General features: G+C 67.9%; 44 protein-coding genes and 1 tRNA gene. 14 read left to right on the plus strand and 31 right to left on the minus strand.

The features are described 5' to 3' along the window. Window positions 1-160 precede the first annotated feature (160 nt). The 7 genes from ACXMYJ_RS19810 to argC are packed head-to-tail and all read right to left on the minus strand — an operon-like array spanning window position 161 to window position 7,084. The gene (locus tag ACXMYJ_RS19810; protein ID WP_460358613.1) at window positions 161-1,363 is read right to left on the minus strand and encodes an argininosuccinate synthase; all 1,203 of its coding nucleotides are present in this window, start codon (window positions 1,361-1,363) and stop codon (window positions 161-163) included. Window positions 1,364-1,389: 26 nt separating this feature from the next. After that, window positions 1,390-1,905, minus strand: coding sequence for an arginine repressor (locus ACXMYJ_RS19815; protein WP_460358615.1), 516 nt, complete (start codon window positions 1,903-1,905; stop codon window positions 1,390-1,392). Continuing rightward, window positions 1,872-2,807, minus strand: coding sequence for an ornithine carbamoyltransferase (argF, locus tag ACXMYJ_RS19820; protein WP_260752412.1), 936 nt, complete (start codon window positions 2,805-2,807; stop codon window positions 1,872-1,874). The genes ACXMYJ_RS19815 and argF overlap by 34 nt, the downstream gene beginning before the upstream one ends. After that, entirely contained in the window at window positions 2,804-3,991 is a 1,188-nt protein-coding gene (locus ACXMYJ_RS19825; RefSeq protein ID WP_460358617.1) for an acetylornithine transaminase, read from the minus strand. The genes argF and ACXMYJ_RS19825 overlap by 4 nt, the downstream gene beginning before the upstream one ends. Beyond that, window positions 3,988-4,860, minus strand: a complete 873-nt coding sequence (gene argB, locus ACXMYJ_RS19830) for an acetylglutamate kinase (protein WP_260752411.1) — start codon at window positions 4,858-4,860, stop codon at window positions 3,988-3,990. Before argB ends, ACXMYJ_RS19825 begins: the two co-directional genes overlap by 4 nt. After that, entirely contained in the window at window positions 4,857-6,053 is a 1,197-nt protein-coding gene (argJ, locus tag ACXMYJ_RS19835; protein WP_396884541.1) for a bifunctional glutamate N-acetyltransferase/amino-acid acetyltransferase ArgJ, read from the minus strand. The genes argB and argJ overlap by 4 nt, the downstream gene beginning before the upstream one ends. Beyond that, on the minus strand, window positions 6,050-7,084 hold the full coding sequence (argC, locus tag ACXMYJ_RS19840; protein ID WP_460358620.1) for an N-acetyl-gamma-glutamyl-phosphate reductase: 1,035 nt from the start codon (window positions 7,082-7,084) through the stop codon (window positions 6,050-6,052). The genes argJ and argC overlap by 4 nt, the downstream gene beginning before the upstream one ends. 120 nt (window positions 7,085-7,204) lie before the next feature. Here argC and ACXMYJ_RS19845 point away from each other — a divergent pair, with 120 nt between their 5' ends. Then, a complete protein-coding gene (locus ACXMYJ_RS19845) occupies window positions 7,205-10,357 on the plus strand; it encodes an ATP-binding protein (RefSeq protein WP_460358622.1) in 3,153 nt (1,050 codons plus the stop codon). 2 nt (window positions 10,358-10,359) lie between these two features. Here the strand turns inward: ACXMYJ_RS19845 and pheT are convergent, their stop codons facing one another. From pheT to ACXMYJ_RS19860, 3 genes are read right to left on the minus strand one after another with little or no spacing between them, the layout of a single operon-like run. Further along, window positions 10,360-12,846, minus strand: coding sequence for a phenylalanine--tRNA ligase subunit beta (gene pheT / locus ACXMYJ_RS19850; RefSeq protein ID WP_443186637.1), 2,487 nt, complete (start codon window positions 12,844-12,846; stop codon window positions 10,360-10,362). Further along, a complete protein-coding gene (pheS, locus tag ACXMYJ_RS19855; protein WP_443186636.1) occupies window positions 12,846-13,889 on the minus strand; it encodes a phenylalanine--tRNA ligase subunit alpha in 1,044 nt (347 codons plus the stop codon). The genes pheT and pheS overlap by 1 nt, the downstream gene beginning before the upstream one ends. Window positions 13,890-13,932: 43 nt before the next feature. Beyond that, window positions 13,933-14,757: an adenylate/guanylate cyclase domain-containing protein gene (locus ACXMYJ_RS19860; protein WP_460358625.1), complete on the minus strand. Its 825-nt coding sequence runs from the start codon at window positions 14,755-14,757 to the stop codon at window positions 13,933-13,935. Window positions 14,758-14,851: 94 nt separating this feature from the next. Here ACXMYJ_RS19860 and ACXMYJ_RS19865 point away from each other — a divergent pair, with 94 nt between their 5' ends. Together ACXMYJ_RS19865 and ACXMYJ_RS19870 are read left to right on the plus strand one after the other, a co-directional pair. Beyond that, entirely contained in the window at window positions 14,852-15,958 is a 1,107-nt protein-coding gene (locus ACXMYJ_RS19865; protein WP_443186634.1) for an oxygenase MpaB family protein, read from the plus strand. Between the two features lie 4 nt (window positions 15,959-15,962). Next, window positions 15,963-17,201 (plus strand): acyl-CoA dehydrogenase family protein, encoded by a 1,239-nt coding sequence (locus ACXMYJ_RS19870; RefSeq protein WP_443186633.1) that lies wholly within the window; start codon window positions 15,963-15,965, stop codon window positions 17,199-17,201. Here ACXMYJ_RS19870 and ACXMYJ_RS19875 read toward each other — a convergent pair. The 5 genes from ACXMYJ_RS19875 to infC form a co-directional block, all read right to left on the minus strand. Then, on the minus strand, window positions 17,198-18,556 hold the full coding sequence (locus ACXMYJ_RS19875) for a PE-PPE domain-containing protein (protein WP_460358628.1): 1,359 nt from the start codon (window positions 18,554-18,556) through the stop codon (window positions 17,198-17,200). The genes ACXMYJ_RS19870 and ACXMYJ_RS19875 overlap by 4 nt on opposite strands. A 294-nt stretch (window positions 18,557-18,850) precedes the next feature. After that, on the minus strand, window positions 18,851-19,597 hold the full coding sequence (locus tag ACXMYJ_RS19880) for a TrmH family RNA methyltransferase (protein WP_443186630.1): 747 nt from the start codon (window positions 19,595-19,597) through the stop codon (window positions 18,851-18,853). Between the two features lie 23 nt (window positions 19,598-19,620). Beyond that, the gene (gene rplT / locus ACXMYJ_RS19885) at window positions 19,621-20,010 is read right to left on the minus strand and encodes a 50S ribosomal protein L20 (protein ID WP_011780528.1); all 390 of its coding nucleotides are present in this window, start codon (window positions 20,008-20,010) and stop codon (window positions 19,621-19,623) included. A 53-nt stretch (window positions 20,011-20,063) separates the two neighbouring features. Beyond that, window positions 20,064-20,258 (minus strand): 50S ribosomal protein L35, encoded by a 195-nt coding sequence (rpmI, locus tag ACXMYJ_RS19890; protein ID WP_260752385.1) that lies wholly within the window; start codon window positions 20,256-20,258, stop codon window positions 20,064-20,066. 6 nt (window positions 20,259-20,264) lie between these two features. Further along, window positions 20,265-20,876, minus strand: coding sequence for a translation initiation factor IF-3 (gene infC / locus ACXMYJ_RS19895; protein ID WP_260758105.1), 612 nt, complete (start codon window positions 20,874-20,876; stop codon window positions 20,265-20,267). Window positions 20,877-21,117: 241 nt separating this feature from the next. Between infC and ACXMYJ_RS19900 the strand changes: the two genes are divergently transcribed. From ACXMYJ_RS19900 to ACXMYJ_RS19920, 5 genes are all read left to right on the plus strand, one after another. Further along, a complete protein-coding gene (locus tag ACXMYJ_RS19900; RefSeq protein WP_460358632.1) occupies window positions 21,118-21,498 on the plus strand; it encodes a DUF1844 domain-containing protein in 381 nt (126 codons plus the stop codon). Window positions 21,499-21,548: 50 nt separating this feature from the next. Beyond that, window positions 21,549-24,866 (plus strand): bifunctional lysylphosphatidylglycerol synthetase/lysine--tRNA ligase LysX, encoded by a 3,318-nt coding sequence (gene lysX / locus ACXMYJ_RS19905; RefSeq protein WP_460358651.1) that lies wholly within the window; start codon window positions 21,549-21,551, stop codon window positions 24,864-24,866. A gap of 84 nt (window positions 24,867-24,950) precedes the next feature. Continuing rightward, window positions 24,951-26,252 (plus strand): alpha/beta hydrolase, encoded by a 1,302-nt coding sequence (locus ACXMYJ_RS19910; protein WP_460358653.1) that lies wholly within the window; start codon window positions 24,951-24,953, stop codon window positions 26,250-26,252. A gap of 10 nt (window positions 26,253-26,262) precedes the next feature. Continuing rightward, window positions 26,263-26,505, plus strand: coding sequence for a PspA/IM30 family protein (locus ACXMYJ_RS19915; protein WP_260752379.1), 243 nt, complete (start codon window positions 26,263-26,265; stop codon window positions 26,503-26,505). 48 nt (window positions 26,506-26,553) lie between these two features. Next, window positions 26,554-27,744, plus strand: a complete 1,191-nt coding sequence (locus ACXMYJ_RS19920; RefSeq protein ID WP_443186628.1) for a winged helix DNA-binding domain-containing protein — start codon at window positions 26,554-26,556, stop codon at window positions 27,742-27,744. Here ACXMYJ_RS19920 and ACXMYJ_RS19925 read toward each other — a convergent pair. Together ACXMYJ_RS19925 and uvrA are read right to left on the minus strand one after the other, a co-directional pair. Then, window positions 27,717-28,232, minus strand: coding sequence for a GNAT family N-acetyltransferase (locus tag ACXMYJ_RS19925; RefSeq protein ID WP_460358635.1), 516 nt, complete (start codon window positions 28,230-28,232; stop codon window positions 27,717-27,719). The two genes, ACXMYJ_RS19920 and ACXMYJ_RS19925, sit on opposite strands and share 28 nt — an antisense overlap. A 2-nt stretch (window positions 28,233-28,234) precedes the next feature. Next, window positions 28,235-31,150: an excinuclease ABC subunit UvrA gene (gene uvrA / locus ACXMYJ_RS19930; RefSeq protein WP_260752370.1), complete on the minus strand. Its 2,916-nt coding sequence runs from the start codon at window positions 31,148-31,150 to the stop codon at window positions 28,235-28,237. A 167-nt stretch (window positions 31,151-31,317) separates the two neighbouring features. Here uvrA and ACXMYJ_RS19935 point away from each other — a divergent pair, with 167 nt between their 5' ends. Together ACXMYJ_RS19935 and ACXMYJ_RS19940 are read left to right on the plus strand one after the other, a co-directional pair. Then, window positions 31,318-31,995, plus strand: coding sequence for an MBL fold metallo-hydrolase (locus ACXMYJ_RS19935; RefSeq protein ID WP_260752368.1), 678 nt, complete (start codon window positions 31,318-31,320; stop codon window positions 31,993-31,995). A gap of 34 nt (window positions 31,996-32,029) precedes the next feature. Beyond that, the gene (locus ACXMYJ_RS19940; protein WP_443186627.1) at window positions 32,030-32,914 is read left to right on the plus strand and encodes a fructose bisphosphate aldolase; all 885 of its coding nucleotides are present in this window, start codon (window positions 32,030-32,032) and stop codon (window positions 32,912-32,914) included. A gap of 84 nt (window positions 32,915-32,998) precedes the next feature. Here ACXMYJ_RS19940 and ACXMYJ_RS19945 read toward each other — a convergent pair whose 3' ends face one another. From ACXMYJ_RS19945 to uvrB, 9 genes are all read right to left on the minus strand, one after another. Continuing rightward, the gene (locus ACXMYJ_RS19945; protein WP_260752366.1) at window positions 32,999-33,442 is read right to left on the minus strand and encodes a universal stress protein; all 444 of its coding nucleotides are present in this window, start codon (window positions 33,440-33,442) and stop codon (window positions 32,999-33,001) included. Between the two features lie 204 nt (window positions 33,443-33,646). Beyond that, window positions 33,647-34,606 carry a hypothetical protein gene (locus ACXMYJ_RS19950; protein ID WP_313901320.1) on the minus strand — a complete coding sequence of 320 codons (960 nt, stop codon included), beginning with the start codon at window positions 34,604-34,606 and terminating at the stop codon, window positions 33,647-33,649. A gap of 162 nt (window positions 34,607-34,768) precedes the next feature. Continuing rightward, window positions 34,769-35,446, minus strand: a complete 678-nt coding sequence (locus tag ACXMYJ_RS19955; RefSeq protein ID WP_260752362.1) for a cutinase family protein — start codon at window positions 35,444-35,446, stop codon at window positions 34,769-34,771. Between the two features lie 129 nt (window positions 35,447-35,575). After that, window positions 35,576-35,896 (minus strand): DMT family transporter, encoded by a 321-nt coding sequence (locus ACXMYJ_RS19960; protein ID WP_260752361.1) that lies wholly within the window; start codon window positions 35,894-35,896, stop codon window positions 35,576-35,578. Next, entirely contained in the window at window positions 35,896-36,222 is a 327-nt protein-coding gene (locus ACXMYJ_RS19965) for a DMT family transporter (protein ID WP_260752360.1), read from the minus strand. The genes ACXMYJ_RS19960 and ACXMYJ_RS19965 overlap by 1 nt, the downstream gene beginning before the upstream one ends. After that, on the minus strand, window positions 36,222-36,782 hold the full coding sequence (locus tag ACXMYJ_RS19970; protein WP_260752351.1) for a TetR/AcrR family transcriptional regulator: 561 nt from the start codon (window positions 36,780-36,782) through the stop codon (window positions 36,222-36,224). The genes ACXMYJ_RS19965 and ACXMYJ_RS19970 overlap by 1 nt, the downstream gene beginning before the upstream one ends. Before the next feature lie 62 nt (window positions 36,783-36,844). Beyond that, window positions 36,845-36,915 (minus strand) — tRNA-Cys (locus tag ACXMYJ_RS19975). A 48-nt stretch (window positions 36,916-36,963) separates the two neighbouring features. Continuing rightward, window positions 36,964-38,355 carry an MFS transporter gene (locus ACXMYJ_RS19980; RefSeq protein WP_460358640.1) on the minus strand — a complete coding sequence of 464 codons (1,392 nt, stop codon included), beginning with the start codon at window positions 38,353-38,355 and terminating at the stop codon, window positions 36,964-36,966. Window positions 38,356-38,394: 39 nt separating this feature from the next. Continuing rightward, complete coding sequence (uvrB, locus tag ACXMYJ_RS19985; RefSeq protein ID WP_260752348.1) at window positions 38,395-40,554, minus strand: excinuclease ABC subunit UvrB; 2,160 nt, start codon at window positions 40,552-40,554, stop codon at window positions 38,395-38,397. 82 nt (window positions 40,555-40,636) lie between these two features. Between uvrB and ACXMYJ_RS19990 the strand changes: the two genes are divergently transcribed. Further along, entirely contained in the window at window positions 40,637-41,143 is a 507-nt protein-coding gene (locus ACXMYJ_RS19990; RefSeq protein ID WP_260758103.1) for a ribonuclease FAU-1 family protein, read from the plus strand. An 86-nt stretch (window positions 41,144-41,229) separates the two neighbouring features. Then, window positions 41,230-41,754 carry a hypothetical protein gene (locus tag ACXMYJ_RS19995; RefSeq protein WP_260752347.1) on the plus strand — a complete coding sequence of 175 codons (525 nt, stop codon included), beginning with the start codon at window positions 41,230-41,232 and terminating at the stop codon, window positions 41,752-41,754. Here the strand turns inward: ACXMYJ_RS19995 and coaE are convergent. The 3 genes from coaE to rpsA form a co-directional block, all read right to left on the minus strand. After that, a complete protein-coding gene (gene coaE / locus ACXMYJ_RS20000; RefSeq protein WP_260752346.1) occupies window positions 41,751-42,968 on the minus strand; it encodes a dephospho-CoA kinase in 1,218 nt (405 codons plus the stop codon). The two genes, ACXMYJ_RS19995 and coaE, sit on opposite strands and share 4 nt — an antisense overlap. A 25-nt stretch (window positions 42,969-42,993) precedes the next feature. Continuing rightward, complete coding sequence (gene aztD / locus ACXMYJ_RS20005; RefSeq protein WP_260752339.1) at window positions 42,994-44,217, minus strand: zinc metallochaperone AztD; 1,224 nt, start codon at window positions 44,215-44,217, stop codon at window positions 42,994-42,996. Window positions 44,218-44,333: 116 nt separating this feature from the next. After that, window positions 44,334-45,773 carry a 30S ribosomal protein S1 gene (gene rpsA, locus ACXMYJ_RS20010; RefSeq protein ID WP_260752338.1) on the minus strand — a complete coding sequence of 480 codons (1,440 nt, stop codon included), beginning with the start codon at window positions 45,771-45,773 and terminating at the stop codon, window positions 44,334-44,336. 152 nt (window positions 45,774-45,925) lie between these two features. Here rpsA and ACXMYJ_RS20015 point away from each other — a divergent pair, with 152 nt between their 5' ends. Beyond that, the gene (locus ACXMYJ_RS20015; protein ID WP_460358644.1) at window positions 45,926-47,128 is read left to right on the plus strand and encodes a PrsW family intramembrane metalloprotease; all 1,203 of its coding nucleotides are present in this window, start codon (window positions 45,926-45,928) and stop codon (window positions 47,126-47,128) included. Here ACXMYJ_RS20015 and ACXMYJ_RS20020 read toward each other — a convergent pair. Both ACXMYJ_RS20020 and polA read right to left on the minus strand, forming a co-directional pair. Beyond that, complete coding sequence (locus tag ACXMYJ_RS20020) at window positions 47,125-47,934, minus strand: acyl-CoA thioesterase (RefSeq protein WP_443186623.1); 810 nt, start codon at window positions 47,932-47,934, stop codon at window positions 47,125-47,127. The two genes, ACXMYJ_RS20015 and ACXMYJ_RS20020, sit on opposite strands and share 4 nt — an antisense overlap. Before the next feature lie 83 nt (window positions 47,935-48,017). Further along, the gene (gene polA, locus ACXMYJ_RS20025) at window positions 48,018-50,753 is read right to left on the minus strand and encodes a DNA polymerase I (protein WP_460358646.1); all 2,736 of its coding nucleotides are present in this window, start codon (window positions 50,751-50,753) and stop codon (window positions 48,018-48,020) included. A gap of 154 nt (window positions 50,754-50,907) precedes the next feature. Between polA and ACXMYJ_RS20030 the strand changes: the two genes are divergently transcribed. After that, on the plus strand, window positions 50,908-51,190 hold a 283-nt coding region (locus tag ACXMYJ_RS20030; protein WP_460358648.1), incomplete at its 3' end, for a Zn-ribbon domain-containing OB-fold protein.

A 51,190-nucleotide genomic window follows, 5' to 3' on the forward strand; every position in this document is an offset into this window, starting at 1 on the left:
GCCTGGCTCTACATCCTCTGGCACTGCTGGCACGACGAAGTCGCCTACGATCCCACCCAACACAGGGCCCTCCAAAAGCTGATCAACCAGGATCAACCCAGGGCGGCTTGACACAGGGCAACTCATGCGTGTGCCCCCGTCGCCGCGGTGCCGCGCGCGGTCACTTGCCCGCCAGGTCCCGGCGCGCCGACAGGCTCGACGACAGTCCGTGCACGTGCACGAAACCCTTTGCCGCGGACTGGTCGAAGGTGTCGCCCTCGTCGTAGGTGGCGAGGTTGAAGTCGTACAGAGATTCCTGGCTCCGGCGTCCATTCACCGCGATGCGGCCGCCGTGCAGCACCAGCCGGATCTCGCCGGACACGTGCTCCTGTGTCTTGGCGACGAACGACTCCAGCGCGGTCTTCAACGGGGAGAACCAGAGTCCGTCATAGACCAGTTCGCCCCACTTCTGGTCGGTGGTGCGCTTGAACCGGCCGAGTTCGCGCTCCAGGGTGACGTGCTCGAGTTCGGTGTGCGCGGTGATCAGGACCATGGCGCCGGGCGCCTCGTAGATCTCGCGGCTCTTGATGCCGACGAGGCGGTCTTCGACCACGTCCAGGCGGCCCACCCCTTGGGCGCCGGCCCGCTCGTTGAGTTGCTCGATGGCCTGCAACACGGTGACAGGGTTGCCGTCGATCGAGACCGGCACACCCTTCTCGAAGCCGACGATCACCTCGTCGGGGGTGCTCCAGTTGACCGTCGGATCCTCGGTGTAGTCGTAGACGTCCTTGGTCGGCGCGTTCCAGAGGTGTTCCAGAAAGCCGGTTTCCACGGCCCGGCCCCAGACGTTCTGGTCGATCGAGAACGGTGACCGCTTCGTCACGTTGATCGGGATCGCGTTCTCCTCGGCGAACGCGATGGCCTTCTCGCGGGTCCAGGCGTAGTCGCGCACCGGAGCCAGCACCTCGAGGTCCGGCGCCAGCGAGGCGAATCCGACCTCGAAGCGCACCTGGTCGTTGCCCTTGCCTGTGCAGCCGTGGGCGACGATGCCGCCGCTGTGCTCACGGGCCGCGTCGACGAGGTGCTTGACGATCAGCGGCCGACTCAGCGCCGAGACCAGCGGGTAACGGTCCATGTAGAGGGCGTTGGACTGGATGGCCGGCAGGCAGTACTGCTCGGCGAACTCGTCGCGGGCGTCGACGACGACGGCCTCCACGGCGCCGCAGTCCAGCGCACGCTGCCGCACCACTTCCATGTCCTCGCCGCCCTGGCCGAGGTCGATGGCCACCGCGACGACCTCACGGCCGGTCTCCTTGCCGATCCAGCTGATCGCCACCGAGGTGTCCAGACCGCCGGAATACGCGAGGATGACGCGCTCGGACATAACGAAACTCCTTCTGTTGAACTGCTTCAGGCTTGTGAAAGGTTCTCGATGGTGGCGGCCAGCTCGGCGCCGGTCATCGGTTCGCGGGCGATCACGAGGATGGTGTCGTCACCGGCGACGGTCCCCACCACGTACGGCAGCGCGGCCCGGTCCAGCGCGCTGGCCAGGTAATGCGCGGCGCCCGGCGGCGTGCGCAGCACGGCGAGGTTGGCGCTGGAGTCGGTGGACACCAGCAGATCTCCGAGCAGCCGGGTGACGCGTTCGGTGCCGCCCGCGACACCTCGCACCGGGCTGCCGTCCTCGGGGACGATGTAGACGCCGACACCGCCGTCGGCGCCCCGCAGTTTGACCGCGCCGAGCTCTTCGAGGTCGCGCGAGAGCGTCGCCTGCGTGACCTCGATACCCTCGTCGGCCAGCAGCGCGGCCAGCTCACCCTGGCTGCGCACCGACTGCGACGACAGCAGCGCGACGATGCGGGCCTGCCGGCCCGCGCGGGTGCCGGCCGCCGTCACCGCCCGACCCCCGCCCGCTCCAGCAACCACACCAGCAGTGCCTTCTGCGCGTGCAGCCTGTTCTCGGCCTCGTCCCACACCGCGCTCTGCGGCCCGTCGATCACGTCGTCGGTGATCTCGTGGCCGCGGTGCGCGGGGAGGCAGTGCAGCACAACGGCTTCGGAATCCGCGCGGGCCAGCATGTCGGCGTTGACCTGGAACGGGCGGAACGGCCGCACCCGGTCGAGGCCGTCGTTCTCCTGCCCCATCGAGGTCCAGGTGTCGGTGACCAGCACGTCGGCGCCGGAGGCCGCCTGCACCGGGTCGTCGGTGAGCGTGACCGTGGCCCCGGTCTGGTGGGCCCGGGTCTCGGCTGCGGCGACGAACATCGGGTGCGGCTCGAAACCCCGCGGCGCGGCGATGGTGACGTCGATGCCCGCGGTCACCCCGCCGAGCATCAGCGAGTGCGCCATGTTGTTCGCGCCGTCGCCGAAATAGCTCAGCCGCAACCCTTTCAGCGCGCCCTTGCGTTCGCCCAGCGTCTGCAGGTCGGCCAGCACCTGGCACGGGTGGAACTCGTCGGAGAGCGCGTTGATGATCGGCACGCGGGATCCCGACGCCATCGCGGTCAGGCGCTCCTGGGCGAAGGTGCGCCACACGATCGCGTCGACGTAGCGGGACAGCACCTGCCCGGTGTCTTCGAGGGTCTCCTCGCGGCCCAGCTGGGTGCTGCGGCCGTCGACCACGACGGCGTGCCCACCCAGCTCGGCGATGCCCATCTCGAACGAGAAGCGGGTGCGAGTCGAGTTCTTCTCGAAGATCACCGCCACCCCGCGCGGCCCTTCGAGCGGCCGGCGGCTGAAGCGGTCCGTCTTGAGCTCGGCGGCCAGTGCCAGCACCTCGGCCTGCTCTTCGGGCGAGAAGTCGTCGTCGCGGAGGAAGTGCCGGGTCATCGGGGTGTCTCCTGTACCGCCTGGTCGAGGATGGAGGGAAGTGCCGACAGGAACGTCGCTACGTGGGTCTCGGTGATCACCAGTGGCGGCGCCAGCCGGACGACGGCCGGCGCCGCGGCGTTGACCAGGAAACCCGCTTCGCGTGCCGCGATTTCGACGAGCTTGGCGGCGTCGGCGGCGAGCACGATGCCGAGCAGCAGCCCGCGGCCGCGGACGTGGTCGACCAGCGGATGGCCGAGTCCCTCGATGCCGTGGGCGATCGTCTTGCCGAGCACGTCGGCGCGCTCCACCAGTCCTTCGTCGGCGAGCACCTTCAGCACCGCCAGGGCCGCGGCGGTGCACACCGGGTTGCCACCGAAGGTGCTGCCGTGCAGGCCGGGCGTGAGCAGTTCGGCGGTGGCGCCCACGGCCAGGCACGCCCCGATCGGCAGCCCGCCGCCGAGACCCTTGGCCAGCGTCACGATATCGGGGGTGATGCCGTCGTGCCGGTGGGCGAAGAACGCGCCCGTGCGGCCGATACCGGTTTGCACCTCGTCGAGCGCCAGCAGCGCGCCGTGCGCGGTGGTGATCTCGCGCGCGGCCGCCAGGTAGCCGGCCGGCGGGACGACGACGCCGCCCTCCCCCATGATCGGCTCGAAGAACACCGCGGCGGTGTCGTCGTCGACCGCGGCGCGCAGTGCGTCGACATCGCCGTAGGGCACGTGGGTCACGTAGCCGGGCAGCGGTTCGAACGGCGCCTGCTTGGACGGCTGCCCGGTCAGCGCGAGCGATCCCATCGTCCGTCCGTGAAACGCGCCCTGGGCGGCAACCAGTTTCGTGCGACCGGTGAGCCGGGTGATTTTGAACGCGACCTCGTTGGCCTCGGTGCCGGAGTTGCAGAAGAACGCCTTCGCCGGCGCGCCCAGCAGCCCGACCAGCGACTCGGCCAGCGCGACACCGGGTTCGGTGGCGTACAGGTTCGAGGTGTGGCCCAGCGTGTTCAGCTGGCGGGTCACCGCCTCGATCACCGCGGGGTGGCGATGCCCCAGCACGTTGACCGCGATACCGCCGAGCAGGTCGACGTAGGACTTGCCGTCGGTGTCGATGACGACCGCGCCGTCGCCGGCCGCCAGCGCCAGCGGCGGGGTGCCGTAGTTGTTCATCATCACCGTCGACCAGCGGTCCAGCAGGTTTCCGTCGGTCACGCGCTCACCACCTTCGTGCCCGCTCCCTCGTCGGTGAACAGTTCGACGAGCACGCAGTGCTCGACTCGGCCGTCGATGACGTGCGCGCTGGGCACGCCGCCGTCGATGGCGCGCAGGCACGCTTCGATCTTGGGCACCATGCCCTCCTCCAGGCTGGGCAGCAGGTCGGCCAATGCGTCCGAATTGATCTGGCTGACCAGGGAATCGCGGTCCGGCCAGCGGGTGTAGAGCCCCTCGACGTCGGTCAGCATCAGCAGCTTCTCGGCGCCGAGCGCCTCGGCCAGCGCGGCGGCGGCGGTGTCGGCGTTGATGTTGTACACCAGCCCGGCGGCGTCCGGGGCGATCGTGGACACAACCGGGATGCGGCCGGCGTCGATGAGGTCCAGCACGGCGTCGGTGTTGACCTTCTCGACGTCGCCGACCAGTCCGATGTCGGTGGCCACCCCGTCGACCATCACGGTGCGGCGTACCGCGGTGAACAGGTGCGCGTCCTCACCGGTGATACCGACGGCGTAGGGGCCGTACGCGTTGATCAGGTTCACCAGTTCGCGGCCGACCTGACCGAAGAGCACCATCCGGGCGACGTCGAGCACCTCAGGGGTGGTGACCCGGAAACCGCCCTTGAAATCGCCTGCGATGCCCAGCTTCTTGAGCATGGCCGAGATCTGGGGCCCGCCGCCGTGCACCACCACGGGGTGGATTCCGCAGTTGCGCAGGAAGACCATGTCGGCGGCGAACGCCGCTTTGAGCCTGTCGTCGGTCATCGCGTTGCCGCCGTACTTGACCACCACGATCTTGTCGTTCAGTGCGGTCAGCCACGGCAGCGCGGCGGCGAGCACCGCCGCCTTGTCCGAGGTGGTGACGGTCATGAGCTGTATGCCGAATTCTCTTCGACGTACGCGTGGGACAGATCTGTTGTGCGGATCGACGCCGCCCCCGAACCGACACCGAGGTCGACCACGACCGCGATCTGTTCACCCGACAGATCGACCTCACGCGCTCCCGGTGCGCCGACGCTGTTCACACACACCGGAGAACCGTTGAAGGACACGGTGATCCGCTCGGCATCGAGCTTCACCGGCGCCATGCCGACCGCGGCCAGCACCCGTCCCCAGTTGGGGTCGGAGCCGAACAGCGCGGTCTTGACCAGGCTGTCGCGGGCGATCACCCGCGCGGCGGTCAGCGCGTCGTCCTCACTCTCGGCGCCGGTGACGGTGATCAGCACCCGCTTGGTGACACCTTCGGCATCGGCCTGGAGCTGAGCGCACAGGTCGTCGCACACCCGCAGCACCGCGTCGTCGAGATCCTGCTGGCTGGGCGTCACCTCGCTGGCCCCCGAGGACAGCAGCAGGACGGTGTCGTTGGTCGAGCAGCTGCCGTCGATGTCAAGACGATCGAAGGTGCGTGACACCGCGTTCCTCAGCGCCGCCTGCAGAGCCTGCGAATCGGCGACGGCATCGGTGGTGATGACGCAGAGCATCGTGGCCAGCGACGGGGCCAGCATGCCGGCGCCCTTGGCCATCCCGCCGACCGTCCACTTGTCGTCGTGGTGCAGCGCAACCTGTTTGGGCACGGTGTCGGTGGTCATGATGGCCCGTGCGGCTTCCTCACCACCGGTGAGTCCGCCGGCCATCTCGTGCACGATCTCCCGGACGCCGGCCAGTACCTTGTCCATCGGGAGCCGGTCGCCGATCAGGCCGGTCGAGCACACGGCGACCTCGATCGCGCCGGTCTCGGTGCCCCAGTCCGACAGCGCGGACGCGACCGCCTCGGCGGTGGCATGGGTGTCCTGGAATCCGCCGGGACCGGTGCACGCGTTGGCGCCCCCGGAGTTCAGGATGACTGCGCGCAGTCGCCCGGTGGTCAGCACCTGCTGCGACCACAGCACCGGCGCGGCCTTGACCTTGTTGCGGGTGAACACGCCCGCGGCCGCATGGTCGGGGCCTTCGTTGAACACCAGCGCCAGATCCAGGTTGCCGGAGGCCTTGATCCCCGCGGCGATGCCGGTGGCCCGGAAGCCGGCGGGCGCGGTGACGCCCTGGGTGCGCAGCAGCTGTGTCATGGAGCCACTCCGACAGTCGAGAGACCTTCGGTCTCGGGCCAGCCCAGCGCGAGGTTCATCGACTGCACTGCTGCTCCTCCGGTTCCCTTCACGAGGTTGTCGATGGCGGCGACGGCGATGAACGTCGAGGCGTCCTCGTCGACCGCGATGGCGAGCTGCGCGGCGTTGCTGCCGATCACCGCACCCGTCTTGGGCAGCTGACCCTCGGGCAGCAGGTAGACGAAAGGTTCATCGGTATAAGCCTTCTCGTAGGCCGCCCGCAGTTGCGACACCGTCGCGTCGGTGCGCGCCGTGCAGGTCGCCAGTATCCCGCGCGAGGTGGGGATCAACACCGGGGTGAACGACACGGTGACGTCCGCGCCGGTGAGAGCGCGAAGCCCCTGGGCGATCTCGGGGGTGTGCCGATGCTTGCCCCCGATGTTGTACGCCCGTGCCGATCCGATGACCTCCGCGCCGAGCAGATCGACCTTGGCCGACCTGCCCGCCCCGGAGGTGCCGCTCACGGCCACCACGGTCACGGCGGGCTCGACGAGCCCTCCGGCGAGCGCGGGCCACAGCGCGAGCAGCGCCGCGGTCGGATAGCAGCCGGGCACCGCGACGCGCTTCGCGCCCCGCAGCCGCTCCCGGCCCCCGGGCAGCTCGGGCAGCCCGTAGGGCCAGCTGCCCGCGTGCTCGCAACCGTAGAACCGCTGCCAGGCGGCGGGGTCGGTGAGCCGGAAGTCGGCGCCGCAGTCGACGATCAGGACGTCCGGGCCGAGCTGCGCGGCCAGGGCGGCCGAGTGCCCGTGTGGCAGGCCGAGGAAAACCACGTCGTGGCCGGTCAGCACGTCGGCTTCGGTCGGCTCGAGCGTGCGGTCGGCCAGGGGCAGCAGGTGCGGGTGGTGCTCGGCGAGCGTCGTTCCGGCGCTGGAGGCCGCAGTCAGCGCGCCGATGGTCAGCCTGCCGTCCGCGTAGGCCGGATGACCGAGCAGAAGACGCAGAATCTCTCCCCCGGCATAACCGCTGGCACCGGCGACCGCGACGGATGTCATGCCGAAATCATGCATGGTTATGCACAAAACTGCAAATTCATTACCGGTGGTCTGCGGCCCCGGCGACGGTTCCACAGCTTACGCTGATTCCACTCGGTCCGATCGCTGCAGGAGGTTCCGATGGAACCGTATTCCTGCCGCGCGTGCGGATTGTCGCTGCGTCCCGGGGCACGCTTCTGCGACGGTTGCGGCGCGCGGGCACCGAGCGGTTCCGACGCAGAATACAAGCAGGTGACCGTCATGTTCGCCGACGTCGTGCGATCGATGGCGATCGCACGAACAGTGGGCCCCGAACGTCTCGGCGAGATCATGGCCGAGCTGGTGGGCCGGGCGACTGAGATCGTGCAACGTCACGGTGGGGTTGTCAGTCAGTTCACCGGCGACGGATTGATGGCGGTGTTCGGGGCGCCGATCGCGATGGAGCATCACGCCCTGTGCGCATGTCGAGCCGCGCTCGCGGTGTGTGCGCAGACACGTCAGGTGGCCGAGGAGGTGCGCGCTCGCGACGGCATCGAGCTGCAACTGCGGGTGGGACTGAACTCCGGACAGGTGATCGCCGGGGAGATCGGGGTCGGAACGCTCGGGTACACCACCATCGGCGAACACGTCGGCCTGGCCCAACGGATGGAATCGGTCGCGCCACCCGACGGTGTCATGCTCAGCGGGTCCACCGCACGGCTGGTCGAACGCTCTGCCACTCTCGGGCCACCCGAAAGCGTTGCCATCAAAGGGCAATCGGTTCCGTTCCCGGTCCGCCGCCTGCTGGCGGTGCCCGACGACCCCGTGCCCCCTCCGGGCCACGGCGAGCCCCTCGTCGGAAGATCCGAGGTGGTGGACACCATCGGCGCACTTCTTGACCGCACTGTCGGTGGCCGCGGCGGCGTGACGCGCATCGTAGGGCCCGCTGGGATCGGCAAGACCCGAATGGCCCGGGAGGCGTGCCGAATCGCCGCCGCGCGAGAGATGGCTGTGTACGGAACCTATTGCGAAGCGCACACACGGCATGTCTCCGCGGGGGCCGTGGCAAGACTTCTACGGACGGTGCTCGCCGTCGCCGACGACCCACCGGCCAGAGCCAGGGCCCGCGTGCGTGCCGCCTGTCCCGGGGCCGACACCGGCGATCTTCTGCTGCTCGACGACCTGCTCGGCATAGGCGATGCGTCGACGCCTCTTCCCGACATCACACCGGAAGCGCGGCTGCGCCGGATGACCGCACTGGTTCAACGGTGTCTGCTCGCCTGTGAGGCGCCGACGGTGTACTTGGTCGAGGACGCGCACTGGATCGACACCGCGAGCGAATCGATGTTCGGCGAACTCGCTGACGCGCTGGGCCACGCGCACGCCTTGCTGCTGATCACCCATCGGCCCGAGTACTCGGGCATCCTCGCCGAGATCCCGGGCACGGCGTCGCTGATGCTGCAACCCCTGCGGGGTTCGGAAACCTCGGCGCTGGTCACGGCCATGCTGGGCACCGACCCCACAGTGAGTGCGCTGACGGATCAGATCGTCGAGAAATCCTCCGGCAACCCGTTCTTTGTGCACGAGATCGTGCGCGATCTTGCCGAGCGCGGTGTCATAGAGGGTAGCCGCGGACACTACCGGTGCACCCATCCGCTCGCCGAAATCCCGGTGCCGCCAACGCTGCAAGCGACGGTCGCCGCTCGGATCGACCGCCTCGGCGCTGTTGCCAAGTCGGTGCTCTATGCCGGCGCTGTGGTCGGAATGCACGTCGACGCAAGCGTTGTGGGAGCCCTTCTCGACAATGTGCCGACGTCCGCTGCTGTTGCCGAACTGTGTCAGGCCGAGCTCGTCGAACCCGCGCCCACGGTTGCGTCGACCGGATTCGTCTTCTGCCACCCGGTCGTGCGGGCCGTCGCCTACGAATCGCAGTTGCGGTCCACCCGCAACCGACTGCACCGCCGGGCCGCAGGCGCGCTGGCGCAGACCGATGCAGTGACGGCGGATCAGCACGCGGCGATGATCGCCGAGCACCTGCACGCCGCCGGCGATCTTCGCGCAGCCTGCGAATGGCACATGCGGGCCGGAAATTGGCTCCAGCGTCGCGACCGCGCCGCAGCCTGGGCCAGTTGGCAACGGGCTCGCGCTGCGGCGACCGGCTTGCCCGAGAGCGACCCCGACCGGGCGAGGATCTTGACGACGGTTCTGACCCGCTTGTGCACTGAAGTGTCCAAGACCGGCGGGAACCTTTCCGACGCCGGGTTCGACGACCTGCGGGCGCTGTGCACCGCCTCGGGTGACGACCGGTCCCTTGCCATCGGCACCGCCGGCATGATCATGGGTCTGACCGGCCAGCACCGGCACCGGGAGGCTCTGGCTCTGACCGTCGACCTCCAGTCGTTGATCGAGTCGGTCGGCGATCCGGCACTGACTTGCGGCCTCCTGCCGGCGATCACCTATGCCATGTCGGAGGTCGGCCGGCTCCGCGAGGCGCTACGGCTGGCAGAAAAGGTGATCGGACTTGCCGCAGACGATGTGGCAAAGGGCAACGTGCTCTTCGGCTCTCCCTTGGTGAGCGCCATCAGGATGCGGGGGCTCTACCGTCTGTGCCTGGGCATCGACGGGTGGCGAACTGATGGTGACGCAGCGATCGCCCTGTCGAGGCATCTCGATCCGACGAGCCGCGTCTCGTCCGTGCTGTACAAGTACATCCTCGCGGTGCCGGTAGGCGCGTTGAAGGTAGACCGCGTCGCCCGTCGGCAGACAGCCGAAGCGCTGTCGGTCGCCGAGCAGGCAGGTGACCGGCACACCCTTGCGCTGGCGCGTATCGCCCGGGGCTTGGTGCTGGTCCATGGACGCGATCCTGGAGAGGAGGGCACCGTCCTGCTTCGGCAGGCTCGTGAATCGGTCACCACCGGCGGATTCACCTTGAATGCGGTCGCCCTCGTCGATCCTGCCCTGGCCCTGGTGTCGGCGCGGGCCGGGGAGCTAGGACACGCCATAGATCTCAGCCGCGGCGCTATCGCGCAGATGTCACACAGCGGTGAGGTGCTCTCCATGGGCGTCGCGACGACGGTACTGGTGGAGTCGCTGCTCGCCCGCGGCGCCGAAGGGGATCGGGCCGAAGCGATCGCTGCAGTCCAGCGTCTCGCGGCGATCCCCACCGACGACGGCTTCGTCCTCAATGAACTTCCGGTACTGCGGCTGCGTGCGCTCATCGCCAGATCCGACGGCGACATGTCGGCCTTCCACCGATTGCGGGAGAGCCACCAGAGGCGATGCGCGGCAGCAGGGTTCGACCTACCCGCCTACTGACCTCAGCGGCGCTGGGCAGCGCCCACCGCATCGGCCGCCGCCGCCACCGCGGCCTCGCGGGCCGCGCTGGCCTCTTCCTCGGTGAGCGTGCGGTCCGGCGCGCGGAACCGCAACGCCAACGCCAGCGACTTGCGCCCCTCGCCGATCTGTGGACCGGTGTACACGTCGAAGATCCGGACGTCTTCAAGCAGCTCGCCGGCCCCGGTCCGCACCGCGTCCACCACGCTCTGCGCCGCGACGTCCTCGTCCACGACCAAGGCGATGTCCTGGAACACCGCCGGGAACGGCGACACCGCCGGCACCGGTAAACGCTCGAGAAGCGGCACCGCGTCGAGATCTATCTCGACCGCGCAGGTCCCCTTGGGCAGGCCGGATCGTTCGACGACCGCCGGGTGCAATTGCCCGGCGTGCCCGACGACGACGTCGCCGACCAGGATCTCCGCGCATCGACCGGGATGCCACGGCAGGTATTGGGCGGCCCGGAAGGTGAACTCGATGCCGGCGGCGCGGCCGATGATGCGCACGGCCTCGAAGGCGTCGGCGGCCTCGACGGGACGCCCCCGGCCCCACGGCCCTGCCGGTTCACGCAGTCCGGCCAGCACCACCCCGACGTGCTGGGGCTGGCGAGGCAGCGATGCGTCCAGCGCGGCGATCTCGTCGTCGGTGGGACGCCGGTCGTTCGGGATGCGCTCCACGGCCTTGGTCTCGGCGCTCGGCTGCACCACCTGCGCGATCGCGAACAGCGCCACGTCGGCGGCACCCCGGGAGACGTTGCGGGTCAACGCTTCGAGCAGTCCCGGCAACAGAGTGGTGGCCAGGTGCGGCCTGTCCGACTCGAGCGGGTTGAGCACCTCGGCGGTGTTCCGGCGCGGATCGCCGGCTTCCAGCCCCCACTGGTCGAAGATTCCCGCGGGCAGGAACGGAGTGGGCAGAATCTCCACGAAACCGTTGAGAGCCAGCGACTTTCCGATGGCGCGCCGACGCTTCTGGACGGCCGTCAGGCCGCGGCCGGCCGGGGCGGCGGGCAGCACCGACGGGATGACGTCCAATCCTTCGAGACGCATCACCTCCTCGACCAGATCGGCGGGCTGCCGGATGTCGGGCCGCCAGCTGGGCGGGGTCGCGGTCAGCGTCGCATCGTCGACGACGACCGCGGCACCGATCTGGGTCAGCCGCTTGCGGGCGGTGCCCTCCGGGTACGCGACGCCGGCGGTTCGGTCCGGCAGATCGACCGGCATGCTCACCGGCGGATGCGTCCAGTCCTCGCGAGGCGGATCGCCGCGCCAATCGGTGAGCGTGGGTTCGACTGTGCCACCGGCGATCTCGGCGAGCAGCCTCGACGACCGGTCCAGCGCGGCGACCGAGACGGCCGGGTCCACGGTGCGCTCGTAGCGCCGGCCCGCCTCGCTGTGCAGGCGCAGCCGGCGTTGAGTGCGCGACACCGCTGCAGGGTCCCAGACCGCCGCCTCCAGCAGGACGTCGGTGGTGGACTCACGCACCTCGGTGGTCCCCGCCCCCATCACACCGCCGATCGCCGCGGTCGCGGCGTCGTCGACGATCAGCACGTCGACCGGATCGAGCGTGCGCTCGACATCGTCGAGGGTGACGACCTTCTCCCCCTGCTCGGCGAAGCGCACCCGGAATCCGCCGGTGATCAGGCTGCGGTCGTGAGCGTGCATCGGGTGGCCGAGTTCGAGCATCACGTAGTTGGTGACGTCGACCGCCGGAGAGATCGCCCGGATTCCGCTGAGCAGCAATCTGCGCTGAAGCCACCACGGCGACACCGCCTGTGGGTCGATCCCGGTGACCGGGCGCAGACCGAACCGCTGCACTCCCGTGCCGGCGTCGATGGTGACCGGCAGCGCCTCGCCGTCGGCGGGCAGTGGGGGCACATCCGCGGGGTCGACGAACTCGAGGTCGTAGGCATTGGCGATCTCGCGCGCCATGCCGCGAACCGACAGGCAGTAGCCCCGGTCCGGGGTGATCGCGAGATGGAACACCACGTCGTCGAGGCCGAGGACGTCGGCAGCGGCAGTGCCCGGTTCGGCGGTCCCCGGCGGCAGCACCAGGATCCCGGAGTGGTCCGTACCGAGGTTGAGTTCGGACACCGAGCAGATCATGCCCTCGGAAGTGCGCCCGTACGTCTTGCGCGTCGCGATGGTGAAATCGCCGGGAAGCACGGTGCCGGGCAGGGCCGCCACGACCAGGTCGCCGACATTGAAATTGGTTGCCCCGCACACGATGTCACGGATGCCCGACGACCCCACATCGACCTTGACCGCGCGTATCGGTTTCTTGAACTCGGTGAGCTCTTCGATTTCGACGACGCGACCGATGGTCAGCGGCCCGCTGACGGGCCCGACCGGGATGATCTCTTCGACCTCGTGGCCGATCCGGATGAGTGTCTGCTCGAGCTCGTCGGCGGGCACGTCCCAGCCCGGTGCGCCGGCTTGCACGGTGTCGCGGAGCCAGCTGTACGGAAGACGCATCAGGCTCCCACCCCGAACGGCAGCGAGAATCGGACGTCACCCTCGACCATGTCGCGCATGTCGGGGATGCCGTTGCGGAACTGCAGGGTTCGCTCCAGGCCCATGCCGAACGCGAAGCCGGAATACACCTGCGGGTCGATACCGCAGGCGCGCAGCACGTTCGGGTTCACCATCCCGCAGCCGCCCCACTCGACCCAGCCGGGTCCGCCCTTCTTGTTCGGGAACCAGATGTCAACCTCCGCGGACGGCTCGGTGAACGGAAAGAAGTGCGGCCGGAACCTGGTGCGGCCCTGCGGGCCGAACTGAGCGCGGGCGAACGCGTCGAGCGTGCCGCGCAGGTTGGCCATCGTCAGCCCCTTGTCCACGGCCAGACCCTCGACCTGGTGGAACACCGGGGTGTGGGTGGCGTCGAGCTCGTCGGTGCGGAAGGTGCGCCCGATCGAGATGATGTACACCGGTAGCTCGCGTTCCAGCAGCGCCCGGATCTGCACCGGTGAGGTGTGCGTGCGCAACACCTGCCGCGAACCTTCCGGTGCGACATGGAACGTGTCCTGCTCGCTGCGGGCCGGATGATCGGGCGGGAAGTTCAGCGCGTCGAAGTTGAACTGCTCGGTCTCGACCTCGGGACCCTCGGCGAGTTCCCAGCCCATCGCGACGAACGTGTCGGCGACGTTCTCGGCCAGGATCGTGATCGGGTGCCGCGCTCCCACCGGCTGACGGGTCGACGGCAGGGTGACGTCGATACGCTCGGCGACCAGGACGGCGGCGTCACGCTCGGCGCGAAGGACGGCCAGGCGCTCGTCGTAGGCGGCCTGCGCCTCGGTGCGCGCCACGTTGACCCGCTTGCCCGCGTCGGCACGGTCGGCCTTCGGCAGAGATCCCAGGGCCTGGCGTGCCAGCGCGATCGGCGAACGGTCGCCGAGGTGCTCGGTCTTGGCCTTGGCGAGCTCGTCGAGGGTCGAGGCCTGGTCGAACGCGCGGCGAACCGCGCTGACGGCGTCGGCCAGCGCTTGGTCTGATAGGTCTACTGGCTGCTCAGCCACCCGGCGATCATAGGCGATGCGTCGCCGGGCGCTTCGCGCGCGATCACTCTCCGGCGGCGGCCTCGTCGTCCTCGCCGCCAGGTGCCTGCCGCAGAGTTCTGAGGCGGTACATGGCGAAGTCGGCCGGCACGCCGTCCTGCCGCGCGGCGAAGACGTGTCGGCGCAGCTTCCGGGCCGAGACGCCCAGCGTCTGGAATTCCTCGTCGGGGATGCGTTCCAGGGTCGCTTCGGAGACCACCAGCTCGCCGCGGGTGGCGCGTTCCATTACCCGGGCCGCCAGGTTCACGTCGATGCCGAGCCAGTCCGAGCCGATGCGCTGCGGACGGCCGGTGTGGATCCCGACCCGCATCCGCGGCGTATACCCGTCGAGGTCAAGCGCTTTGACCGCCTGTCGGGCGGCGATGGCGGCCCGCACCGCGGTGGTGGGGTCGGCGAACACCGCCATCAGGCCGTCGCCCATGCGCTTGACGATGTGCCCGCCGGATTCCAGCAGCGGCGGTTCGACCACCTGAGACACCCGCCGCAGCAGGCGCAGGGTGGCGTCGTCGCCGGCCCGCAGCGACCACGCCGAGAAGCCCACCAGATCGGTGAACACCAGCGTCACCTCGGCGTTGGCCGGGCGACCCGAGACACGCTCGGTCAGTGCCTGCCAGACCTGCAATGCCCCCAGGCTCACCTCGCGGGTCGCCGCATCGCGTTCCAGGATGCGGTCGGCGGCCCGGGCGGCGGCCCGGGGGCCGCCGACACCGCTGGCCGAGAGCGGATCCCCGAAGTCGGGATCCCCCGGCAACGCCCGCCGGGTGCGACGAAGAAACGCGATGAGGCCGTCGTGGTGATTCACGCCCTTCAACCAGCCGACCGCGTCCACGGCGCAAGCCTAATCCAGCGGCCCCGGGCCCCTTCCGATTCATAGACAACGGTCGTTGTCAGCGCCTATCGTGGAACAGGTGCGATCAACGGCGATGGCAGATTCCCCCGCGGCTCCCTTCGAGTCTTCCGCGGGGTCCCCCGACGGGTGTCTCTCAGAGCGCTCCTCGACGACCTCGGCGACCCACCCGCTGGGCCCGGATTCGCTGACGTGGAAGTACTTCGGTGACGTCCGTACCGGCATACTCGGCGTCTGGATCGGTGCCATCCAGAACATGTATCCGCAACTCGGCGCCGGTGTCGAGGACCATTCAATCCTGCTGCGCGAACCCCTTCAGCGGGTGGCGCGCTCGGTGTATCCGATCATGGGCGTGGTCTACGACGGTGACCGTGCCGCGCAGACGGGAGCCCAGATCCGCGGCTTCCACAACACCATCAAGGGCGTCGACGCCGAGGGCCGTCGGTACCACGCACTGCACCCCGAGACGTTCTACTGGGCACACGCGACATTCTTCATGCTGATCATCAAGACCGCCGAGTACTTCTGCGGCGGCCTGACCGAAGCCGAGAAGGAGCAGCTGTTCGAGGAGCACGTGCAGTGGTACCGGATGTACGGGATGAGCATGCAGCCGGTCCCCGAGTCCTGGGAGGCATTCTGCGAGTACTGGGACCGCAAATGCCGCGAGGAGCTGGAGATCAACCAGGCCACACTGGACATCTTTTCGATGCGGATCCCCAAGCCGTGGTTCGTGATGATGCCCACCCCCCTCTGGGATCAGATCTTCAAACCGATGCTCGGCGCCCAACGCTGGGTTGCCGCAGGCGTTTTCGACCCCGCCGTGCGCGAGCGGGCCGGCATGCGGTGGACACCGGGCGACGAGATCGTGCTTCGCCTGTTCGGCAAGCTGGTCGAGCTCGCGTTCCTCGCCGTGCCCGACGAGATCCGGCTCCATCCCCGTGCGGTCGCGGCCTACCGCCGCGCCGAGGGCAAGATCCCCGCCGACGCTCCGCTGGTGGAGGCCCCAGGGTTCATGGCCCCGCCGCGGGACCGGCGCCACATGCCGATGCACTACCTTCCGCCGCAGAAATCTTTGTTGACTCGCGTCGGCGCGCTGGTTCATACCACGTTTTTTCTGGCGGGCTCTCTGGCCGGGGCACGCCGACCGGCTGTCAACCGTCGCGGATCGGGTAAGGCAGCCTGAACGCATGCTCGAATGGTCTGACGTCGACATCGCTGTGCGCGACGCTGTACGGGAGTTCGTGGACAAGGAGATCCGGCCGCACCTCGACGAGCTCGAGAGCGGTGGGCTGGAGCCCTACCCCATCATCCGAAAGCTGTTCTCGACCTTCGGGATCGACGCGATGGCCAAGGAGTCGCTGGAGAAACGCCTCAACCGCTTGCGTGACGGCGACGAGCGACCGGCGAAATCCGGTGGCGGCATGTTCGGCGGCGGCTCGCCCGGCATGGGGTTCGTGCTCATCAGCGAGCTGTGCCGGGTGTCGATGGGTCTGGTGACCGGCATGGGCGTGAGCTTGGGCCTGACCGTGCCGACGATTCAGAGCCGCGGCACGCTGGCTCAGCAGGAACGCTGGCTTCCCGGCCTGGTGACCTACGAGAAGATCGGCGCGTGGGCGATCACCGAGCCCGATTCCGGCTCGGACGCGTTCGGCGGCATGAAGTCCTACGTGGTGCGAGACGGCGACGACTACATCCTGAACGGGCAGAAGACGTTCATCACCAACGGTCCGGACGCCGACGTGGTGGTGGTCTACGCCAAGTTGGACGAGGGTGACGGCGCCGACAAACGCGACCGCAAGGTCCTGACCTTCGTCCTGGACAAGGGCATGGACGGCTTCGAGCAGTCCAAGCCGTTCCGCAAGATGGGCATTCACTCGTCACGCACCGGTGAACTGTTCTTCCACAACGTGCGCCTGGGACGCGACCGGCTGCTCGGTGAGACCGAGTCCGGCGGCGGCGACGCCCAAGATTCCAGGGACAGCGCCCGCTCCAGCTTCTCGACCGAGCGCATCGGTGTGGCGGCCATGGCGCTCGGCGTGATCGAGGAGTGTCTGCGGCTGAGCGTGGACTACGCCAAGAGCCGCAAGTTGTGGGGCCAGGAGATCAGTCAGTTCCAGCTCATCCAGCTCAAGCTGGCCAACATGGAAGTCGCGCGAATGAACGTGCGCAACATGCTGTTCCGCGTCATCGAGTCTGCACAGGCCGGCACCCCGACCTCCCTGGCGGAGGCGTCGGCGATCAAGTGGTACTGCTCGCAGGCCGCCACTGACGTCGCGATGGAGGCCGTGCAGTTGTTCGGTGGCAACGGCTACATGACCGAGTACCGCGTCGAGCAGCTCGCCCGGGACGCCAAGTCCCTGATGATCTACGCGGGAAGCAACGAAGTCCAGATCACCCACGTGGCCCGGGGGCTGCTCAGCGGCTAACCGTCGGCGCCGCCGTCGTTGCCGGTGTTGTTGTCACCGTTGCCGCCGTCGTTCCCGCTGTTGTTGCCGTCGTCACCGCTGCCGCCGCCATTGCCGCTGTTGTCGCCGCCGTCATTCCCGGTGTCGTTGCCGCCGACGTCGTTCGCCCCGGCGTCGTTGTCACCGTCGTTGCCCCCGCTGTCGTCGCCCGGCTCCGCTTCGATTTCTCCGCCCGGCAACTCGTTGTCCTCGGTGGGTTTCGTGCCGTCCTGCGACGGATTCTGCTCCGGGGTGTGCGCCTGGGTCCCGGGCTGGACTTCGGGTTCGAAGACGACGGTGGGGACGCTTCCGGCCGACCGTTCGATCAGCTTCTGGCTGTCGTTGTTCACGTCACCGGTCTGTGCGACGGGTCCGGTCTGCCCGGTGGTCTCGCCCGCCGGCGCGGGACCGAGGGATCGCTGGGACGCCCCGCTCTCTTCAGGACCGGGCTGCGACATCGTCAGCTGCGGAGTAACCGTGGACCCGGTCAGCTCCTCGGCCGCTCGCGTGGACAGCTGCAGGTCATCCAGGTTCGGTGGAATACCGACCGTCCACTTGGGCCGGTTGTAGGCAGAGTCGATGATCGGCCTCAACAGGTCGTCCATGAAGTCGACGAACCGCGGGTCGAAGCCCCAGTCGAGCATCGGCCGCAGCAGCGGGAGCAGCGGGGTCTGGATCAGCACCGTGGTGAGGCTGCCGCCGGCGTCGTTGGCGTCGATGTAGTACTTCGTCGGCACAGTGAAGATGTCGGTCCAGGCCGCCTTGACGTGCAGGTCGACGCCGCCCATCACGGCGTTGAGCACGGCCAGCAGATTGAACGGATTGTCCGGCCAGTCCGAGACGCCGTCGTATTCGGCCATCACGACCATGACGTGGTAAGGGGTCTCCGGCAGCGGCTGATACGGGATGCCGCCGACGGTCATCATCAGGGGATTCGGCGCACCGTAGATCATCACGTTGAAGCGCGTGGGATCTGGGCGTTGGTCGGGCTCGAGAGCCATCAACATGCGCACGACCCGGTCGACGGCGGGAGCACCCTCCGACACGCCACCGATGGTGATGAGCTCGTCGGGCTTGTCCCTCAGCGTGTCGACCACCGCCGTGTAGAGGCTCTGCGTTCCCATTTCCACCGAGTACACGAAGTCGTCGGTGCCCGGGAACGGCACGCTGACGCGGGTGTACTCGCCGAAGAAGCCGCCGAACGCGGTCGACATCTGCTCGTCGGTCAGTTCGGCATAACCTCCCTTGCCCCCGACCAGCAGTGCCGTCGCGCCGTTCGCGACGGCCGGCGCAAACGCCACCCCGATGATCCCGATGAATGTGACCAAGCGCTTCATGGTCCCCACCCGCCCCCGTGTAGAAAGTTTCCCCTTAGTCTCCGAGGCTACGAATCAGCAAACTTTTCAACAATGGACCAACGGGTCCATTTTCGGCCTGGATCCAGGGACTAGATCCCTGCCGGATACCTCGTGAATCCGAGGAACGATCATGATCAGGACGCGTTCAGCGGTGACACCAAGCCGACCTGTCCGCCAGGCGGCAACGCCGTGCCGGATCTGTGTAAGAAGGCCTCGTGCGGTTCCGGCAACGGCCAGGCGGCGGCGTACGGACCACCCCGGACGTAGGAAGGTTCAGAGATGGTCGCGGGCTCGTGCGCTCTGGTACAAGCAGATCGCTGCCGCGGAGGCTACGTTGAGGCTCTCGGCGTGACCGGGCATCGGGATGCGGATTCCGGCGGTGGCGAGTTCGACGACTTCGGCGGGCAGCCCGTGGGCTTCCGGACCGAACAGCCACGCCGTGGGGACCGACAAATCCACCTTGTCGAGGCTGACCTGGCCGTCGAGCACCGTCGCCAGGACCTGAAGGCCGGAATCCCTGAGCCGGGCGACGGCACCTGCCGCGTCCGGCGCGCTGATCACCGGGACCGAGAAGATGCTGCCCGCCGAGGCGCGCAGGCACTTGCCGTTGTAGGGGTCGACGCTGTCGCCGGCGAGCACCACCGCGTCGGCGCCCATCGCGTCAGCGACGCGGATCAGTGTGCCCGCGTTGCCCGGCTCAGAGATGCCGACCGGCACCGCGACCAGTGTGGGGTCGGCGGCCAGCACATCGTCGAGGCTCGTTTCCGGCATCGAACAGACCGCGACCAGGCCGACCGGAGTGACGGTGTCGGACAAGGCTTTTGCGGCCTTGTCCGACACCAGGTGCACCGGCGCGCTTCCCAGCAGCGCGGTGAATCGCTCCGCGGCGGTCTCGGTGGCGAAAACCTCGTGAACGAGACCGCGCCGCATCGCTGCCTCGACGAGGTTGGGACCTTCGGCGAGGAAACGTGCGGCGCGGCGGCGCCCGGTGTGGCGGTGCAGTTTGACTGCCGCCACCACCCGGGCAGAACGCTCGGTGAGGGTCAGGCAGCCTCGCCCGACGGAGCGTTGACATCCTCTGGCAGCGCGGCCTTGGCGACCTCGACCAGCGCGGTGAAGGCGGCCGGATCGCTGACGGCGATCTCGGCGAGGTTCTTCCGGTCGACCTCGACACCAGCGGCCTTGAGGCCCTGGATCAGCCGGTTGTAGGTGATGTCGTTGGCGCGGGCGGCGGCGTTGATGCGCGAGATCCACAACTTGCGGAACTCGCCCTTGCGGGCGCGACGGTCACGGTAGGCGTAGGTCAGCGAGTGCAGCTGCTGTTCCTTGGCCTTGCGGTACAGCCGGGACCGCTGTCCGCGGTAGCCCTTCGAGGCCTTCAGTACGGTGCGCCGCTTCTTCTGCGCGTTGAGTGCGCGCTTCACGCGTGCCATGGGGGTCTTCCTATCTCGGTGGGGTCAGATTCAGGCTTCAGTCGGCTGCGGCTCTAGCCGTTGAGCATCTTCGCGATGCGTTTGGCGTCGCTGGGCGACACCGTGGTGCGGCCGTCGAGCCGACGCGTGCGCTTGGACGGCTTGTGCTCAAGAAGGTGCCTGCGGTTGGCCTTCTGACGGACGATCTTGCCGGTTCCGGTGCGACGGAACCGCTTCGAAGCGCCGCTGTGGGTCTTCGCCTTGGGCATGTTTCCTCAGTTCTTCGGTGTGTCGGTGGGTGCTTCGCCGGACTGCGCGTCGCCGCGCCGCGCCGACGGGGTGTCGGCATCCTGCGCCGCCTTGGCGCGAGTCTTCGCACCGCGGTGCGGCGCCAGCACCATCGTCATGTTGCGGCCGTCCTGCTTGGCGGACGTCTCGATGAAGCCGTAATCGGCGACATCGGCGCCCAAGCGTTGCAGGAGCCGGAAACCCAGTTCGGGCCGCGACTGCTCGCGTCCGCGGAACATGATCGTCACCTTGACCTTGGACCCGGCTTCCAGGAAGCGGATGACGTGACCCTTCTTGGTCTCGTAGTCATGCGGGTCGATCTTGGGACGCAGCTTCTGTTCCTTGACGACGGTCTGCTGCTGGTTCTTGCGAGACTCGCGCGCCTTCTGGGCCGTCTCGTACTTGAACTTGCCGTAGTCCATGATCTTGCACACCGGCGGCTTGGCGTCCGGGGCTACTTCGACAAGGTCGAGATCGGCATCCGCGGCGACGCGGAGTGCATCTTCGATGCGCACGATGCCTACCTGTTCACCGCCCGGTCCGATCAGGCGGACTTCAGGTACGCGGATGCGCTCGTTGACGCGGGTCTCAGTGCTGATGGGGCCTCCCTGGATAGTTCCTGCTGTCCTCGCGGAACCCCATCACCGCCGGCGCGCTGTTCCCGAGAAACAGACAAGCCCTGCTCGAAGCAGGGCCCAAAGCCGACCAGGACAGACATCGTCGATGCCTGTGACCGGACCGCGTAGCCTTCGGATAGCCCGTGGCCGGCGGTGGGAGTTGGGACTCCACTTGCTGTCCCTGGCGTCAGCCGGGACGGTCGCGCATGCCAGTCTAGCAGGCATGACCGATAGCTCTGACATCCCCGAATCCGACGGCGTCGAAGACCTCGCCGGATCGGCCGAGGTGCGCGAACTGGCGACCATACCCGCGGTCGAGGTGATCACCCGCGCGGCCGTGATGCTGATGAGTGCCGCCGCCGAGAAGCTCGGGCTGTCGGACCCCGACCCCGAACAGAGCCCGTACCTCGACCTCGACGAGGCTCGCCGCCTCATCACCGCGCTTGCCGGGCTGGTCACCGCTTCGGCGGAGTACCTCGGCCCGCACGCCGGCCCGGTCCGCGACGGGTTGAAGACGCTGCAGCTGGCGTTCCGTGAGGCCAGCGCCGCACCCGACGAGCCGGGACGCGGTCCGGGCGAGAAATACACCGGCCCGGTCTGGTAGCACCGCCGGACATCCCCGCCGGACATCCCCGCAAGTCACAGGCCGAGCGAATATCCTCGCGCCCTATGCCCCCAACCAGCCTCGTCCGGGCACATCCGACGTCCAGTCACCGCTGGGTGCCCGCAGCGGCCGGCTGGATCGTGGGTGTGATCGCGACGTTGTCGCTGGTGGCCAGCATCTCACCGTTGGTCCGGTCGCTGATCCGGGTGCCGCGCGAGTGGGTCAACGACTACATCTTCAACTTTCCCGACACCAGTTTCGCCTGGGCGTTCGTGCTGGCTCTGTTGGCCGCCGCGCTGGCCGCGCGCAAACGCATCGCGTGGTGGATCCTCGTCGGCTACATGGTCGCGGCGGCCGGCTGGAACATTGCCGGTCTCGCCGACGGAGGTGAGCGCTGGTTCCAGGAAGTCGGCGAGATCATCGGTCTGGGCTTCCATCTGGCCGCGATCGCGTTCCTGCTGCTGGCCCGCAAGGAGTTCTGGGCGCGGGTCCGTCGCGGCGCACTGCTCAAGGCGGCCGCCACGCTGGTTGCCGGCATGGCCGTCGGCACGCTCGTCGGCTGGGGGTTGCTTGAGCTGTTCCCGGGATCTCTGGCCCGCCCGGACCGGTTCTGGTACGCGCTGAACCGCGTCACCGCGTTCGCCGGCGCCGACGCCGATTCGTTCAGCGGGCATCCGCACGTGTTCGTCAACGCGCTGCTCGGTCTTTTCGGAGCGGTGGCCCTGATGGTGACGGCCATCGTGCTGTTTCAGTCGCAGCGCGCCGAGAACGCGCTCACCGGCGAGGACGAGTCGGCGATCCGCGGCCTGCTGGAGCTGTACGGCAAGAACGACTCACTGGGTTATTTCACCACCAGGCGCGACAAGGCGGTCGTCTTCGCCCCGAGTGGACGCGCCGCGATCACCTACCGGGTAGAGGTCGGTGTGTGCCTGGCCAGTGGGGACCCGGTGGGTGATCCGAAGGCCTGGCCGCAGGCCATCGCGGCGTGGCTGAAGCTCTGCCAGACCTACGGCTGGGCCCCCGGCGTGATGGGGGCGAGCTCGGCGGCGGCGCAGGCGTTCCGGGATGCCGGGCTCAGCGCACTCCAACTCGGGGACGAGGCGATCCTGCATCCGGAGAACTTCCGGCTGTCGGGCCCCGACATGCGGGCGGTCCGCCAGGCCGTCACCCGCGCACGGCGTTCCGGGGCCACCGTCCGGATCCGCAGGCACCGGGAGTTGTCCGCTGACGAGATGAACGCGGCGATCGAACGCGCCGACGCCTGGCGGGACACCGAGGACGAACGGGGCTTCTCCATGGCGCTGGGACGGCTCGGTGATCCGGCTGACGGGGACTGCCTGCTCGTCGAGGCGGTCCAGGGCGGTCAGGTCGTCGCGATGCTGTCCCTGGTCCCGTGGGGCGGCAACGGGGTGTCGCTGGACCTGATGCGCCGTTCCCCGCACTCCCCCAACGGCACCATCGAGCTGATGGTCAGCGAACTGTGCATGCAGTCCGAGGACATCGGCGTCACCCGGATCTCGTTGAATTTCGCGATGTTCCGCTCCGCGTTCGAGCAGGGCGCACAGTTGGGCGCCGGTCCGGTGGCGCGACTGTGGCGCTGGCTGCTGGTGTTCTTCTCGCGCTGGTGGCAGCTGGAGACGCTGTACCGGTCCAATATGAAGTACCAGCCCGAGTGGGTGCCGCGGTACGCATGCTACGAGGACGCCCGGCTGGTGCCCCGCGTCGGGGTGGCGTCGGTGATCGCCGAAGGCTTTCTGGTGCTTCCCTTTTCGCGGCGCCACGACCAACCGCACACCGGCCACCACATCGCCGCGCCGGACCCGCTGATGGCCACCGGCCTGTTGCACAGCGACGGCACGGCACCCGACGGGATCGGCCTGCAGGCCGCTCCGGCCGACGAGGAGCAGCCCAGGTTGCCCGAGCAGGTGCGGGTCCGGATGGCCAAACTCAAGGCCCTGCAGGCCCAGGGCGTGGACGCATATCCCGTGGGCAACCCGCCGAGCCACACCGTCACCGACGCCTTGGCGGCCGCGAGCAGCGCCGAAGTCACCGTGGCGGGCCGGGTGCTGCGGCTGCGTGACTATGGCGGTGTGTTGTTCGCCCAGCTGCGTGACTGGTCGGGCGAAATCCAGCTGGTACTGGACAATTCACAGCTCACAGACGGCACCACCGCCGACTTCACCCGCACCATCGACCTCGGCGACCTGATCGAGGTCACCGGGACGATGGGCCACAGCCGTTCGGGCAAGTGGTCACTGCTGGCGACGGCCTGGCGGCTGACCGGCAAGTGCCTGCGTCCACTGCCCGACAAGTGGAAGGGGCTCACCGATCAAGAGGCGCGGGTGCGTGCCCGTTACGTCGACCTCGCCGTCAACACCGAAGCCCGGGATCTGATCCGGGCGCGCAGCGGGGTGTTACACGCGATCCGGGAAACCTTGGTGGACAAGGGCTTTCTGGAGGTCGAGACGCCGATCCTGCAGCAGATACACGGCGGCGCGAATGCACGGCCGTTCCTGACCCATATCAACGCCTACGACCTCGACCTATATCTGCGGATCGCACCGGAGCTTTACCTGAAGCGGTTGTGCGTCGGCGGTGTCGAGCGGGTGTTCGAGCTCGGCCGGGCGTTCCGCAACGAGGGTGTCGACTTCAGCCACAATCCCGAGTTCACGTTGTTGGAGGCCTATCAGGCGCACGCCGACTACCAGGTGTGGATCGACGGTTGCCGGGAGCTGATCCAGAACGCCGCGCAGGCGGCCAACGGCGCGCACGTGTTCATGCGGCCCCGCGAGGACGGTGTGCTCGAACCCGTGGATATCTCCGGGCAGTGGGCGGTCAAGACGGTGCACGGCGCGGTGTCGGAGGCGCTCGGTGAACAGATCGGCCCCGATACCGACCTGGCGACGCTGCGGCGGCTGTGTGACCGGGCGGGGATCCCGTACCTGACGCACTGGGACGCCGGTGCGGTGGTCCTGGAGATGTATGAGCACCTGGTCGAGGATCAGACCCGGGAACCGACGTTCTACAAGGATTTCCCGACGTCGGTCTCGCCGCTGACCCGTCCACACCGAAGCATCCCGGGGGTGGCCGAGCGGTGGGATCTGGTGGCCTACGGCGTCGAGCTGGGCACCGCCTACAGCGAGCTGACCGATCCGGTGGAGCAACGCCGGCGGTTGCAGGAGCAGTCGCTGCTCGCCGCGGGCGGGGACCCGGAGGCGATGGAACTCGACGAGGATTTCCTTCAGGCGATGGAGTACGCGATGCCGCCGACAGGGGGCCTCGGCATGGGTGTGGACCGCGTCGTCATGCTCATCACCGGGCGCAGCATCCGCGAGACGCTGCCGTTCCCGCTGGCCAAGCCGCGGTAGCCCGGCCGTCGTACCGAACCGCGTTGGCAGGAGGATCACAGCTCGTCTACAGCCACGCCGGTCAATCTGGATGTCGTGACGTTGATGCACGGTTGGTTGCCGGTGGCGGTGCAGACCCTGACGCTCGTCGCCGTGATCACCGCGGTCGGGTGGCGGAACCGGCGGTGGCGCATGGTGTGGGTGCCGTGGTCGGCGCTGATCGGGGCGGTGCTCGCGTTCGCGGTGTACTGCTATATCAGGTCGGCCGGGGTCGCCGACGACACCAATCCGGCACCGCGCACCTTCTGGGTATGGATCGCGTTGTCCGGCTTCACTTTCGGTGTGTTGGTGGCGGGCTGGCGCGGGGCGGGGTGGTGGCGCCGGGGCGCGGCCGCGCTGGCCCTGCCGCTGTGCGTGCTCTCCACGGCGTTGGTGTTGAACCTGTGGGTGGGCTACTTCCCCACCGTGCAGACCGCATGGAACCAGCTCACCGCGGAACCGTTGCCCGACCAGACCGACCAGGTCACGGTCGCGGCGATGGCGAGCCGGCACCATGTCCCGATCAAGGGCAGTGTGGTCGCCGTCGACATCCCAGGCAGCGCATCGGCTTTCAAGCATCGGCAGGAGTTCGTCTACCTGCCTCCCGCATGGTTTGCCACTGATCCTGCCCCGGCGCTGCCGGCAGTGATGATGATCGGCGGCGAGTTCAACACCCCGGCCGACTGGATGCGCGCCGGCGGCGCGGTCAAGACGCTCGACGACTTCGCCGCCGCGCACGGCGGTGACGCACCGGTGGTCGTGTTCGTCGATCCGGGCGGGACGTTCAACAACGACACCGAATGCGTCAACGGCACCCGCGGCAACGCCGCCGACCACCTCGTCGGCGATGTCGTGCCGTACGTCAAGTCCAGGTTCGGTGTCGGCGCGAACTGGGGTGTCGTCGGATGGTCGATGGGCGGCACCTGCGCAGTCGATCTGGCCGTCATGCACCCCGACGTGTTCGGCACGTTCGTCGACATCGCCGGTGACGCCGCACCCAACGCCGGCACCCAGGCCGAGACGATCGACCGTCTCTTCGGGGGCGACGCCGCCGCGTACGCGGAGTTCGATCCGGCGGCGGTGATCACCCGGCACGGCCCCTACCGCGGCGTGGCCGGCTGGTTCGACGTCAACGACGCCGTCGGCGTGGCCGGGGATCCGAAACCCAATGCCCAGGCGGTGGCCGCAAATTCGCTGTGCGCGCTCGGTCACTCGGCGGGGATCGGCTGTGCGGTGGTGAGTCAGCCGGGAAATCACGACTGGCCGTTCGCCTCGACGGCGTTCACCGCCGCGCTGCCCTGGCTCGCGGGCAGGATCGGAACCCCGTCGGCGCCGCAAGTGGACCTGCCCGGGACAGTCCGCGGGTAGCGTGGGGACCATGCCGGACATTCCCAGCGGCGAACCCGAAACGGGTTACACCTCGGACGGGGTGCCGACCTTCGATTCCGTTCGCGAAAAGATCGAGACGCGGTATGCGACCTCGATCGGCTCTGCCGAACTCGCCTCGGAGACGCCGGAGGGACGCGCCGTCGAGGATCAGTACGACGCGCGCCAGCGCGCGGCCGCCGAGCGGCTCGCCCAGATCCGGGAATCGATGGCGCCGGAGCCGGACGAGAAGTAGCCGCGCTCTCATCAAGGTGTCGGCCCCTGGCGGTACCGTTCGACCTCGATGCGGTCTATCACACTCGACGAGCGGCGCGCCCGGCTCGCCGTCCGTCATCTGCTGGTCCCCCAACCGGACGCGCCGGCGACGGCCGAGGCGGTTACCGGCCGGCTGGTCGGGCTGCACGCCACCGACCCGGCCACTCCTCACCTGTCGCTGTGGAGCAGGGTGCCCGGATACCGCGTCGCCCATCTGAACGCCGCACTCTACGAACAGCGCTCGCTGATCAAGCACCTCGCGATGCGCCGGACGCTGTGGGTGATCCGTCCGGACGACCTGCCGGCCGTGCAATCGGCAGCCGGCGTGCGCGTCGCCGGCAACGAAGCCCGCCGACTGGCTCTCGACGTCGAGAAGGCGGGCGTGGCAGACGACGGCCGGCAATGGCTCGAGACCGCCTGTGCGGCGGTGATTCGGTATCTGCACGAGGCCGGACCGTGCACGGCGCGGCAGCTACGGGAAGCACTTCCCGAGCTGACCGGAACTCACAACCCCGCCCCGGGCAAGGCGTACGGCGGGGAAGGCCACCTGGCACCGCGGGTGCTGACCGTGCTCTCCGCGCGGGGCGACATCGTGCGCGGCCCCAACGACGGCGGCTGGACCACCTCGCGGCCCCGGTGGGTTCAGGCCCGGCAGTGGCTGGCCCCGACCGAACCGATGCTGCCCGAGCGGGCGCGGGCCGCACTCGTCCGCCGATGGTTGTACGCCTTCGGACCTGCCACCGTCACCGACGTCAAGTGGTGGTTCGGCACCACCCTCGGCTGGGCCCGGCAGGCCCTGGCCGACCTCGACGCCGTCGAGGTCGACCTGGACGGTGTGCCTGGATACGTCCTGCCAGGAGACGACGAACCTGTCGCCACCGCGGCCCCCTGGTGTGCGCTGTTGCCCGCACTGGACGTCACGACGATGGGATGGGCGGAACGCGCCTGGTATCTCGGGCCGCACCGTGACAGCGTGTTCGACCGCAACGGCAACGGCGGCCCCACAGTGTGGGTGGACGGGCGCATTGTCGGTGCGTGGCGCCAAGACGCGGACGGGCGGGTACAGCTGGTGCTGCTCGAAGACGTGGGAAGCCAAGTACGCAAAGCACTTTCAGACCGTGCCGATGCGCTGACGGAATGGCTGAGCGGGGTGCGGGTGAATCCGCGGTTCCCGTCCCCCGCGAGCAAGGGTCACGCGGGCTCAGACAGCGTCCGCTGAAGCAGGATGGTGTCCAGCCATCTGCCGTGTTTGAACCCGACCGCCGACAACCGTCCGGCCTCGGTGAAGCCGCGCCGGCGGTGGAGGGTCAGCGACGCATGCGCATCAGCGTCCACGATGACGGCGATCACCTGCCGGATCCCGGCTGCCGCGCAGTCGTCGAGGAGCCTGTCCAGCATGGCTCCGCCGACACCTCGACCCGCCGCGGCGGGCGCGACGTAGACGGAGTCCTCGACCGTGAAGCGGTAGGCACGGCGGGTCTTCCATGGTGCGCAGTAGGCGAAACCGAGCACCTCACCGTCCGCGACGGCGGCAACGTAGGGCAGGCCGGCGCCGGTCACCGCCGCCATGCGGCGCGCCAGGTCGTCCGGTTCCGGTGGATCCATTTCGAACGTCGCCACGCCCGTTTCCACGTAGTGGGTGTAGATCGCGCCGATGGCTTCCACGTCGCCCGGCCCCGCGGGCCGGATGGTCACAGCGCTGGGCACGGTCAGGCGCTGACCTTGCTCCGGTTGCGCGACTTCGGCTTCGGCTTCAGCGTGGGACGAGCCACCCCGAGCGTCTCGGCCAGGAAATGCCCCGTATAACTGTCCGGATTGGCGGCCACATCCTCGGGCGTGCCGGTGGCGACCACGGTGCCGCCACCCGAACCACCTTCGGGCCCCATGTCGACGACCCAGTCGGAGGTCTTGATCACGTCGAGATTGTGCTCGATGACGATCACTGTGTTGCCCTTGTCCACCAGGCCGTTGATCACCTTCAAGAGCTTGCGGATGTCCTCGAAGTGCAGCCCCGTGGTCGGCTCGTCGAGGATGTAGATAGTCCGGCCGGTGGAACGTTTCTGCAGTTCGGAGGCGAGCTTCACGCGCTGGGCTTCGCCACCAGACAGCGTGGGCGCGGGTTGGCCCAGCCGGACATACCCCAGCCCGACGTCGACCAGCGTGTTGAGGTACCTGTGAATCGAACTGATCGGCGCGAAGAACTCGGCCGCCTCCTCGATCGACATGTCCAGCACCTCGGCGATGGTCTTGCCCTTGTAGTGCACCTCCAGGGTCTCGCGGTTATAGCGAGCGCCCTGGCACACCTCGCAGGGGACGTACACGTCGGGCAGGAAGTTCATCTCGATCTTGATGGTGCCGTCGCCCGAGCATGCCTCACAGCGGCCACCCTTGACGTTGAACGAGAACCGGCCCGGCTGGTACCCGCGGACCTTGGCTTCGGTGGTCGCGGCGAACAGGGTGCGGATCTTGTCGAACACCCCGGTGTAGGTCGCCGGGTTGGAGCGCGGGGTCCGCCCGATCGGAGACTGGTCGACGCGGACGAGCTTGTCGAGGTGGTCGAGTCCGTTGATACGGGTGTGCCGGCCCGGCACCAGCCGGGCGCCGTTGAGCTTGTTGGCCAGTACCGAGGCCAGGATGTCGTTGACCAGCGTGGACTTGCCCGATCCGGACACCCCCGTCACCGAGGTGAGCACTCCGAGTGGGAAGGCCACGTCGATGTCGCGCAGATTGTGTTCGCGCGCCCCGACGACGGTGAGCTGGCGCTTCTTGTCGACCACCCGGCGCAGCTCCGGCACCTCGATCTGTTCCTTGCCCGACAGGTAGGCACCGGTGATCGAATCCGGATTCTTCAGTAGGTCCTCGTAGGGCCCGCTGTGCACGATCTGACCGCCGTGCTCGCCGGCCGCGGGCCCGATGTCGACCACCCAGTCGGCGTGGGCGATGGTGTCGAGGTCATGCTCCACCACGATCAGGGTGTTGCCCAGGTCGCGCAGCCGGACCAGGGTGTCGATCAGCCTGCGGTTGTCGCGCTGATGCAGACCGATCGAAGGCTCGTCGAGCACGTAGAGCACGCCGACCAAGCCTGACCCGATCTGCGTGGCCAGCCGGATGCGCTGTGCCTCCCCGCCCGAAAGCGTGCCCGCCGCGCGCGACAGCGACAGATAGTCCAGCCCGACGTCGAGCAGGAACCCGAGCCGGGACTGGATCTCCTTGAGCACCTGACCGGCGATCGCGGCTTCCCGGCGCCCCAGGGTCAGCGCGTTGAGGAACTCCGCGCACTCGGCGATCGACAGCTCGGCGACCTCGGCGATGGACTTCGGGCCGAACTTCCCGGCGGTCATCGTCACCGCGAGGATCTCCGGTTTGAGGCGGGTGCCGTTGCACTCCGGGCACGGCACGTCACGCATGAAACCCTCGAGCCGTTCCTTGGTTTGCTCGGAGTCGGTCTGCTCCATGCGGCGGTGCAGGAACGCCATCACGCCTTCGAAGTCGGCGTAGTACGACCGGGTGCGTCCGTAGCGGTTCTTGTACCGGACGTGCACCTGTTCGTCGCAGCCCTCCAGGATTGCCCGGCGCGCCTTGGCCGGCAGCTTCTTCCAGGGGGTGTTGACGTCGAACCCAAGTTGGTCGCCCAAACCGGACAGCATCCGGGTGAAGTACTCGGCGGTGTTGCCCATCGACCAAGGCGCGATCGCCCCCTCGGCCAGGGTCAGGTCGGGATCGGGCACCACGAGGTCAGGGTCGACCTCCTTGCGGATGCCGAGACCCAGGCATTCCGGGCACGCGCCGTAGGGCGAGTTGAACGAGAACGACCGGGGCTCGAGATCGTCGACGGCCAGCGGGTGTCCGTTCGGGCAGGCCAGCTTCTCCGAGAAGCGCTGCTCGCGGTGCGGGTGATCGTCGTCGCGGTCGACGAACTCCAGCACGACGATGCCGTCTGCGAGGTTCAGCGCGGTCTCCACCGAGTCGGTCAGGCGCTGCTTGGCGCTCGCCTTGACCGTCAGTCGGTCCACCACCACTTCGATGTCGTGTTTTTCCTGCTTCTTCAGCTTCGGTGGCTCGCTCAGCGGATAGACCACCCCGTCGACCCGCACCCTGCTGTAGCCCTGCGTGTTGAGCTTGTCGAACAGGTCCACGAACTCGCCCTTGCGGGTGCGCACCACCGGCGCGAGCACCTGGAACCGGAGTCCCTCGTCCATCGCGAGGACCTGGTCGACGATCTGCTGCGGGGTCTGCTTGGCGATCCGCTCGCCACACACCGGGCAGTGCGGGGTGCCCGCGCGGGCATACAGCAGACGCAGGTAGTCGTACACCTCGGTGATGGTGCCGACCGTCGAGCGCGGGTTGCGGTTGGTGGACTTCTGGTCGATCGACACCGCCGGGGAGAGACCCTCGATGAAGTCGACATCGGGTTTGTCCATCTGCCCGAGGAACTGGCGGGCGTACGCCGACAGCGATTCGACGTAGCGCCGCTGGCCCTCGGCGAAGATCGTGTCGAAGGCGAGCGACGACTTGCCCGACCCCGACAGCCCGGTGAACACGATCATGGCGTCGCGCGGCAGGTCGAGGTCGACTCCGCGCAGATTGTGCTCCCGGGCACCCTTGACAACTAGGCGGTCAGCCACCGATGCCCCTTCTGATACTCAAATGTCTCTCGGCCCTGTTTCGTGCGTGGGCGCAGTACAGAACCATGCTAGGTCTGATCACCGACAAGCCTTCTGCGACGGTGCCGCCGCCGCATTCTGCGACGGTGCCGACGCTGCCCGGAGAGCACGAAGTAACGTGAGTGCCCATGACAGTCGTCGACGACAACTACACGGGCCACGTCGAGCCCCAGCGAGCGGCGCGACGCACACTTCCGGGCGCGTCGATCATCAAGGTGTCGGTGGGCCCTATGGACAACAACGCCTACCTGATCACCTGTTCCCAGACCGGTGAGACGTTACTCATCGATGCCGCCAACGACGCGGGCATCCTGCTCGAGCTCATCGACAAGCACGCCCCGACGCTGTCGCTGATCGTCACCAGCCATCAGCACCAGGACCACTGGCTGGCGTTGAAGGACATTGTGGACAGCACCGACGCTCCGACGGCGGCGCACAGCCTGGACGCCGGTCCGCTTCCGGTGAAGCCGGACCGACTGCTGTCCGGCGGCGACACCCTCAGCGTTGGGCAATTGAACTTCGACGTCATCCATCTGCGCGGCCACACACCCGGATCGGTGGCTCTGGCGCTGAGCGGGCCGGCCACCGACGGCAGGGTGCACCTGTTCACCGGTGACTGCCTGTTCCCCGGCGGTGTCGGCAAGACCTGGAAGGAAGGCGACTTCGAACAGCTTCTCGGCGATGTCACCGAGCGCGTGTTCGACGTCTTCGGTGATCAGACCGTGGTGTATCCAGGACACGGCGACGACACGACGCTCGGGACCGAACGCCCCCGTCTGGGCGAATGGCGCGAGCGCGGTTGGTGACCGCGGTATCGAGAAGAAGGTTCAGGAAGGGATCATGAGCAGCGATCAGTTCAGCAAGGCCAAACGGGGGGCCGGGTTCATTGCCGCACTCGACCAGAGCGGTGGCAGCACGCCCAAGGCGCTCAAGCTCTACGGCATCGCCGAGGACGCATACTCCGGTGACGCCGAGATGTTCGATCTGGTGCACCAGATGCGGACCCGCATCATCACCAGCCCGAGCTTCGACGGTGACCGGATCCTCGGGGCCATCCTTTTCGAGGACACCATGGACCGGCAGATCGAAGGCCGCGACACCGCCGACTACCTGTGGAACGTCAAGCAGATCGTCCCGTTCCTGAAGGTCGACAAGGGCCTGGCTGAGGAGAAGGACGGCGCTCAGGTGATGAAGCCGATCCCCGGCCTTGACGATCTGCTCGCCCGAGCCCGCGACAAGGGTGTTTTCGGCACCAAGATGCGGTCGGTGATCAAGCTCCCGGGCGCAGGCCTGGAGGAGGTCGTCAAGCAGCAGTTCGAGATCGGACGGCAGATCCTGGCCGCCGGCCTGGTGCCGATCATCGAGCCGGAGGTGGACATCCACAGCCCCGAGAAGGGCAAGGCCGAGGAACAGCTGAAGGCCGCGATCCTCAAGGAGCTCGACGGCCTGGGCGATGATCAGGCCGTCATGCTGAAGCTGACGTTGCCGGACGTCGACAATCTCTACCGCGAGCTCGTCGAGCACCCGAAGGTGCTGCGCGTCGTCGCGCTGTCGGGCGGCTACAACCGGGATCAGGCCTGCGACAAGCTCGCAGCCAACCAGGGCGTCATCGCCAGCTTCTCCCGTGCGCTGACCGAGGGGCTGACCGCCCAGCAGAGCGACGACGAGTTCAACGCCGCGCTGGACGCCGCCATCACCGCGATCGCCAAGGCGTCGAACACCTGATCTGCGACATGAAAAGAACCCTGGGCCGGCGGTGCCGGCCCAGGGTTCTTTCTCGTTAGTTCCAGATCAGTCGTTCGTTCCAGGTCAGGAGGTGTGCACGATCAGCACGTCGCTCTTGGATCGTCGCGCCACGTTGGCCGGAACGGATCCGAGCAGTCGGCCCGCGATCGTGCTCAGGCCCACGTTGCCGACGACCAGCAGGTCGGCCTTGACCTCCTCGGCGAGATCGACGAGCGCGTCCACCGGCGCTCCCACGATCGCCTTCTCTTCGATGTCCTGCGCACCGGCGGCCTTGGCCCGGTCGCGGGCCTCCCGCAGGATCGCGTAGATCGGAGCGTTGCCGGACATCTTGTAGCCCTCGTCCTTGAGCACGTCCGCGGCGCGCGCGTCCTCGTTCTGAGGGAAGTAGGCGGTCGCGACAATGAGCTTCGCGTTCGCCCCGGCAGCGATCTGACCGGCGCGGTCCACGGCACGCAGCGACGAATCAGATCCGTCCGTACCAACCACCACCGTTTGATAGGCGCTCATCCATATCCTCCCAGGGTCAGTTGCAACGCCACCCGAGACAGTAGCCTGCTGGCAGGCGAACCTGGGTGCGAATCACCACACAACGATGGCAGTTGCCCGGTTTTCATTCCATCACATGCAGGCAACGTCACTCGACGCACGTGACGTGACGCCCGGTACACGACGAGCAATCACACAGTGCGCCACCACGAGAATTGCCGTGCCTCACCATTGCTCGCGGTTCCGCTTCGGCCCGACCTCCTGCAGTGCGGGTTCGCCGCCCGGTGGCGCACCGGCCGACCACGCGGTGCCCTCGCAGACCAGGTCACGCGGGACCGGCAGGGTGGCGGGCAACAGCGGCAACGCAGGAACCGCGTCGCCCAACGGCACGGGCGGCAGACCCAGAGGCGCCGCCGGCACCGGTGCCGCCGCGGGCACCGGGACGACCGGGACGACGGGACCGGGCGCCGCCGGGGGTACCGACGCCGCATGCAGCACCGGCGCCGATTCGGCGGGCACCACAGCGTCGGCGGCCGGCGCCGCCGCAACCGGCGCGGGTATTGCCGGTGGCACTGCTGGTTCGGCGGATGCCGATACCGGAGCGGGTGCCTCTACGGCCGGAAGTGGCGCTGCAGCAACAGGTTCGACGACCGCCGGCGCCGAAGCCACCGGCAGGGCTGCCGCCGGCTCAGGCGCGGGCGCCACCGCGGCCAACTCCACCGGCGCCGCGAGCGGTACCGGTGGGGCACCGGCAGTCACCACCGGCGGCCCCGCCGGCGGGACGACTACCGGAATCGGCGGTGCCGCAACGGGAACCGCGGGCACGACGGGGACGGACGCGGCCGCGGGGGGCGCAGGCACCGCCGCGGCGTGAATGACGGCAGCGGCCTCCACCGGAGGTGGCAGCGGACCCGGTGCCGCGAGCGCTGCGACACCGTGCACGACATCGGCGACGGGAATGGCCGGCATCGCCGGCGGCTCCTCGGGGACAACATTGCCCAGCGCGTTGGCGGCGGTGTCGAGGGTCTCGGGAACGCTGGGCGGTTCGGCGGCCAACTGCTGCACCATCTCCAGGCACGGGACGCCGGGGCTGGGTTCGGCGGCAGCGGGTGCGCAGTAGATGGCCGGCCATATGACGCTGAGTGCGAGCGCAGCGACGCCGATGCGGTCGACCATGGGTGACATCGTCTTTCCTCGTGCTTCCAACGGTGCCCCCACCCGTAGTGAAAACCTAGCGGGAATCACGATCAATTGACGGATCGGTTACCGAACCGATACCGCTCAGACCTCGCATGGTGACCCGACGATCTACGCAGACCAGAACCGTTGCAAATCCGGCAAATTCGCTCACGAATCCCGGCCGAGAACCCGATTCGTGACGAAAGTCGCCGCCTCGTTCACCATTCCGTTCCACGGATACGACCAGTGGGCAAACATGTTGTTACCACGAGAGCAGTACGGGTCTCCGTCGGCGCACAGGTCGATCGTCATGTGCGCGTACTGCGGGCTGATCTCGGTCAGCGGCCCGAGCATGGCCTGGTCCCGAGACGGGTTGGCGAACACCGCAACCGCGACCACGTGGTTGACCATCGCGTCGGGAAGTGGTGCGGGGGTGAAGAACCAGATCTTGCGGTTACCGATGGTGATCAGGTCGATGACCCCGGCACCCTGCGACATCCCCCCGAGGACGATCTTGGTCTGGGGACACATGCCGGCCACGTACTGCACGTGCTTGTTGGCATCCACCGCGCCGGCCGATGTCGACTTCGAGAAGTTCCAGCTCGCCGGATAATTGACCGCGTAGGCCGAGACCTTCTTCCCGAGCAGCTTCTTCTTCACGGCATCGACGAACGCCCTCCCGACCGGGCCGAAACCCTGCTTGTCACTCGTGCCGCGGGCGAAAACGATCTCGACATCAGGGCATGACACAGCCCCAGCAACAGGAGCAGCCGCGGTGGAGACCGACAGCGCCGAGGCCGTCACCACCGCAACACACAGCGATCGGACCACCTGGCATGCGCGCACGCGACAACGCTGACACACTTCTAGCAAAGTTGAACTACACGGCAACGCAACGGTGATCCAATAGATGCCGTTCCGTGCTGCAACAAAATGTGCATTGCCGTCAGCATGCGGATAATCGCGCCACCCAGCTCAGTGGCTGGATCCGAGCTCGACCAGCAGCACCCCGACAGCGATGAGTACGATCCCGCCCATCATCCGCCGGTTCAGCGGCTCATCGAACAGCAATCTCGACGCCAGCGCCGTCAACGCCACCCCGGCCGCTGCCCAGATGCCGTAGGCGACACCGAGGGGCATCCCGTGGCGCAGCGAGAACCACAGCAGCGTGAAGGCCAGCACATACCCGACGGCCACGATCGCGTAGAACGACGACCGCCCTCTGGCGGCGACCCGCAACGCGAGCGTCCCGGTGACCTCGCTGGCGATGGCTGCGATCAGGAAGAGGTACTGCATCATTGCGCCTCATGCCGGGAGCCGGTCTCGACCAGCACCACGCCGCCGATGATGCACAGCAGGCCGACACCCATGACCGCCGTGAGTGCCTCGCCGAAGAGCACCGCGGACAGCACCGCGGTCAACGCCACACCTGCGGCGCCCCAGATCGCGTACGCCACACCGAGTCCCATCCCCCGTTTGAGGACAATCGCCAGAAAGACGAAGGACGCGAGGTAGCCGAGCGCAACGACGATGTAGAGCGCCGGTGCGGTGGCCGACCCTTTGAGCGACAGCGTCGCCGCGACCTCACTGCCGATGGCCAGTCCCAGGTACAGCCATGTCATCAGGCCTTCTCCCCCAGCAACTCAAGCGCCAGCGAAAGCACCTGCGGCCGTTCGTGTTCAGCGAGCGGGAAGGTGGCGGACGAATCGGACAGCCACGCACCGTCGGCGAGCATCCTCGCCGCATGCAGGCGGGCGCGCTCCTGCGGCGGCAGACCGGACGGGACGTGCACCCAAGGGTGAAAACGCTCGGTCCAGCGGGCGAGCATGCGGTCGGCCGTCTTCGGGTCGCTGAGCATCACCAGGTCCGACCGCCGATGCCGGGTCAGCAGCGCCCACCGCAGGTAGGCGCTCAGGCGTTGCCGCGGCGACGCCGCGTCGAGTGGAACGTCGAGGCAATGGGCCAATTGCCGCTCCTGGGAGTCCACGATGTGGTCGACCAACGCCTCCATCAGCGCGGACTTCGTCGGAAAGTGGTACAGCAGTCCCGGCTTGGTCAGCCCGCACGCCTGCGCCACGGAGTCGAAGGAAACCGGGGTGCCGGCGTCGAGCAGGTCGCGGGCGGTGTCGAGGATGCTCGTCAGCGACGATGGGCGCCCGCGGACCGGAGGGGTCGAAGTCACCGGTTTACTTTACCGTCCGGTTGGTAAAGTAAACCGGCGGGTGACCACGGATACTTCATGCGAGCGAGTGACGGGATTCGAACCCGTGTAAACGGCTTTGCAGGCCGGTGCCTAGCCACTCAGCCACACCCGCACTGAATACGAGTGTCGCAGTGCGCTGTCGGTGCGGGAACAGTTCGGATCAGCGTGATCGTGAGCGACTACTGAAGGTCGAAGCCACCGTCGCGCCGGCGGCGAGCATGGCGAAGACGCCGAACAACCACCGCGCCGCGGCAGCGTCGCCCGCGCTCGCCAGATTGGCAATGACTCCGGCCAGCGCCGCACCGAACGCCGCCGAGATCACCTGCACGGTGTTGATCGCCGCCGCGGCCGCGGGCCCCTCGGCCGGATCGTCCACCTTGCTCATCGCCCACGCCGACAGATGCGGCCACGCCATACCCACCCCCGCCCCGCTGATCATCAGACCCACTGCCCAGATCGCGACCAGCACCGGCCCGGTGTCGCCGCGTTGGATCACCGCGCAGATCATCAGCCCGGCGGCCATCACCAGCGGTGCGACCGCGACCGTGCGCTGCCCCGTCAGCGAAGCGCTAGCGATCTCGCTCACCGTCCACCCGATCGCAAGTCCGGCGCCCAGGAATCCGGCCGCCACCGGTGTCAGATGCGCGAGCCGCTGACCGAACAGCGGCACATACATGTCGACCATCGTCGCGGCCATCAGCGCGCCGAGCGTCAGGTAGATCCATTTCAGCGGTCCCGGCTTGAAAGCACTGGGCGGCAACACCGAAGCACCGGCCCGCTTGTCGATGACGACGAACACAACCACCAGGCCGACACCGACGGCCACCAACGCCACGGTGAGCCGCGGATCGTCCGCGACCCCGGCAACGCTGACCGACAGCGCGGCCGCACCGAGCAGCATCAGCGACTGCAGCGGCGCGCGGAAGGGCTGCCGAGCGGCCGCGGCGATGCCGGAACGCGATGGCAGGGCCAGCGGCAGCAGCGCCGACATCACGGTGGTCAGCACCACCAGAACACCGAAAGCCCAACGCCATGAACCATATTGGGCGAACAAGCCGCCGGCGGCCGGCCCGGCCAGCGTGCCCACCCCCCACATCGCCGATACGAGTGCCGACGCTTTGGTCCACAGCGCGCGCGGCAACACCGTGTTGATCACCGCGTACCCGAGGCCGGCCAGCAGGCCGCCCGCGGCGCCCTGCACGGTGCGTCCGACGAGCAGCCACTCCATGGCCGGCGCGGCAGCGCATCCGAGGCTGCCGAGCCCGAACACGGTCAGGCCCAGCAGGTATGCCGACCGCGGCCCCACACGCATCAGCACCGGATGCACAGTGGCCGCCGCCATCACCGACCCGACCAGGTACACCGTCGTCACCCACGCGTAGAACCGGTAACCGCCGATGTCGGCCACCGCACTGGGCATCAGGCTGATGGTCAGGAACTCATTGGTGGCGTACAACGCAACACCACCGGCGAGCACCGTCGAGGCACCGAGGTTCTTGGGGCCGAGCAGTTCACGCCAGCTGTTTGCGACCACGGTTTCGGTCTCGGTCACGGTCTCGACCGTAGGACCTCAACAGCGGTTGAGATCAAGTCATTTGAGACCCGCGGCGTCCATGCCACGGAGTTCCTTCTTCAGGTCGGCGATCTCGTCACGGATGCGGGCCGCCAACTCGAACTGCAGGTCTCGTGCCGCGGCCATCATCTGCGCGGTCAGATCCTTGATCAGGTCGGCGAGCTCGGCGCGCGGCATGTTGGAGGTGTCGCGGCCCTCGATCACCCCGGCGCTCACCGCACGGCCCGGTTCACCGGGCGCGCGCCGGCCCCGTGACGCGTTGCGGCCGGAGCCACCGACCTCCACCGCCTCGGTATCGTCGGCCTCCCGGTACACCTGGTCAAGGATGTCGGCGATCTTCTTGCGCAACGGCTTCGGATCGATGCCGTGCTCGGTGTTGTAGGCGATCTGCTTGGCGCGGCGGCGCTCGGTCTCGTCGATGGCCTGCTTCATCGAATCGGTCACCTTGTCGGCGTACATGTGCACCTCGCCGGAGACATTTCGCGCCGCACGACCGATGGTCTGGATCAGGCTGCGCGGCGACCGCAGGAACCCCTCCTTGTCGGCATCGAGGATCGCCACCAGGGACACCTCCGGCAGGTCGAGACCCTCTCGCAACAGGTTGATGCCGACCAGCACGTCGTACTCACCGAGGCGCAGCTGACGCAGCAGCTCCACCCGACGCAGGGTGTCGACCTCCGAGTGCAGGTAGCGAACGCGGATCCCCATCTCCAGCAGATAGTCCGTCAGGTCCTCGGCCATCTTCTTGGTCAGTGTCGTCACGAGCACGCGCTCGTCACGTTCGGTCCGCTTGCGGATCTCACCGATCAGGTCGTCGATCTGGCCCTTGGTCGGCTTGACGATGACCTGGGGGTCGACCAACCCGGTCGGACGGATGACCTGCTCGACGAACTCACCGTCGGCCTGGCTGAGCTCGTAGGAACCGGGCGTCGCCGACAGGTACACGGTCTGACCGATCCGGTCGGCGAACTCCTCCCAGGTCAGCGGACGGTTGTCCACCGCCGACGGCAGCCGGAATCCGAAGTCCACGAGGTTGCGCTTGCGGGACATGTCGCCCTCGTACATGCCGCCGATCTGCGGCACGGTCACATGGGACTCGTCGATGACGAGGAGGAAGTCCTCGGGGAAGTAGTCGATCAACGTGGCGGGCGCGGTGCCCGGACCGCGGCCGTCAATGTGCCGCGAGTAGTTCTCGATGCCCGAACAAAAGCCGACCTGGCGCATCATCTCGACGTCGTAATTGGTGCGCATCCGCAGCCGCTGGGCCTCCAGCAGCTTGCCCTGCCCCTCCAGCTCGGCCAGGCGCTCCTCGAGTTCCTGTTCGATGCTTGCGATGGCCTGGGCCATGCGCTCGGGTCCGGCGACGTAGTGGGTGGCCGGGAAGATCCGCAGCGAGTCGACCTTGCGGATGATGTCGCCGGTGAGCGGGTGCAGGTAGTACAGCTCTTCGATCTCGTCGCCGAAAAACTCGATGCGCACCGCGAGCTCTTCGTAGGACGGGATGATCTCGACGGTGTCGCCCCGGACCCGGAAGGTACCGCGGGTGAACGCCATGTCGTTGCGGGTGTACTGCACGTCGACCAGCAGCCGCAGCAGGTCGTCGCGCGGCACCTCGTCGCCGACCTTGAGCTCGACCGAGCGGTCCAGATAGGACTGCGGGGTGCCCAGACCGTAGATGCACGAGACCGACGCGACCACCACCACGTCGCGGCGGGACAGCAGGTTCGACGTCGCCGAGTGGCGTAGGCGCTCCACGTCGTCGTTGATCGAGCTGTCCTTCTCGATGTAGGTGTCGGTCTGCGCGATGTACGCCTCGGGTTGGTAGTAGTCGTAGTAGGAGACGAAGTACTCGACGGCGTTGTTGGGCAGCATCTCCCGCAACTCGTTGGCCAGCTGCGCGGCCAGCGTCTTGTTCGGCGCCATCACCAGGGTGGGACGCTGAAGCCGTTCGATGAGCCAGGCGGTGGTCGCCGACTTACCGGTGCCGGTGGCGCCCAGCAGCACCACGTCCTTCTCCCCCGCCCGGATGCGGCGTTCCAGCTCGTCGATGGCGGCGGGCTGATCGCCGGCGGGCTCGTATTCGCTGACCACCTCGAAGCGCCTGCCGGTGCGGACGATCTCGTCCACGGGGCGGTACTCCGAGTGCGCAAGCACTGGGTGTTCGGTCGCAAAAGCCATTTCACCAGGGTAGAACCTGATACCGACACGTTCTGTTCCTGCAGCACGCGACCAGCAGCCGCCTGCGCTTATCCTGGTCGGCATCCACCCTCCCAAGCACGAGACCTTCGACCTTGCGGCCGGCACCAACACCGACCCCAAGGGCATCGTCCGGGCGGTCGAGCGGTACACCGTTCGGCCGTGGGGGCTGTACATGGCCCGGCCGGCACCCGGGCGTGCTCAGTTCCACTACCTGGAGTCGTGGATGCTGCCCACCCTCGATCTGCGGGTGACGGTGTTCCATTTCAACCCGGGGCACGAGCGTGATCAGGACTTCTATCTCGATGTCGGCGTCTACCGCCCGGGCCCGACCTGCTGGGAGGGGACAGACCACTATGTCGACCTCGTGGTGCGCACCGGACAGGACGTGCAGGTCAGCGACATCGACGAGTTGGCCACCGCACTCGCCGAAGGGCTGCTCGACCGGCAGGCCGGCGAACGTGCGATCCGCACGGCGGTCACCACCGTCGAGGCGCTGGCCCGACACGACTACGACCTCGACCGGTGGTTGTCCGGGCTCGGGATGCCGTTGACCTGGCGCGGTCTGTAACGGTCGCGGGTGCGCCTGCGATCTTGATTCCGATGGCCATGACTGTGTATGCGACCGAGCAAAGACGGACGGTAATCTCTCGTTTCATGGTTGCCGCCCCGCGCACGCGGACCGCTGTTACGACCGCCGCCGCCCTGGTGGCCGCCGTGCTGGCGGCCCCGGTCGCCTCGGCTCAACCGCAGGACCCCGCCACCGAGATCCAGCCGGCCCCGGCCGAGCCGGAGGTGCTTCACAACGTCCTCTACCGGGCCCGCGCCGACGGCACCTCTCGGGGCGCGGTGGTCGCGTACCGGATGGACGACGAGAACGTCAACAGCGCGCAGCCCACGCTGCTGCCCGGCCAGACCTTCGAGATCAACGCCGTGCTCGCCGATCCCGCAAAGGCGGGCATGGAGCTGTCGATCGAGTGGCCGTACGGATCGAACCTGCACTGCGAGATCCTCGTGGACGATCAGATCGTGGCGAAGGCCGATCAGTTCATCGCGCCGCGACTGTTCCGGCCGAAAGACGATCCGCTCTACGGGGTCCTGCAGTGCGGTGCACCGTTGAACCTTCCGATCGATGGCGGGTCGCCTGCGCCCGCCGAGCCGGCGGTTGCGGACGCTCCCTAGCCCGACGGCCGCCAGCCGGTGGCCTGCGCCCACTCCCAGGCCCGGCGGTAATTGTCGAGGAACCACGGCTCCTTCGCGTCGGCGTAGGCCCCCGTGGTCGGATGCTCCCGCGCGGTGACGCCCTGCTTGAGCTCGAGGTACTCGGACTGAGCAGCGGGGTTGGCTTTCAGCCAATCGACGAACAGCAGGGCGAACTGCTGGTTGGGCCAGCCGTCCACCCGCACGTGCACGTTGGTCGGGCGTCCCGGGTCGGCCGAGCAGTACAACCGCTTGCCCCACCGGTCGGCGCTGTCGGAGTGGTCGAATTCGGCCACGGTGCTGCGCCCGTCGGGCTTGCCGACATCGGAGGTGACCGAGGTGGGCACATACCCGGCGCCCCGCATCGCCTCGGCGAGTTCGTCGGCGACCTCCAGAGACGGCACGGTCACCTGCACGTCGATCACGTCCCTGGCGTCCAGGCCTGGTACCGCGGTCGAGCCGATGTGGTCCACCCGCGAGGCGCGGTGACCGCAGGCGGTCCGCAACCGGGCCAGGATCCGTTGCGCCTGCGCCGGCCACTGCGGGTCGGCCGGGACCAGCTGCGGCGCCGATGACGCCGGGGTGCCCGCCTCGAGGTTGCGGGCGAACGGCTGGATGCGCTCATGCCACAACGCGCGGGCCTTCTCCACGAGTTCGCCGGCGCTGCCCGAGTTGTCCAGCCAGACGTCGGCCACGACGCGGCGCTGTTCTTCGGTGGCCTGTGCCGCGATGCGCGCCCGGGCGTCCTCCTCGGAGAAATTGCGGTACTCGATCAGGCGTTTGACCCGCACGTCCTCGTCGGCGTGCACGATCACCACCAGCGGGAACATCGGCGCCATCTGCGATTCGACCAGCAGGGGGATGTCCTCGACGATCACGGCATCGTGCGCGGCGGCCTCGATCAGCTCCGAACGGCGTTGTCCCACAAGGGGATGCACGATCCCATTCAGCGTGGCCCGCTTGTCCTGGTCGCTGAACGCGATCGCCGCCAGCGCCGGCCGGTTCAATGCGCCGTCGGGCAGCAGGATCTGCTCGCCGAACGCGTCGACCAATTTGGCCAGGCCGGGGGTCCCCGGTTCGACCACCTCGCGGGCGATCACGTCGCCGTCCACGACGATCCCGCCGAGCTCGCTGAACGTCGCCGACACCGTCGACTTGCCCGCCCCGATTCCTCCGGTCAACCCAATGCGCAGCACTGCATCAGTGTGTCAGGCCGTGCCGTCAGCCTTCGACCCCCGTCAGCTCGACCGGCCGGTGGCTCAGCGCGGTATCGGCGACCACCGAACCGTTCGCGAGGTCGATTGCGACCAGACGCCGTGCGTGCGGATCGCTGACGTAGGCCACGCCGTCCTGGACGTGCAGGTTCGGCATCGGAGACTGCCACTCGTCGGGCTCGGTCCACGCCCCGATCGCCGGGAAGTACCCGATGCGCTGCGCACTGACCGGATCGAACACATGCAGGGCACCATCGGTGCCCAGGATCACGGCCTCCCCTTCGGGGCCGCGGTCCAGGGAACGGAAGCTGTAGCTGGCCTCCAGCGGGATCACGCGCAACGAGCCCGTCGCGGTGTCGGTCAGCGTGAACCGTTGCGGCCGTTCGATGTCGGCTTCGGGCTCGGTCTTGTAGTCACCGAGAACGACCGGGGATTCCTCGCTGCCGGCCTGGTTTCCGATGCGGCCGTAGGGATCTGGGCTGGAGACCTTCTGAATGTCGTTGCCGCGCACGATGAGCAGGCCGTCCTCGCAGCCGAACGTCAGCACTCCGCCGGCCGCCGCCGCCTCGCCGTGCAGACCCGGGCACTCATCGGTCGCGGCGATCCGGGTTCCCGCCGCGTCGAGGGTCTCCAGGCCGGTGCGCCCGCGCTCGTCACCGACGCTGACGACCACGGTGCCGTCCTGTCGCGCCACCGCGACTCCGTGATGCGGACTTGTCGTCAGCACATTTTCGGCGTCCCCGTCGCCGTCGAGCAGCGCGTGCGGGTCAACCACGTCGACGGCCCCGGTGCCGTCGCTGAACAGGGTCAGCCGGTCGTCGTGCGCGACGACGTGGCCGGGCTCGTCACCGCCGAACCGCAGGTCGGTCAACGCGGGTTCGGCGGTGTAGTGGTGCCCGTGATCACCGTGCGCGTCCGTCCAGGTCCCCATGTCGAGCACCGCGAAGCCGTCGGCCTGGGAGACCAGGACGTGGCGTCCGTTGGCGGCGGCGTTGAGCCGGACGAACCCGTCCAGCGGGATGTCGGCGATCTGCTGCAGCGTGGCCGCGTCGAGAACCAGCACTCCCCCGTCATAGCTCAACGCCAGGCGCGGCGTCGGTGACGACTCCTCGGTCTGTGCGGCCGGAACGCGCGATTCGGACTGCTCGATGGGCGGCGCACTCTCCGGCGTGGCGCAGCCGGCACCGAGAAGGGCCGCGGACAGGACAGCGAACAGTCGGGTTGTCGTCATGGGCACGATCCAACACGTTAATGAAAATCATTGTCAAAAAGCGATACGTGCACCTGTCGGATCCGGAGACGACGAAGGCCCCGACTCCACGGAGCCGGGGCCTTCGATCGGAATTGTCAGGCGTTGCCTGCGAGCTTCTCCCGCAGGGCGGCGAGCTGAGCATCGCTGGCCAGCGAGCCACCCGTCGACTCCTCGGACCGCGACGATCCGTTGGCGACCGGCTTGGCCGCCTCGGCGGCCTCGGCAGCGGCGAACTTCTCCATCTGCGCGGTGTGCATCTTGTGGCGGCGCTCGGCCTCGGCGTACCGCGCCTCCCACTCGTCACGCTGCTTCTCGAAGCCTTCGAGCCACTCGTTGGTGTCGGCGTCGAAGCCCTCGGGGAAGATGTAGTTGCCCTGGTCGTCGTAGCTGTCGGCCATGCCGTACTTCCAGGCCTCGAACTCGTCGGAGTAGTCCTCGTTGGCCTGCTTGAGGCTCAGCGAGATCCGGCGACGCTCCAGGTCGATGTCGATGACCTTGACCATCGCGTCGTCGCCGACCTGGACCACCTGGTCGGGCACCTCGACGTGACGCTCGGACAGCTCCGAGATGTGCACCAGGCCTTCGATGCCCTCCTCGACGCGGACGAACGCACCGAACGGCACCAACTTGGTGACCTTGCCCGGAACGATCTGACCGATCGCGTGGGTGCGGGCGAAGTGACGCCACGGGTCTTCCTGGGTCGCCTTGAGCGACAACGAAACCCGCTCCCGATCCATGTCGACGTCGAGCACCTCGACGGTGACCTCGTCGCCCACCTGGACGACCTCGGACGGGTGGTCGATGTGCTTCCAGGACAGCTCGGAGACGTGCACCAGACCGTCGACACCGCCGAGATCGACGAACGCGCCGAAGTTGACGATCGAGGACACCACACCCTTGCGGATGGCGCCCTTGGTCAGCTGATTGAGGAACTCGCTGCGCACCTCGGACTGGGTCTGCTCCAGCCAGGCGCGGCGGGACAGCACCACGTTGTTGCGGTTCTTGTCGAGCTCGATGATCTTTGCCTCGATCTCCTTGCCGATGTACGGCTGCAGATCGCGGACGCGACGCATCTCCACCAGCGAGGCGGGCAGGAAGCCGCGCAGGCCGATGTCGAGGATCAGGCCGCCCTTGACGACCTCGATGACGGTGCCCTTGACGGCCTCGTCCTTTTCCTTGAGCTCTTCGATGGTGCCCCAGGCCCGCTCGTACTGAGCGCGCTTCTTGGACAGGATCAGGCGGCCTTCCTTGTCCTCCTTGGTGAGGACCAGAGCTTCGACCTCGTCGCCGACGGACACAACCTCATTGGGGTCGACGTCGTGCTTGATGGACAGCTCACGGGAAGGGATGACGCCTTCAGTCTTGTAACCGATGTCGAGCAGGACCTCGTCGCGGTCCACCTTGACGATGGTCCCTTCGACGATGTCGCCATCGTTGAAGTACTTGATGGTCTTGTCGATGGCGGCGAGGAAGTCTTCCGCGGAGCCGATGTCGTTGACGGCTACCTGCGGGGAAGTGACGGAGGGACTTGGCATGTGGTGGGTTGCTCCGGACAGGTTTAATCGTAGGGACAGATGAGTGTTTTGTTGGCGGCACCCGCGAATCGCACACACAGGTACACGTCGAGGCTACTCGACTGGGTCCATGCAGGACAAACCCGCCTCCCCTGACCCGCTACCCTGCTGTCGTGGCGTACGCCGGCGCTCCTGGGGGGCCTCACCGATTCCGTCATCTCGGAGCGCCGTTCGCGCGTCGAGTCCGCACGGTCGGCGCACCGTTGGGCCTGCTCATCGCGCTGGGCACCCTGGCGGGGCTGATCGTCATCCTGCTGACACTGGCCAACCCGGTCGGGACCGCGATCGGGTTCGTGCTGTCCAGCGTGGCGATGGCCGTGGTGGTGCTGGCCTATCTGTGGCTGGACCGCTTCGAGCCTGAGCCACCGCGACTACTTCTGCTGGCGTTCATCTGGGGCACGTCGGTGGCGGTCGTCGTCTCGGCGCTCCTGCAGATCTTTCTGGACGCGTGGCTCAATCCCGCGGTGGATCCCGACGCGACCGGCGTCAGCCCATTCACGCTGGTCATCGGCGCACCGGTCACCGAGGAGGCCGCCAAGGGACTGTTCCTGCTGCTGATGATGACCGGCGCCAGACGCAACGAGATGAATTCGCTGACCGACTGCCTGGTGTACGCCGGGCTGGTCGGGGCCGGCTTCGCCTGGCTGGAAGACATTCTCTACATCGCCAACGGTGAGTCGCTGGCGGACTCTCTGGTGACCGCGGCGCTGCGGCTGGTCATGGGGCCGTTCGCGCATTCGCTGTTCACCACGCTGTTCGCGCTCGGCGTCTGGTTCGCGCTGCAGCGACGCAGCGGCGCCGGAAAGGCCGGCTGCATCCTGCTGGGTTACGCGGGGGCGGTCGCGCTGCATGCGATGTGGAATGGCTCGTCGCTGCTGGGCACCGGCGCGTACTTCGGGATGTACGTGTTCTGGATGATGCCGGTATTCGCACTTGCGATCGCCCTGGCGGTCAACAGCCGGCGTCGAGAGCAGCGCATCGTCACCGAGAAGCTCCCCGGGATGGTTTCCGCGGGCGTCGTCACGCCGAACGAGGCCACATGGTTGGGGTCGATGGGGACCCGCAAGCAGGCCGTCGCCGAGGCCACCCGCTTCGGCGGAAAGGAGGCCGGTAAGTCGGTCAAGCGGTTCGCCCACGAAGTCGCCGGACTGGCTTTCGTCCGCGATCGCATCGATCGCGGCTTCGGCGACGACCGGGTGACGGCGCTGCTGTACGAGGACACCCATGCCGTGCATGCCGCCAGGTCGGCGTCTCCGGCGCTACAGCGGATGGCGGGTTTCCGGACCCACGCGCCGCAGTGGCCTAGGTCTTCCTAGGTCTTGAAGTAGACGACCTGGTGGGTGGTGACCAGCAGGTCGCCCGACCTGCTCCAGATCTCGCCCGACTGGTCGAAGTAGCCGCGCGCGAACCGGTTCGCACGGGACCGGCACAGCACGAATTCGCCGTCGACCGCGGACAGTTCATCCGCGTCGACATGGAAATAGGTGGTCAACGAGATGGTTCCGGCCGGACACAGCGCGCCGCGACGCAGGAACACCCGCGGGTAGAAGATGTCGCTGAGCGCGGCCAGGGACGGGAAGTCCACGGCGCGCCCCTGCCGGTCCCGCACCCACAACGTGGTGGTCGACGAGTCCACCGGCCCGCCGTCCGGCCCGGGGACGGCGCCCTCGACGTAGCGCATGTCGTAATTGCCGGCCCACACCACCATCTCGGGCAGACCGGTCGGCACGATGTCCTCCGGGGCGGGCGCCGAAGGTGGCTGTCGCTCGGTGTCCGACCAGGTGTCTCGGCGGAACCCGAACACCGCGGTGGCGTTGGTCCTGATCGAACCTTCCTGCGACAACTCGATCAGCCAGTGCTGATTGGTGCGGTTGGTGCGCACGGGCTTGGTGGCGATGTCGAATTCACCGTCGAGCACAGGCGCCACAAAGTTCACCGTCAACGCGACGGGGTCACCGGCGCGGTCGGGCTGCAATTGGACGGCACGCAGCAGCGCGGCGGCGGTCACCCCGCCGAACGGGCCGACCATGTTCGCCCAATCCGGGCTGGTGTGTCCGCGCAGCACTCCCCTCGACTCGGTGGGTTCGAGTTCGATCGCCGCCCCGAACGAGTGTTTCGGCATGCACGATCCTTCCGCCAATTATGTATGCAACCCTACATAATGCCGTGGCCTGAGCGGAAGCCGCGTCGACCGCACGGGTCCGGCTAATGCGCCGCGGAATCCCAGCTGCGGCCGTAGCCGACGGACACCTCCAACGGCACGTCGAGCTGATAGGCGCTGCCCATCTGCTCGCGCACCAGCGCGTCGAGCTGGTCGCGCTCGCCGTCGGCAACCTCGAACAGAAGCTCGTCGTGCACCTGCAGCAGCATGCGTGACGACAGACCTGCGTCTTTGATCGCCCGGTCCACGTTGATCATCGCGACCTTGATGATGTCTGCGGCGCTGCCCTGGATGGGCGCGTTGAGCGCGGCGCGTTCGGCGGCCTCACGCACCTGCCGGTTGCTGCTGTCGAGCTCGGGCAGATAGCGCCGACGACCGAACACGGTCGAGGTGTAGCCATCCTTGCGGGCCTGGTCCACCACGTCGCGCAGGTAGTCCCGCACCCCGCCGAACCGGGCGAAGTACTGCTCCATCTGTTCCTTGGCCTCTTCGGTGGAGATCTTGAGCTGCTGTGAGAGCCCGTAGGCGCTCAGCCCGTAGGCCAGTCCGTAGGACATTGCCTTGACCCGGCGCCGCAACTCGGCGGTGACCTCGTCGATCGGCACCGAGAACGCCCGGGAGGCGACGAACGAGTGCAGATCCTCGCCGGTGTTGAACGCCTCGATGAGACCTTCGTCCCGGGAGAGGTGAGCCATGATCCGCATTTCGATCTGGCTGTAGTCGGCAGTCATCAACTCGCCGTAGCCCTTGCCGACCACAAACGCGTCCCGGATCCGGCGCCCCGCCTCGGTGCGGATCGGGATGTTCTGCAGGTTCGGTTCCGTCGAGGACAACCGCCCGGTGGCCGCGATCGTCTGGTTGAACGTGGTGTGAATCCGGCCGTCGGAGGCGACCGCGTTGAGCAGCCCGTCGACGGTGACCTTCAGTCGGGTCGCGTCGCGGTGAGCCAGCAGATGCTGCAGGAAAGGATGCCCGGTCTTGTCGAACAGCGACTGCAGCGCGTCCGCGTCCGTGGTGTAACCGGTCTTGGTCCGCTTCGTCTTCGGCATCTCCAGCTCGTCGAACAGCACGACCTGCAGCTGCTTCGGTGAGCCCAGGTTGATCTGCTTGCCGATCACGGCATAGGCCGCCTCGGCAGCGTCGCGGATCTGGGCCGCGAACTCACTTTGCAGCCCCGACAGCATCTCCAGATCGACGGCGATGCCCGCGGTCTCGAGCTCTGCCAGCACCCGCTGCACCGGCAGCTCCATGTTGCCCAGCAGCGCTGTGGAGTCGATGCGCGCGAGTTCCTCGTCGAGCGCATCGGCGAGGTCGGTCACCGCGCTGGCACGCAGCAGCAAGGTCTGCACAGCCTGGTCGTCGACACCGTCACCGTCGTCGAGAAGCGAAAGCTGTTGTTGCTCAGGGTTGTCCGCACGCAGTTCACGTTTGAGGTAGCGCAGCGACAGATCGTCGAGGGCGAAACTGCGCTGCCCGGGACGAACCAGGTACGCGGCCAGAGCGGTGTCGGAGGTGACCCCTGCCAACGTCCAGCCCCGCCCCTGCAGGTCGTGGATCGCAAGCTTGGCCTCGTGCAGCGCCTTCGGCACTTCTGGATCAGCCAACCAGGACGCCAGCGCCTTCTCGTCCTCGGGACCGAGACGGGCGGTGTCGATGTAGCGCCCGTCGCCGCCTGAGGCGACGATCGCCAGCGCGGTCGCGTCGCTGTCGAAGGCGAGGTGGTTGCCGACCACGGCCAGTCCGAAGCGCCGGCCGTCGCTGTGCTCGGTCAGCCAGCCGGCCAGCGTGCCGGGTTCCAGCGCCTCACCGCGGACCTCGAACCCCTCGTCGACCTCGGGATCGGCCGAGGCCAGCGTGTCGAAGAGCCGGTCGCGCAGGACACGGAACTCGAGATCGTCGAACAGGCGGTGAATCTGGTCGCGGTTCCAGGGTTGCATGCGCAGCGCGTCGGGGGTCTGCGCCAGCGGAACGTCCTTGACAAGCTCGGTGAGCTCGCGGTTGAGCACGACGCTGGACAGGTGCGCGCGCAGCGCGTCGCCGACCTTGCCCTTGACCTTGTCGACGTTGTCGACCAGCGACTGCAACGAGCCGTACTCGGCGATCCATTTCGTCGCCGTCTTCTCGCCGACCCCGGGAATGCCGGGAAGGTTGTCGCTCGGGTCGCCGCGCAGCGCCGCGAAGTCCGGGTACTGCGCGGGGCTCAGCCCGTACTTCTCCTGGACGGCCTCGGGGGTGAACCGCGTCAACTCGCTGACGCCCTTGCGCGGATACAGCACCGTGACGTCGTCGCTGACCAGTTGCAGCGCGTCGCGGTCGCCGGTGACCACCAGCACGCGGTGCCCTTCGCTCTGGGCCTGCGTCGCCAGCGTCGCGATGATGTCGTCGGCCTCGAAACCGGGCTCGGCCAGCACCGTGATTCCCAGCGCGCCGAGCACCTCTTTGGTGATGTCGATCTGGCCGCGGAATTCGTCGGGCGTCGCCGAGCGGCCCTCTTTGTAGTCCGGGTATTTGTCCTTGCGGAACGTCTGCCGGGACACGTCGAACGCGGCTGCGATGTGGCTGGGCTGCTCGTCGCGCAGCAGGTTGATCAGCATGGCGGTAAACCCGTACACCGCGTTGGTGGTCAACCCGCCCTGGGTCTTGAAGTTCTCGGCGGGCAGCGCGTAGAACGCCCGGAAGGCCAGCGAGTTGCCGTCCAGCAGCATCAGGGTGGGCTTGGCGCCGGCCTCCGGTTTACCGGCTCTGGTCTCCGATGCAGTCTTGGCAGGGCTCACGGACATCACTCTAGGCATCTGGGCCGACAGCAGCTGCGCCCGTCGCCGCAATCATCGCGCCGGCCCGCTCGATGAGCGGACGCGCCGCCGGGAACTGACCGGACGACACGAAACTGGAACACGTTTCAGTTTCCCGGCCGGACTCGGTACGCTGACCCGCGTGTCAGCTTCTACGCAACCTGCGATCGACGGGTGGTTCGCCACGGATGGGTCGGGGGATCCGTATCTGATCGGTGGTAAGTGTCATCTGTGCGGGACGTTTGTGTTCCCGCCGCGGGCCGATAATTGCCCGAATCCCGGGTGTGAGGGTGATGAGCTGGCTCAGGTGCCGTTGTCGCGGCGGGGCCGGTTGTGGAGCTACACCGAGAACCGGTATGCCCCGCCGCCGCCGTATCCGTCCCCGGATCCGTTCGAGCCCTTCGCCGTCGCGGCGGTCGAACTGG

The organism is Mycobacterium sp. ZZG, assembly GCF_054786995.1.

Excerpts from the sequence above, each read along its gene's own strand:
- ACXMYJ_RS19900 (WP_460358632.1), top strand. The coding sequence starts at position 21,118 with ATGACCGATAGCTCTGACATCCCCGAATCCGACGGCGTCGAAGACCTC.
- argJ (WP_396884541.1), bottom strand. The coding sequence starts at position 6,053 with ATGACACAGCTGCTGCGCACCCAGGGCGTCACCGCGCCCGCCGGCTTC.
- ACXMYJ_RS19960 (WP_260752361.1), bottom strand. The coding sequence starts at position 35,896 with ATGCAGTACCTCTTCCTGATCGCAGCCATCGCCAGCGAGGTCACCGGG.
- ACXMYJ_RS19940 (WP_443186627.1), top strand. The coding sequence starts at position 32,030 with ATGAGCAGCGATCAGTTCAGCAAGGCCAAACGGGGGGCCGGGTTCATT.
- rpmI (WP_260752385.1), bottom strand. The coding sequence starts at position 20,258 with ATGCCCAAGGCGAAGACCCACAGCGGCGCTTCGAAGCGGTTCCGTCGC.
- ACXMYJ_RS19915 (WP_260752379.1), top strand. The coding sequence starts at position 26,263 with ATGCCGGACATTCCCAGCGGCGAACCCGAAACGGGTTACACCTCGGAC.
- ACXMYJ_RS19935 (WP_260752368.1), top strand. The coding sequence starts at position 31,318 with ATGACAGTCGTCGACGACAACTACACGGGCCACGTCGAGCCCCAGCGA.
- ACXMYJ_RS19870 (WP_443186633.1), top strand. The coding sequence starts at position 15,963 with ATGCTCGAATGGTCTGACGTCGACATCGCTGTGCGCGACGCTGTACGG.
- uvrB (WP_260752348.1), bottom strand. The coding sequence starts at position 40,554 with ATGGCTTTTGCGACCGAACACCCAGTGCTTGCGCACTCGGAGTACCGC.
- argB (WP_260752411.1), bottom strand. The coding sequence starts at position 4,860 with ATGACCGTCACCACCTCGGACAAGGCGGCGGTGCTCGCCGCCGCGCTG.
- ACXMYJ_RS19920 (WP_443186628.1), top strand. The coding sequence starts at position 26,554 with ATGCGGTCTATCACACTCGACGAGCGGCGCGCCCGGCTCGCCGTCCGT.
- argF (WP_260752412.1), bottom strand. The coding sequence starts at position 2,807 with ATGACCCGGCACTTCCTCCGCGACGACGACTTCTCGCCCGAAGAGCAG.
- rplT (WP_011780528.1), bottom strand. The coding sequence starts at position 20,010 with ATGGCACGCGTGAAGCGCGCACTCAACGCGCAGAAGAAGCGGCGCACC.
- ACXMYJ_RS19910 (WP_460358653.1), top strand. The coding sequence starts at position 24,951 with ATGCACGGTTGGTTGCCGGTGGCGGTGCAGACCCTGACGCTCGTCGCC.
- pheT (WP_443186637.1), bottom strand. The coding sequence starts at position 12,846 with ATGCGTCTTCCGTACAGCTGGCTCCGCGACACCGTGCAAGCCGGCGCA.
- rpsA (WP_260752338.1), bottom strand. The coding sequence starts at position 45,773 with ATGCCAAGTCCCTCCGTCACTTCCCCGCAGGTAGCCGTCAACGACATC.
- ACXMYJ_RS20020 (WP_443186623.1), bottom strand. The coding sequence starts at position 47,934 with ATGCCGAAACACTCGTTCGGGGCGGCGATCGAACTCGAACCCACCGAG.
- aztD (WP_260752339.1), bottom strand. The coding sequence starts at position 44,217 with ATGACGACAACCCGACTGTTCGCTGTCCTGTCCGCGGCCCTTCTCGGT.
- ACXMYJ_RS19945 (WP_260752366.1), bottom strand. The coding sequence starts at position 33,442 with ATGAGCGCCTATCAAACGGTGGTGGTTGGTACGGACGGATCTGATTCG.
- ACXMYJ_RS19845 (WP_460358622.1), top strand. The coding sequence starts at position 7,205 with ATGGAACCGTATTCCTGCCGCGCGTGCGGATTGTCGCTGCGTCCCGGG.
- ACXMYJ_RS19995 (WP_260752347.1), top strand. The coding sequence starts at position 41,230 with ATGGTTGCCGCCCCGCGCACGCGGACCGCTGTTACGACCGCCGCCGCC.
- argC (WP_460358620.1), bottom strand. The coding sequence starts at position 7,084 with ATGACATCCGTCGCGGTCGCCGGTGCCAGCGGTTATGCCGGGGGAGAG.
- ACXMYJ_RS19950 (WP_313901320.1), bottom strand. The coding sequence starts at position 34,606 with ATGTCACCCATGGTCGACCGCATCGGCGTCGCTGCGCTCGCACTCAGC.
- ACXMYJ_RS19965 (WP_260752360.1), bottom strand. The coding sequence starts at position 36,222 with ATGACATGGCTGTACCTGGGACTGGCCATCGGCAGTGAGGTCGCGGCG.
- polA (WP_460358646.1), bottom strand. The coding sequence starts at position 50,753 with ATGTCCGTGAGCCCTGCCAAGACTGCATCGGAGACCAGAGCCGGTAAA.
- ACXMYJ_RS19875 (WP_460358628.1), bottom strand. The coding sequence starts at position 18,556 with ATGAAGCGCTTGGTCACATTCATCGGGATCATCGGGGTGGCGTTTGCG.
- ACXMYJ_RS19810 (WP_460358613.1), bottom strand. The coding sequence starts at position 1,363 with ATGTCCGAGCGCGTCATCCTCGCGTATTCCGGCGGTCTGGACACCTCG.
- ACXMYJ_RS19865 (WP_443186634.1), top strand. The coding sequence starts at position 14,852 with ATGGCAGATTCCCCCGCGGCTCCCTTCGAGTCTTCCGCGGGGTCCCCC.